52 protein-coding genes and 2 pseudogenes (1 of these 54 running past the window's edge) are annotated in these 57,671 nt (G+C 36.9%); 1 reads left to right on the top strand and 53 read right to left on the bottom strand.

Annotation, left to right across the window (positions count from 1 at the left end; all coding sequences use genetic code 11):
• The 13 genes from DS031_RS08635 to DS031_RS08575 form a co-directional block, all read right to left on the bottom strand.
• Positions 1–773: the 5' end (the start) of a DEAD/DEAH box helicase gene (locus DS031_RS08635; RefSeq protein WP_113805642.1), read on the bottom strand. The gene continues 808 nt to the left of window position 1, outside the view; only the first 773 of its 1,581 coding nucleotides appear in the window; its start codon is at positions 771–773; its stop codon lies beyond the left edge, outside the window.
• A 6-nt stretch (positions 774–779) separates the two neighbouring features.
• Entirely contained in the window at positions 780–2,024 is a 1,245-nt protein-coding gene (locus DS031_RS08630; protein WP_113805641.1) for a competence/damage-inducible protein A, read from the bottom strand.
• Positions 2,025–2,090: 66 nt separating this feature from the next.
• Positions 2,091–2,669 carry a CDP-diacylglycerol--glycerol-3-phosphate 3-phosphatidyltransferase gene (gene pgsA / locus DS031_RS08625; protein ID WP_113805639.1) on the bottom strand — a complete coding sequence of 193 codons (579 nt, stop codon included), beginning with the start codon at positions 2,667–2,669 and terminating at the stop codon, positions 2,091–2,093.
• Positions 2,670–2,790: 121 nt separating this feature from the next.
• Positions 2,791–3,702 carry a helix-turn-helix domain-containing protein gene (locus tag DS031_RS08620; RefSeq protein WP_113805637.1) on the bottom strand — a complete coding sequence of 304 codons (912 nt, stop codon included), beginning with the start codon at positions 3,700–3,702 and terminating at the stop codon, positions 2,791–2,793.
• Between the two features lie 15 nt (positions 3,703–3,717).
• Positions 3,718–4,500, bottom strand: coding sequence for a DUF3388 domain-containing protein (locus DS031_RS08615; RefSeq protein ID WP_113805635.1), 783 nt, complete (start codon positions 4,498–4,500; stop codon positions 3,718–3,720).
• Positions 4,501–4,642: 142 nt separating this feature from the next.
• A complete protein-coding gene (locus tag DS031_RS08610) occupies positions 4,643–4,894 on the bottom strand; it encodes a DUF3243 domain-containing protein (RefSeq protein ID WP_113805634.1) in 252 nt (83 codons plus the stop codon).
• A gap of 88 nt (positions 4,895–4,982) precedes the next feature.
• Positions 4,983–5,708: an elongation factor P 5-aminopentanone reductase gene (ymfI, locus tag DS031_RS08605; protein ID WP_113805632.1), complete on the bottom strand. Its 726-nt coding sequence runs from the start codon at positions 5,706–5,708 to the stop codon at positions 4,983–4,985.
• Positions 5,709–5,814: 106 nt separating this feature from the next.
• Positions 5,815–7,104: an EF-P 5-aminopentanol modification-associated protein YfmH gene (yfmH, locus tag DS031_RS08600; RefSeq protein WP_113805630.1), complete on the bottom strand. Its 1,290-nt coding sequence runs from the start codon at positions 7,102–7,104 to the stop codon at positions 5,815–5,817.
• Positions 7,105–7,107: 3 nt separating this feature from the next.
• On the bottom strand, positions 7,108–8,388 hold the full coding sequence (gene yfmF, locus DS031_RS08595) for an EF-P 5-aminopentanol modification-associated protein YfmF (protein WP_113805628.1): 1,281 nt from the start codon (positions 8,386–8,388) through the stop codon (positions 7,108–7,110).
• A gap of 226 nt (positions 8,389–8,614) precedes the next feature.
• Positions 8,615–9,340, bottom strand: a complete 726-nt coding sequence (locus DS031_RS08590) for a GntR family transcriptional regulator (RefSeq protein WP_113805626.1) — start codon at positions 9,338–9,340, stop codon at positions 8,615–8,617.
• A gap of 151 nt (positions 9,341–9,491) precedes the next feature.
• Complete coding sequence (locus tag DS031_RS08585) at positions 9,492–11,858, bottom strand: DNA translocase FtsK (RefSeq protein ID WP_113805624.1); 2,367 nt, start codon at positions 11,856–11,858, stop codon at positions 9,492–9,494.
• Positions 11,859–11,969: 111 nt separating this feature from the next.
• Positions 11,970–12,191, bottom strand: a complete 222-nt coding sequence (locus tag DS031_RS08580) for a YlzJ-like family protein (protein WP_113805622.1) — start codon at positions 12,189–12,191, stop codon at positions 11,970–11,972.
• On the bottom strand, positions 12,188–12,964 hold the full coding sequence (locus DS031_RS08575) for a ClpP family protease (protein ID WP_113805620.1): 777 nt from the start codon (positions 12,962–12,964) through the stop codon (positions 12,188–12,190). The genes DS031_RS08580 and DS031_RS08575 overlap by 4 nt, the downstream gene beginning before the upstream one ends.
• A 280-nt stretch (positions 12,965–13,244) precedes the next feature.
• Between DS031_RS08575 and DS031_RS24620 the strand changes: the two genes are divergently transcribed.
• A complete protein-coding gene (locus DS031_RS24620; protein WP_113805618.1) occupies positions 13,245–13,598 on the top strand; it encodes a DUF5658 family protein in 354 nt (117 codons plus the stop codon).
• A gap of 50 nt (positions 13,599–13,648) precedes the next feature.
• Here DS031_RS24620 and DS031_RS23555 read toward each other — a convergent pair whose 3' ends face one another.
• The 40 genes and pseudogenes from DS031_RS23555 to sucC form a co-directional block, all read right to left on the bottom strand.
• The gene (locus tag DS031_RS23555) at positions 13,649–13,786 is read right to left on the bottom strand and encodes a hypothetical protein (RefSeq protein ID WP_181833068.1); all 138 of its coding nucleotides are present in this window, start codon (positions 13,784–13,786) and stop codon (positions 13,649–13,651) included.
• A gap of 118 nt (positions 13,787–13,904) precedes the next feature.
• Entirely contained in the window at positions 13,905–15,572 is a 1,668-nt protein-coding gene (locus DS031_RS08565) for a ribonuclease J (protein WP_113805616.1), read from the bottom strand.
• A 147-nt stretch (positions 15,573–15,719) separates the two neighbouring features.
• Positions 15,720–16,607, bottom strand: a complete 888-nt coding sequence (gene dapA / locus DS031_RS08560) for a 4-hydroxy-tetrahydrodipicolinate synthase (protein ID WP_113805614.1) — start codon at positions 16,605–16,607, stop codon at positions 15,720–15,722.
• A gap of 136 nt (positions 16,608–16,743) precedes the next feature.
• Entirely contained in the window at positions 16,744–17,997 is a 1,254-nt protein-coding gene (dapG, locus tag DS031_RS08555) for an aspartate kinase (protein ID WP_113805612.1), read from the bottom strand.
• Positions 17,998–18,015: 18 nt separating this feature from the next.
• On the bottom strand, positions 18,016–19,065 hold the full coding sequence (asd, locus tag DS031_RS08550; protein WP_113805610.1) for an aspartate-semialdehyde dehydrogenase: 1,050 nt from the start codon (positions 19,063–19,065) through the stop codon (positions 18,016–18,018).
• Positions 19,066–19,309: 244 nt separating this feature from the next.
• On the bottom strand, positions 19,310–19,894 hold the full coding sequence (dpaB, locus tag DS031_RS08545) for a dipicolinate synthase subunit B (protein ID WP_113805608.1): 585 nt from the start codon (positions 19,892–19,894) through the stop codon (positions 19,310–19,312).
• Positions 19,891–20,796, bottom strand: a complete 906-nt coding sequence (gene dpaA / locus DS031_RS08540; RefSeq protein WP_113805596.1) for a dipicolinic acid synthetase subunit A — start codon at positions 20,794–20,796, stop codon at positions 19,891–19,893. The genes dpaB and dpaA overlap by 4 nt, the downstream gene beginning before the upstream one ends.
• A gap of 107 nt (positions 20,797–20,903) precedes the next feature.
• The gene (locus DS031_RS08535) at positions 20,904–21,140 is read right to left on the bottom strand and encodes a YlmC/YmxH family sporulation protein (RefSeq protein WP_113805594.1); all 237 of its coding nucleotides are present in this window, start codon (positions 21,138–21,140) and stop codon (positions 20,904–20,906) included.
• A 128-nt stretch (positions 21,141–21,268) separates the two neighbouring features.
• Positions 21,269–22,501: a M16 family metallopeptidase gene (locus tag DS031_RS08530; RefSeq protein WP_113805593.1), complete on the bottom strand. Its 1,233-nt coding sequence runs from the start codon at positions 22,499–22,501 to the stop codon at positions 21,269–21,271.
• A gap of 96 nt (positions 22,502–22,597) precedes the next feature.
• The gene (locus tag DS031_RS08525; RefSeq protein ID WP_113805591.1) at positions 22,598–23,548 is read right to left on the bottom strand and encodes a polysaccharide deacetylase family protein; all 951 of its coding nucleotides are present in this window, start codon (positions 23,546–23,548) and stop codon (positions 22,598–22,600) included.
• 245 nt (positions 23,549–23,793) lie between these two features.
• Complete coding sequence (pnp, locus tag DS031_RS08520) at positions 23,794–25,908, bottom strand: polyribonucleotide nucleotidyltransferase (protein ID WP_113805589.1); 2,115 nt, start codon at positions 25,906–25,908, stop codon at positions 23,794–23,796.
• 151 nt (positions 25,909–26,059) lie between these two features.
• A complete protein-coding gene (rpsO, locus tag DS031_RS08515) occupies positions 26,060–26,329 on the bottom strand; it encodes a 30S ribosomal protein S15 (protein WP_113805587.1) in 270 nt (89 codons plus the stop codon).
• Between the two features lie 246 nt (positions 26,330–26,575).
• Positions 26,576–27,529, bottom strand: a complete 954-nt coding sequence (ribF, locus tag DS031_RS08510; RefSeq protein WP_113805585.1) for a bifunctional riboflavin kinase/FAD synthetase — start codon at positions 27,527–27,529, stop codon at positions 26,576–26,578.
• Between the two features lie 30 nt (positions 27,530–27,559).
• Positions 27,560–28,468, bottom strand: coding sequence for a tRNA pseudouridine(55) synthase TruB (gene truB, locus DS031_RS08505; protein ID WP_113805777.1), 909 nt, complete (start codon positions 28,466–28,468; stop codon positions 27,560–27,562).
• A gap of 211 nt (positions 28,469–28,679) precedes the next feature.
• Entirely contained in the window at positions 28,680–29,036 is a 357-nt protein-coding gene (gene rbfA, locus DS031_RS08500; protein ID WP_113805776.1) for a 30S ribosome-binding factor RbfA, read from the bottom strand.
• Positions 29,037–29,075: 39 nt separating this feature from the next.
• On the bottom strand, positions 29,076–29,354 hold the full coding sequence (locus DS031_RS08495; RefSeq protein WP_113805583.1) for a DUF503 domain-containing protein: 279 nt from the start codon (positions 29,352–29,354) through the stop codon (positions 29,076–29,078).
• Complete coding sequence (gene infB / locus DS031_RS08490) at positions 29,351–31,396, bottom strand: translation initiation factor IF-2 (protein WP_113805581.1); 2,046 nt, start codon at positions 31,394–31,396, stop codon at positions 29,351–29,353. Before infB ends, DS031_RS08495 begins: the two co-directional genes overlap by 4 nt.
• A gap of 15 nt (positions 31,397–31,411) precedes the next feature.
• A complete protein-coding gene (locus tag DS031_RS08485; protein WP_113805579.1) occupies positions 31,412–31,717 on the bottom strand; it encodes a YlxQ family RNA-binding protein in 306 nt (101 codons plus the stop codon).
• Complete coding sequence (gene rnpM, locus DS031_RS08480) at positions 31,707–31,997, bottom strand: RNase P modulator RnpM (protein ID WP_113805577.1); 291 nt, start codon at positions 31,995–31,997, stop codon at positions 31,707–31,709. Before rnpM ends, DS031_RS08485 begins: the two co-directional genes overlap by 11 nt.
• 20 nt (positions 31,998–32,017) lie before the next feature.
• Positions 32,018–33,136: a transcription termination factor NusA gene (gene nusA, locus DS031_RS08475; RefSeq protein WP_113805575.1), complete on the bottom strand. Its 1,119-nt coding sequence runs from the start codon at positions 33,134–33,136 to the stop codon at positions 32,018–32,020.
• Positions 33,137–33,154: 18 nt separating this feature from the next.
• Positions 33,155–33,625: a ribosome maturation factor RimP gene (gene rimP, locus DS031_RS08470; protein WP_113805573.1), complete on the bottom strand. Its 471-nt coding sequence runs from the start codon at positions 33,623–33,625 to the stop codon at positions 33,155–33,157.
• 193 nt (positions 33,626–33,818) lie between these two features.
• Positions 33,819–38,126: a PolC-type DNA polymerase III gene (locus DS031_RS08465; RefSeq protein ID WP_113805571.1), complete on the bottom strand. Its 4,308-nt coding sequence runs from the start codon at positions 38,124–38,126 to the stop codon at positions 33,819–33,821.
• 193 nt (positions 38,127–38,319) lie between these two features.
• Positions 38,320–40,026, bottom strand: a complete 1,707-nt coding sequence (locus tag DS031_RS08460; protein ID WP_113805569.1) for a proline--tRNA ligase — start codon at positions 40,024–40,026, stop codon at positions 38,320–38,322.
• 27 nt (positions 40,027–40,053) lie between these two features.
• Positions 40,054–41,316, bottom strand: coding sequence for an RIP metalloprotease RseP (gene rseP / locus DS031_RS08455; RefSeq protein ID WP_113805567.1), 1,263 nt, complete (start codon positions 41,314–41,316; stop codon positions 40,054–40,056).
• 17 nt (positions 41,317–41,333) lie between these two features.
• Complete coding sequence (locus DS031_RS08450; RefSeq protein WP_113805565.1) at positions 41,334–42,482, bottom strand: 1-deoxy-D-xylulose-5-phosphate reductoisomerase; 1,149 nt, start codon at positions 42,480–42,482, stop codon at positions 41,334–41,336.
• Between the two features lie 63 nt (positions 42,483–42,545).
• Positions 42,546–43,337 (bottom strand): phosphatidate cytidylyltransferase, encoded by a 792-nt coding sequence (locus DS031_RS08445; RefSeq protein WP_113805563.1) that lies wholly within the window; start codon positions 43,335–43,337, stop codon positions 42,546–42,548.
• Positions 43,338–43,404: 67 nt separating this feature from the next.
• Positions 43,405–44,169 (bottom strand): undecaprenyl pyrophosphate synthase, encoded by a 765-nt coding sequence (locus DS031_RS08440; protein ID WP_113805775.1) that lies wholly within the window; start codon positions 44,167–44,169, stop codon positions 43,405–43,407.
• A gap of 88 nt (positions 44,170–44,257) precedes the next feature.
• Complete coding sequence (gene frr / locus DS031_RS08435) at positions 44,258–44,815, bottom strand: ribosome recycling factor (protein WP_113805561.1); 558 nt, start codon at positions 44,813–44,815, stop codon at positions 44,258–44,260.
• Positions 44,815–45,540 (bottom strand): UMP kinase, encoded by a 726-nt coding sequence (pyrH, locus tag DS031_RS08430; RefSeq protein WP_113805559.1) that lies wholly within the window; start codon positions 45,538–45,540, stop codon positions 44,815–44,817. The genes frr and pyrH overlap by 1 nt, the downstream gene beginning before the upstream one ends.
• Positions 45,541–45,617: 77 nt before the next feature.
• A pseudogene (gene tsf / locus DS031_RS08425) lies at positions 45,618–46,517 on the bottom strand (translation elongation factor Ts); the annotation flags it as partial.
• A gap of 78 nt (positions 46,518–46,595) precedes the next feature.
• Positions 46,596–47,297, bottom strand: a complete 702-nt coding sequence (gene rpsB, locus DS031_RS08420; protein WP_113805555.1) for a 30S ribosomal protein S2 — start codon at positions 47,295–47,297, stop codon at positions 46,596–46,598.
• Between the two features lie 313 nt (positions 47,298–47,610).
• Positions 47,611–48,387 (bottom strand): GTP-sensing pleiotropic transcriptional regulator CodY, encoded by a 777-nt coding sequence (codY, locus tag DS031_RS08415; RefSeq protein ID WP_113805553.1) that lies wholly within the window; start codon positions 48,385–48,387, stop codon positions 47,611–47,613.
• Between the two features lie 23 nt (positions 48,388–48,410).
• Positions 48,411–49,805, bottom strand: coding sequence for an ATP-dependent protease ATPase subunit HslU (gene hslU, locus DS031_RS08410; protein WP_113805551.1), 1,395 nt, complete (start codon positions 49,803–49,805; stop codon positions 48,411–48,413).
• Between the two features lie 21 nt (positions 49,806–49,826).
• On the bottom strand, positions 49,827–50,369 hold the full coding sequence (hslV, locus tag DS031_RS08405) for an ATP-dependent protease subunit HslV (protein WP_113805549.1): 543 nt from the start codon (positions 50,367–50,369) through the stop codon (positions 49,827–49,829).
• A 43-nt stretch (positions 50,370–50,412) separates the two neighbouring features.
• Entirely contained in the window at positions 50,413–51,315 is a 903-nt protein-coding gene (gene xerC / locus DS031_RS08400) for a tyrosine recombinase XerC (protein WP_425451947.1), read from the bottom strand.
• A 60-nt stretch (positions 51,316–51,375) separates the two neighbouring features.
• The gene (trmFO, locus tag DS031_RS08395; protein WP_113805547.1) at positions 51,376–52,683 is read right to left on the bottom strand and encodes an FADH(2)-oxidizing methylenetetrahydrofolate--tRNA-(uracil(54)-C(5))-methyltransferase TrmFO; all 1,308 of its coding nucleotides are present in this window, start codon (positions 52,681–52,683) and stop codon (positions 51,376–51,378) included.
• Positions 52,684–52,701: 18 nt separating this feature from the next.
• On the bottom strand, positions 52,702–54,771 hold the full coding sequence (topA, locus tag DS031_RS08390) for a type I DNA topoisomerase (RefSeq protein WP_113805545.1): 2,070 nt from the start codon (positions 54,769–54,771) through the stop codon (positions 52,702–52,704).
• Between the two features lie 102 nt (positions 54,772–54,873).
• Complete coding sequence (gene dprA / locus DS031_RS08385) at positions 54,874–55,641, bottom strand: DNA-processing protein DprA (protein WP_113805543.1); 768 nt, start codon at positions 55,639–55,641, stop codon at positions 54,874–54,876.
• A 666-nt stretch (positions 55,642–56,307) separates the two neighbouring features.
• Positions 56,308–57,216 (bottom strand): succinate--CoA ligase subunit alpha, encoded by a 909-nt coding sequence (gene sucD, locus DS031_RS08380; protein WP_113805541.1) that lies wholly within the window; start codon positions 57,214–57,216, stop codon positions 56,308–56,310.
• 18 nt (positions 57,217–57,234) lie between these two features.
• A pseudogene (gene sucC, locus DS031_RS08375) lies at positions 57,235–57,671 on the bottom strand (succinate--CoA ligase subunit beta); the annotation flags it as partial.

Below are 57,671 nucleotides of genomic sequence, written 5' to 3'. Positions count from 1 at the left end.
GATTCTGTTAAGGCAGCAACTCCTTTTTTCGTCCGGCAAAAGATCATTGCTAAGCCAACATTTTCATTTTCTAAAATTCGGTTTAATGCATCAAATTTATAAGATTCAAATGTTTTATAATACATTTGATCAATGGTCGCTGCTGTTTCATTTCCTTTTGTTACAGATACTCGTTTTGGAAATTTCATATATTTTTTTGCTAATGTTTGAATATCATCTTGCAGTGTGGCAGAAAAAAGCAATGTTTGTCTTTCACTTGGCATTTTGCTAAGAATCGTTTCAATATCATCAATAAAACCCATATTTAACATTTCATCAGCTTCATCCAATACAATATTGCAGATATCATCTGTTTGCATTGTTCCGCGGTTTAAATGATCAATAATTCTTCCTGGCGTGCCAACAACAATTTGAGCGCCCCCTTTTAACTCACGAACTTGCGGATAAAAAGGCTGTCCTCCAAAAATAGATGCCACACGAATTTTTTTATATTTTGCAAGCTTACGAAGCTCAGAGGCAACCTGCATAGCTAATTCACGAGTTGGCGTTAAAACAACGGCCTGTAAGGCACGCTTTTGTGACACTCTCTCAACAAGGGGAATACCAAATGCCGCTGTTTTTCCTGTTCCTGTTTGAGCTTGACCAATAACATCTTCTCCATTTAATAAGAGAGGTATCGCCTTTAATTGAATTGGTGTTGGCTCTTGAAATCCTATATTGATAAGTGCGTCTTTTACTGGTTTGGAAATTTTTAAGTCTTGAAATGTTTTCATAAAATATTATTCACCTTTCTTTAAATGCTTCAACAATAAAGAATAACCATATTGAATGGTTCGCTTACGAATGCCTTCTCTGCTGCCAGCTAGTTGTAGTTTATGTACATATTCTTGGTTATTTCCAGAAGCGATTCCAATATAAACAGTCCCAGGCTCTTGTCCTTCACTTTTTGAGGGCCCAGCCACACCTGTAAAGCTAATCCCAATGTGAGCATTTGTTATTTTCTTTATATTAACGGCTAAACTTTCTGCGCAGGCTGCGCTAATCGCTCCTTCTGTTTCAAGAAGCTCATGAGGAACATGTACAAGCTGTTCTTTCATCTCTTTTGTATAGCAGCTGACACCGCCTTTAAATACATCACTCGCTCCAGGCAAATCTGTAATGGTTTGGGCAAACATTCCACCTGTTAAACTTTCTGCACAAGCAATCGTTTTTTGCTGTTCTTGAAGAAGTCTAAACACTTCATCCCTAAGCGATGTTTCTTCATAGCCATAAAAGTATTGTCCAATTCGTTGGTAAATGGTTTCTTCAAGCTGATCTAACATTTCTTCCGCTTCCTGTTTATTCTTATGTTTTGCAGTAATTCGAAGCGTAACCTCTCCGTCAGCAGCTAACGGGGCAATAGTAGGATTTGTCTGAGTGTCTATTATGTCTTCAATGTCTGTTTCTAACTGTGATTCCCCAATTCCAAAAAAGCGAAGCACACGGGAGACAATTTGATCTTTAACAATTCCTTCCTGCTGTAAAAATTGTTTTCCATACTTTAAAAACATCGGCTTTAGTTCTTTAGGAGGTCCAGGAAACATCATATATATTGTATTATTTTCCTTTACAGCCATTCCCGGGGCCATCCCAAAATCATTCGCTAACACTGCTGACCCTTTTAATACGAGCGCCTGTTTTTTATTATTGGGAGTCATTATTCGGTTTGTACGCTCAAAATAAGCTGTAATTTGATCCATTGCCTTTTGATTATATACTAACTCCTTTTTTAAAAAGGATGCCACGGTTTCTTTTGTTAAATCATCTTTCGTAGGTCCAAGTCCACCAGTAAAAATGATTAAATTAGAACGGTCTTTTGCAACATTAATTGTATGCTGTAATCGCTCTGCATTATCACCTACAACCGTATGATAATATACATTCACCCCAAGTTCCGCCAACTGTTTCGATAGAAATTGTGCATTGCTATTACATATTTGCCCAAGCAATAGTTCTGAGCCAATCGCAATAATTTCTGCATTCATTTTAAAGAACCTCTTTTCTTTTCACAAGGAAAAAGGGAAACAATAGCTGTCCCCTTATATGTGTGCTTATTTGGATTTTAAAACAACATGTTTATTTTTCACAAAATAGTCCCAGCCAGATAAAATCGTTAATACTAGTGCTGCCCATAAGAAAAGATCTGCTAATGGAATGGACAGAGCAGTAAATGGAATATTATGTAACAAGAGCAGAATAATTGCAATAAGCTGCACTGTTGTTTTCCATTTTGCAATATCACTTGCCGCAATAACTGAACCTTCTGAAGCCGCAACTAAGCGAATGCCTGTAACAGCAAACTCCCTGCTTAAAATAACAATTACAATCCATGCAGGCGCAAGTCCAATTTGCACAAGAGAAACAAGTGCTGCTGTGACAAGAAGCTTGTCTGCAAGGGGATCAAGAAACTTGCCGAAGTTTGTAACAAGATTATATTTTCTTGCGAGATAACCGTCTACCCAATCTGTCATAGAAGCAATAATAAAGATTAATGCCGCAATAAAATGAGCCGTCGGCAGCGTATCATTTAATATAGTCATGTCTCCAAGCGGAAGGGGCGCTAATAAAAAAATCATAAATAGCGGAATAATTAATACTCTTGCAATCGTAATCTTATTTGGTAAGTTCATTAATTGGTGTGCCTCCCATAAAAAATAATCCTAGGACCATATTATATTCTACCATAAGTTTGCTTTTCTATCTGAGATTTTACTCATTAAAAAAACGGGCCATCTAAATAAGACGACCCTTTTATTGATTGTTGGATCTTTTAAATTGAATTTTGATCGTTTGAGTGGTACTGCCGTTTGGAAACTCAAAAGGCTTTCTATTAACCGTAAGTTTTACAGCTGGAGTATGACCAACTCTAATTTTCACTGCACTTTCAGAAGTTAAATCATATTTCAGCTCCCCTTCGTCTTTCTTCACAGTTTTGTATAGATACCTTTCATTGCCGCCGTGAACTTCGAGCCAGCTTGATGAGACTGGAGTGATCGTTAGGTGAAATTGATCTGTCCCTTTTAAAGTATAGACAGTAGTATCACCTTGTGTTTTACCTTTTACAAGTTCCATTTCGTCTTCTTGAGTAGGTGTTTCAGGAGTTTTCTCTTCTGCTGGATCCTCTTCTGTCACTTCCTCATCAGTATTCTTATCTACATCTTCAGCGACCTCTTCTGTTTCGGTATCTTCTACGCCCTCTGAGCCAGGTTCATTTGAAACATCAAAACTATCTTCTGCTGTATTTGGTTTAGTAGGTGCCGCTGTACCATTATCATCTTTTGGCCAAAACACCCATATCGCAGCTAATACGCCTATCACTAAACATGCAGCTAAAATACTTGGCAAAAAAGAAAGGAGCTTTGAGCCTGATTCTGTTCCAGTATAACGTGCTTTTCGAGGTGGCAAGTTTCCTATAACTTCTTTATTTGATTTTGGCAGTATACTTTCATATTCTCGAAAAAGTTCTTCTGAATTAAGACCAACCGCATCAGCATAACTTTTCACAAATGCTCTCGTGTAAAAGCTTCCTGGTAATTGATTAAAGTCTCCTCTTTCAATTGCTTCTAAATATCTTTTTTGAATTTTTGTTCGCTCTTGTAAAACTTCTAATGTTAGTTGTTTTTCTTCGCGAGCCTCTTTTAACCGTGTTCCTAGCTCTGTCAATCAAAACACCACCAATTAATTAAAGTCAAATGTCGAAAAACCAGTATCAACAGAATCGACAACTTCGTATGTAATTTCCTCATCTTGATCATTTCTTAATTCAATAATATAGTCAAAATCCTCTAAAGAATACTCTGTTTGCTGTACAAAAATATCTGGATGTTCGACTACTTTCGTTGTAGAAGTTCTCATAATCTCTCTTACAAGCTGCCAATGCTTTTCAGATGAACGCCTTGTTGAGACAATTCCATCAATAATATAAATATGTTCTTCCCCACGCTCATCATCAGCTAATTGGCTTCTGACTGTTTGTTTTAATAGGGTTGAAGAAACAAACACCCAGCGTTTACTTGCACAAACGCTTGAAGCAACAATTGACTCTGTTTTGCCAACTCTCGGCATTCCGCGAATTCCAATGAGCTTATGCCCTGGTTTCTTATACAGTTCTGCCATAAAATCAACTAAAAGGCCTAGTTCATCCCTTACAAAACGAAAGGTTTTCTTATCATCCGCATCCCGCTGGATATAGCGGCCGTGGCGAACAGCTAAACGATCTCTTAATTTCGGCTTTCTTAATTTAGTAACTTGAATGTTTACAATTGTTTCGAGAACTGAACGCAATCTGTTAATATCTTCTTCATTATTAATTAACAATAACATACCACGACGTTGGTTTTCTACACCATTGATCGTAATAATATTAATACTCATCATCCCTAATAATGAAGCAACATCTCCTAATAAACCAGGTCGATTTTTATGTATCTCATATTCTAGATAAACCTCTATCTTTTCCATAGCTCATCTCCCTAAAGCATTGTATTCCTCTTTTTTTCCTAATCATTCCTTTAAATCTATAATAAATGATTTCTCTCTTTTAGAAAAGGTGTATGATTTGAAAAAAGAGGATGTTATTTAAAACACCCTCTTTTTCCTATAATTATTGTTGATTTTTTACTAATTTCACCATTAAATTTGCCATGGCATGCTGTTCTTCTTCAGATGCAACATTCCACAGCTGGGCAAGCAAACGCTCTTGATCATTTTTAGGTTCAACTTGTTTTGCTAAATAATCCCCAATTTGGTAAGCCACATCAGAAATAACTTGCTGATTCATACCTTCATTTTGCGCTTGATTTAATCTGTCGCCTAAGAAATCTTTCCACTGATCAAAGTTATCTAATACAGACACAAATAGGTCCCTCCTTCTATAATTGGTACACGTTTATTTTTTCAAAAAGAGACCTTAATTATGCATTTTACAAATTCTAAAATTGTACTTAACAGTACCAAGCACCGTTTACAGAAATAATTTGTCCATTAATATAACTTGCTTTTTGTGACGTTAAAAACCCAACGAGATCCGCCACTTCACTTGGTTTACCAACTCTCCCCATCGGTATTTCTTCTTGAAGATCGGCTAATTCTGAAGCTGTAAATTCATTGAGCATATTTGTTTGAATAGCACCTGGCGCGATTCCATTTACATAAATACCGCTTGGCGCATTTTCTTTTGCCAGCGCTTTTACAAATGTATTTAAGCCGCCCTTCACTGTTGAATAGATCACTTCACACGAAGCACCCGTTAACCCCCAAATTGAAGAAACGACAATAATATTGCCCTGTTTATTTTTAATCATATTTTGCAGTAGGCGTTTTGTCAAAAGGATTGGTGTCGTTAAATGGAGCTGAATCATTTCCTGCACTTGTTTGTCTTCCATATCTGTTAATAGTCCTATATAACTGTTCCCACTGTTATGAATAAGCACTTCAATGGGATGATGAAGTTGTGCAAACACTTTTTCTGCAGCATTTTCTCTTGAAAAGTCAGCTTGCAGCGTATAAATTGGAACATCGTATTTTTCAAGTTCTTTAGCAAGAGCGTCTGCCGCATTTTTATTTTTATTATAGTGCAAATATAATCCATAACCTTGTACAGCCAGCTGTTTGGCAATTGACCTGCCAATTCCCCCGCTTGCTCCGGTAATTAATCCATATTTCTCCACGTCCCTATCCTCCTACCTAAATTTTTTAAAAAGACGCATTCAAAACCAAAGGGTCAAACCATTCAGCCCATTTGAAGTGGTTAGACCCTTATTGAGTAAACGAAAATTACTCTGTTTTTGGAACGACTTGATATACGGTTAACGCTTCTTCTGTAAAATGTTCATTCAACACATTTACAACATCTTCTACTGTAATGTTTTCTAACGTTGGAACCACATCAAACAAATTCATCCCATTAAATCGATATCTTGTATATTGATTGGCAATATATTCAGGTGAATTTAATGATCGTAGAAATGAACCAATCTTTTTCTTTTGAGCACTTTCAACTGCTTCTTGTGTCAAAGATCCTTGTTTAAACGCTTTAATTAAACTCCATACCTTCTCTGCCAATTGATCTGATTTGTTTGAATTGCTGCCAATTGTTGAAAAACCAAATCCTTCTTCTTCTGTATAATCATAAAAGAAACTTTGATCAATTAATCCTTCATTATAGAGAACTTCATAATTTTCAGAGCTCTGTCCAAACATGATATCTAAAAGTAAGTTTACACATAATTCATGTTTCAACAGTTCCTCACCTTGACGGGTTGGACTTGGTTCTTTAAATCCAATAATACACTTTGGCGTTTGAACAGCCATAGGAAGAACTTGTTTTTTTTCTGCGACTTCTTTTGGTTCTTGTTCAAAAAAACGTTCAATTTCAGGTTTTGCTTTATAATCTTTTTTATTTTGATTTTCTTCGATTAATTTTAAAATTTCATCTGGATTCACAGGACCTACAACAAATAAAAGCATATTGCTTGGATGGTAAAATGTTTCATAACATTCATATAATAAGTCTTTTGTTATTTTAGAAATGGATTCAATCGTTCCAGCGATATCAATTTTCACAGGGTGATGGTGGTACATATTTTCAATCACCCCAAAGTACGCTCTCCAATCTGGATTATCATCATACATTTGAATTTCTTGACCGATAATTCCTTTTTCCTTTTCCACACTTTTTTCTGTAAAATAGGGCGCTTGCACAAAATCAATTAATGTTAACAGGTTTTTCTTTACTTCTTGTGTCGTTGAAAACAGATAAGCTGTTCTTGTAAAAGAAGTAAACGCATTCGCTGAGGCTCCTTGTTTACTAAAGTCTTGAAACACATCACCATGTTCTTTTTCAAACAGCTTATGCTCTAAAAAGTGAGCAATTCCATCTGGAACCCGAATCGGCTCTTTCTTACCATGTGGAATAAAATGATTATCAATTGAACCATATTTTGTTGTAAAAGTTGCATAAGTTTTATTAAACTCTTGTTTTGGTAAAATAACAACCTCAAGCCCATTGTCTAATGTTTTTTGATAAATTGTTTCTTGAAGCTGATCAAATGTTTGCTGGTTCATCTGTTAAGCCTCCTTTCCTTTTAAAAAGTAAATCGTATCTAATTTTATTTTATTCGCTGCTTTGATGACATCTTCTCTTGTAACTTTTTCAATTCCATCTAGCATTTCATCGAACGAGCGATTTGTTTTTGCAACAACTTGATGATATAAGAGTTCTGTAATGCCGCGTGGCTGATCAATTGTTTCTAAAAGCTGGTTTTTTATCATAATTTTTGTTTGGTTTAATTCTTCTTCCGTGAAGTCACCAGCACGCATGCTTTCGAGCTGCTCTTTAATAATCGCTATTGTTTTATCATAATTTGCAAATTCAATACCCGACATTACAAGCATCAGGCCTTTATGACTTTCTACTCGAGAAGCTGCATAGTAAGCTAAGCTTTCCTTTTCGCGCACATTAATAAATAATTTTGAATGTGAAAAACCGCCAAAAATACCATTAAAAACTTGAAGAGCAGAATAGTCATCATCTTTAAATGTCGTATATGTTCGGTAACCTAAATGAAGCTTTCCTTGTTTAACCTCTTGTGTATCAAACACTTCCTTCTCTTCCTTTACTTCCACATCTACTGAGCTTGGCTGTACTTCTGTTACTTTTCGTTCCGCTGGCAGTTGAAATACTTTGTGACAAGCCGCTTTTACTTTTTCTACATCAATATCTCCAACAATATAAACATCTATTTCATCTTCTGCTAATACCTTTTGATAATACTGATATAAGCTTTTAGGAGTGATCGAATCAATTTCATCGCTATTTCCATTCACATGTAAGCGGTATCTTTCTGTTTGACACATTTCCTGAATTAAACGCAAGTTTGCATAGCGCATTTTATCATCATAGACAGATTGAATACGTTGTTTTAATGTTCGCTTTTCTTTTTCAACAGTTTGCTCATCAAACGCACTATCTTTTTGATTTGGACGAAGTAAAATATTTGATAATAATGTTAAAGCTTGTTCAAACAACGGCGTTTGATCGGATAAAAACTGTTCATTTGCGATGTCCATACGAATAGTAATAATATGATTTTCACCTTTTTTATTTAAATCAACATTCAATGTGGCCCCGTACAATCCGTCTAAACGACTTCTAATTTGTTTGGTTGACGGAAGGTCTTCTGTTCCGCTTTGCAGCACATATGGAAGCAGAGCTCGCTTTGTTACATCCTCTTGTTGAATTGATTGATTTAGCTGAATAATAATCGTATTTGTTTTAAATTTTGATGTTGGTATGGTATGTAAGCGGTATGCGTTCATCTCATGAACTTCATGTGTAACATATCCCATCCTCACCTCTCCTTTCAAATGGTCATTTCGCTTCTCTAACCTAATATATGTACTTCCTTGGTGTTTTAAGCAATTGCTACCTTTATTTTCTCACTATATCCCCTTTCTAATCAATATAAAAACGAAATAATTAGAAATTGTTGGGTTTGTCTTAAATAAATTATAAAAATCGTTCGTGTTTCATAATAAAAAACCTGCATTTTGATAAAATGCAGGTTGAATATGCTTATATACGCTTACGCAGCACGTGGAAACTAAACTTGTCTGCTCGAAAATAGTTAATCGAATATAAAACAGGCTGATCGTTTTGATCATAATGCATTTGTTTTAACACTAACAAAGCAGTTTCTTGAGGACATTCTAAAATCGGTGAAATATGATCATGGTAACCAACAGGCTCAATTTTTGTCACCGCATAAGCAATTGTTTTATGTGCTTCTTTTTCCAATACTTCAAACATCGACTCTTTTCCTACTTGCGATTGTTCAGGTAAAATGGATGCTGGAATATGATCTAAGCAGTAAACAACTGGCTCTTGATTGGCTGTGCGCACCCGTTCAATTACAAGCAGCTCTTCCTCTTGATCTAATTTGAACTTCTTGCATTCTTCTTCAGTTGCTGGAACAACATTTGATGATAGAAAAACCGTTCCTGGTGTTTTGCCGCCTCGTTTAATCATATCCGTTACACTAAACAGTTCCTCTATCCCTGATGAAAAAACAGGCCGTGAGCGTACAAATGTACCAACACCATGTCTTCTAACAACCACATTTTCATCCTCTAGAATACGAAAAGCTTCACGTAATGTTGCACGGCTAACGCCTAACTGTTTTGACAATTCAAATTCTGAGGGAAGCTTTTCTCCTTCTTGAAAAATACCTTTATCAATATCCTCTTTGATTCGATCAATCACTTGTAAATATAATAAACGATTGTCCGCTTTTATGGACATATATTCTCACCTCAACAATAAAGCATAAACAAACCTATTTTAAAATATAAGCTGATAATTTTTATAAAATAATAAGCATTCAAATAATCAAACAATTGTTACTAATATACCACTTATTGTACGTGAAATAAATAGATTTTTAAGAAGTTTTTTAGCTTGAAGATGCCTCTTCATCAAGTTTATTTACAAGCACTGATCTTGGCTTACTTCCTTCATAAGGTCCTACAACGCCGCGGTCTTCCATAGCATCAATTAACCTTGCTGCACGGGTATAACCGATACGGAAACGTCTTTGAAGCATTGATACCGAAGCGGTTTGCATGTCAAGGACAAGCTGAACTGCTTCCTCATATAAATCATCGGTTACTTCCTCTCTGTCTTCTTCACTCGGAGCAGTTGGTATCATTTCTTCTTGATATTGTGCTTTTTGCTGTGAAATAACAAAATCAACAAGCTTTTCTACTTCATTATCAGATAAAAATGCCCCCTGCACACGTGCCGGCTTTGAAGATCCTGCAGGTAAAAACAGCATATCTCCGCGACCGAGAAGTTTTTCAGCTCCTCCCATATCTAGAATCGTTCTAGAATCTGTTTGAGAGGAAACGCTAAATGCAATACGCGAAGGAATATTTGCTTTAATTACTCCTGTAATTACATCCACAGATGGACGCTGTGTTGCGATAATTAAATGAATACCTGCAGCACGCGCCATTTGAGCTAAGCGTGTAATCGCATCTTCTACATCACCTGAAGCAACCATCATTAAGTCAGCAAGCTCATCTACAATTACAACAACATAAGGAATCTCCGGTTGTTTTGCCTCAGATGTTTCATTTTGACGTTTCACCCATTCATTATAGCCTTCAATATTTCTTGTTCCGCTGTGGGAAAATAATTCGTACCGCCTTTCCATTTCACTAACTACTTTTTTCAAAGCTTGAGAAGCTTTCTTTGCATCTGTTACCACAGGTGTAAGAAGATGCGGGACTCCATTATAAACATTTAATTCAACCATTTTAGGATCAATCATCATCATTTTTACTTCATGAGGCTTTGCTTTCATTAAAATGCTTGTAATAATTCCATTGATACAAACACTTTTGCCGCTCCCTGTTGCCCCAGCGACTAAAAGGTGAGGCATTTTTGATAAGTCCCCTACAACCGGCTCTCCAGAAATGTCACGCCCAAACGCAACTGCAAGTTTTGAGGAGTGATCTTGATAATTTTTAGATTCAAGCACTTCACGCAGCGACACCATTGCTACTTCTTGGTTAGGTACTTCAATGCCAATCGCTGACTTACCAGGGATTGGGGCTTCAATACGGATATCTTTTGCTGCAAGAGCAAGCGCCAAGTCATCGCTTAAATTTACAATTTTACTTACCTTTACACCTACAGCTGGATGCACCTCATATTTTGTGACGGCAGGCCCTAAGTGAACTTTTAATACTTTTGCTTTCACCCCAAAGCTTTCAAACGTTTGTTCAAGCTTTCTTGCATTAGAAGAAATATAACTTCTTTCGGTCGCTTGATTGGATTTTTTTGGTCGTTTTAAAAGTTCAATGGAAGGAAGCTCATAAGATTGATTTTCAACAACCGCAGTTGAAAATCCTGGTTTTTCCGTCCTTCCAGCAGTTGGTTCTTCAAAATCACTATTTTGATTTGAACTATTTGCTTGCGGCACTATTTTTACCTCAGATGACCTCTCGTCTTCTGGATGCTCTTCAATATGGGTGCTAAAATCTTCAATAATTGGTTCAATTAGAAGAGACGAATCTGTTACCGCATTTACTCCCTCAACATCCTGGCCTTCTTCAGCAAGAGCGCTTTCTTGAGCAGTTCTACGCTCTCTTTTTTCCCGCTGTTTTTCTTTACGGCTTACCTGCCATCCCTTTATTTCACTCATTACTTCTTGAATTGTATCCTCTATAAAACTAAAAAACTTACGCACTAATTGAAAAATGGTTTGATTCATTGACTTTCCTGTAATCATAATAAGAGAGATTAAGATAAGGAAAAAAGCAATAATCTGGGTTCCTACAGAATCAAAAAGAACATAACAAAATGCAAAGCTAATAGCCCCAATCATGCCACCGCCTAAATCACGATGGACAGAACCTTCTGAAACTTGAAGCCAGTAAAGTTCCCACGTATTTCTAATAATCGAAGTGTCTTTCCATTCACCTTGATTAGAAAGTAATTGGAAAAGCTGCACATGACTAAGAAGCAGCACAGCAAAAAATAATAAATAAATTCCTATTAATCTTTTTGTAAAAAAAGAAGGTAGTTGGCGTTTCCACATTAAATAAAACGATAAAATAAATAACCCTAATAAACAGACTCCATACCATTCTCCACTAAAAAAACGAAAAATTTGGGTAAGCACTGTTCCCACTTTCCCTAATTTCGCAAGGGCAATACACGTTAATGCGAGCATGGAAAGTCCTATTACTTCATATGTAAACTGTTTTTGCCAGTTTTGCTTTTGCTTGCTGGTGCGCTTTTTTCGCTTTGCCATTTCTTTCACCCCACTTCACTTATCGGAAGGAAAGAGAGCAGCCGTACGGCTGCTCTCTTTAAATTGCCCTTTTATTATATCATAATTTAAATTTGGCTGACTAACTTTCTCTTAAAGATTAGGACGAAGCGTTATTTTTGCTCCAGGTTGATAAGACTCGTTTAAATAATCACTAGGGTTACTGCTTAATAATTGTACAACTGTCCACTCCATGTTTTTATTCTGTTCTACAATTAACTGGACCCCATTTACATTCACTACAGAATGCTTACTAAATTCTTCAGCGTCTAAAGGAAAGATGTTTTCATAAGGGACAAGTGTGTACAGGATCATTGAATAATTTCCCCTTGTTCCATATGTTGTTTATTTTCCTCAATTAATTCGTTTAGCTTTTTCAGCGCTTGACCTACCCCGCCAACTTCATTAATTAATCCATATTCAACTGCATCATCCCCGACAACATTTGTCCCAATATCTCTTGTTAAATTACCTTGAGAAAACATTAATTCTTTAAATTTTTCTTCACTAACGTTTGAATGTTTCATAACAAAGTTAATGACTCGATCCTGCATTTTATCTAGATATTCAAAGGTTTGGGGCACACCAATGACTAAGCCTGTTAAGCGAACGGGGTGAATAGTCATTGTCGCCGTTTCAGCTATAAAAGAATAATTAGCAGAAACCGCAATCGGCACACCAATGGAATGTCCTCCTCCTAACACTAAGGAAACGGTTGGTTTTGATAAGGAAGCAACCATCTCCGCCAGTGCTAAACCTGCCTCCACATCTCCACCAACTGTATTTAAAATAAGCAAAAGCCCTTCAATCTTTGGATTTTGTTCAATTGCAACAATTTGCGGAATAAGATGTTCATACTTTGTTGTTTTATTTTGGGGAGGGAGCTGCATATGCCCCTCAATCTGACCAACAATGGTTAAGCAATGAATATTGGATTGCTCGGCTTGCGGTATATTTGTTTGACCAAGTTGTTGAATTTTTTCAACAAGCGAACCTTTATTATTTTGATCTTCTGGTTTTTTCTCTGCAGGCTCAGTTTGGCCTCCATTATTTGATTCTTTCAAATATGCTTTTAATTCATCATTCATTTATTGATAATCCCCCTTTCAAATAAGTTCAATCTTTTTTAGTATAAGCCTGTTTAGCTCTTTCATACTTAATTCATCGTGATCAAAAATACAATAAATCCAATGATAACACCCCAAATGACAATTGATAAACCTAACGCATTTTTAAATCCAGTTCTGCCTTTAATCGCCATATTAATTCCTCCCTTTTACTTTTACTTATTGTTCCCTATGAACGAAATTTAGATAAGGTATATTTTTATATGCTTTTGGATAAAGAGTAATAAAGATAAAGAAATAGATGAAAGGGAGAAGTAAAGAGAGGATTGAAGCAATGAAGAAATATATACCACGTATTATTTCAAACAATAAATTTGTCTTTTTATTATGTATACTCTGCTTATTAGATGCGGTCTTTACGGATATAGGATTGAGAAAGCACCTCATAAATGAACAAAATCCGTTAATGGAGGCTTTTTATCAAAAAGATATTAAATTGTTTTATATAGTAAAATTAGGACTACCTATTTGCTTGTTGTTACTTCTTTACAAATATCAAATACGAAAAATTATCACAAACAGTATTTTATTTGTTAATATTCTTTATACGTTCATTATCTTCTTACACATAAGGTGGTTTATCTTCTTTTTGTAAAATCTCCTTCTCAGCAAATACTAAGAAGGAGAAACGCCTTGTTTATTTCTTTACCCTTTGGAGCCCGGACCTGTTCTTGGCCGTTTATGAGAACTGCGTCTATATTCATTTTCTCCATGCGGTAAACTTTCTGTAGGTGTATTATTATTTGTTAACGCGGCATCACGCTGTCCATGACGTTTTCTCACCTTTATCTCCCCCTTTTCAAACTAACTTTCATAAATAGAATGTGTATTTTTATTAAAAACATAATCGGTAATTTATGTTTATAAAAAAAAGGTTGACTCTCTAGAGAGTCAACCTTTTTTATGCTTCCATAATAATTGGCATAATCATAGGACGTCGCTTTGTTTTATCGTATAAGAAAGAACTTAAAGAATCCCTTACACTTGATTTTAATACAGACCATTCATTAATATTTTCTGCCATACATCTTCTTAAAACCGCATCCACATTTCGATTTGCTTCTTTTAAAAGCGCTTCCGATTCTCGTACATAAACAAAACCTCGAGAAATAATTTCAGGTCCCGATAAAATTGCATTTTTTTGTTTATTAATTGTTACCACAACAATTAAAATACCATCTTGTGATAATAATTTTCGATCTCTTAACACAATATTTCCAACATCTCCAACACCTAAACCATCAATAAGCACCTGGCCAGAAGGAACTTTTCCAATTTTACGCGCTTGACGGTTTACAAACTCAACGACTTCACCTTTTTCAATAATAAACGTATTGTTTTTCTGCACGCCGCAAGCATGAGCAAGATCACTATGAGCCTTCTGCATACGAAATTCTCCATGAATTGGTAAAAAGAATTTAGGTTTTATAAGGTTGATCATTAATTTTAATTCTTCTTGACTAGCATGTCCTGAAACATGCACTTTTCGTTCGCCATAAACAACTTCCGCACCAGTTCGAAACAGCAAATCAACTGTTTTCGCTACAGATTTTTCATTTCCCGGAATAGGAGAAGCTGCAATAATTACCGTGTCTGCTGGTTTAATTGTAACCTGACGATGGGCACCTTGTGCCATACGCGATAATGCGGCCATAGGCTCTCCTTGACTTCCTGTTGTTAATATTGCCACCTTATGATCAGGATAATGACTAATATCATTAATATCAATAATATTTTCTTCATCAATATTTAAATAACCTAATCGAATAGCAATGCTGACAACATTAACCATACTTCGGCCCACAATAGCAATTTTGCGGTTATTTCCATGCGCTGCATCAAATACTTGCTGAATACGGTGCACATTAGAAGCAAAAGACGCAACAATAATTCGACCTTCAGCACGATTAAAAACGTCTGAAATTTGCTGACCGACTAATAGTTCTGATCCTGTTGTTCCAGGGCGCTCCGCATTTGTACTATCAGAAAGCAAACAAAGTACTCCTTTTTCACCTACTGCGGCTATTTTACCAATCTCTGCTTGTTTTCCATCAACAGGTGTTTGATCAAATTTAAAATCTCCTGTATGTACAATAGCCCCTTGGGTAGTATGAAAACAAATTCCAACAGAATCTGGGATGCTATGATTAGTACGAAAAAATGTTACATTCGTATTTCCCATTCTAATTTTGGAATTTTCATCTATTAACCGAAGATCGGAGGATTGTAAAATACCGGCCTCTTTTAATTTTAACTCAACAAGAGCTAGTGTTAATTTTGTACCATAAACGGGAACATGGAGCCTTTTTAACACATATGGTAATCCTCCAATATGGTCCTCATGTCCATGTGTTAAAAAGATTCCTTTTACACGCTCATGATTTTCCACTAAGTAAGTGATATCCGGAATAACAAGATCAATGCCAAGCATCTCATCATCTGGAAACATCAGCCCAGCATCGACCACAAAAATATTTTCATCTACTTCTACTACATACATATTTTTGCCGATTTCGCCTACACCGCCCAAGGCGAAAACTTTAATTTTTTCTGAATTTTGGTTTAACAATTTCGAATTCCTCCTATATTCAATTATCAAGTAACAAAAAATTAAATAATGCAGAACCCGTACTAATCACTTGAACCTATTATAACTTATACTGGAAACGTTAGACAAGATAACTTTCTAAAAATAAAAAAACTAACCAGCAGTTGGTTAGTTTTTTGTATTTAATCTTATACTGTTTATACACTGAACAAGAGAATGATCCTCTTCAGCAGTTAGCGGTACCAATGGCAGTTGTACACTTCCTGTATCAATTCCCTTATGACGAAGCGCAGCTTTGACAGGAGCCGGACTTGGCGCCTTAAACAGTTCACGCATAACTGGAAGTAATTGACGATGAAGGACTCCTGCTTTTTCCACATTACCTTCTTGATAAAGCTGAATCATTTCTTTCATTTCACTTCCAATAATATGAGAAGCTACCGAAATAACGCCATTTCCTCCAATCGCTAATACAGGAAGAGTTAAGCCGTCATCTCCACTGTACAAACTAAAGTTAGAATCTGTATTTTCAATAATTATACTCATCTGATCAAGATTACCGCTTGCTTCTTTTACAGAAACAATATTATTGATTTTGGAAAGCTCAATTATTGTTTCAGCAGTCATATTAATGACAGAGCGACCAGGAATATTATAAACCATTACTGGTAGTGATGTTGCCTCGGCAACCGCTTTAAAATGTTCATACAACCCTTTTTGATTTGGCTTATTATAATACGGTGCGACAACCATAACAGCATCAACACCTGTTGATTCAGCCTTTTTTGTAAATTCTATTGTTGCTCTTGTATTATTTGAACCTGTTCCTGCAATTACAGGAATCTTACTGTCTGCAATTTTTACAACATGACGAAAAAGTGAAAGCTTTTCATCTGATGTTAATATCGGAGACTCCCCTGTTGTACCTGCAACAACGAGTCCATCTGTACCTTGATCAATAAGGTATTTTACCAATGCTGTTGTTTGATCAAAGTCAATTTTTCCACTTGGAGTAAAAGGTGTAACCATCGCTGTTAAAAGTTGACCAAAATTCATAAAAATCCAACCCCTTAAAATTAGCAAGGAAAATAGCAAACACGGCTATTATGAAAGGGACTCTTAACAACCATTTGTTAGTTGATGAGAATCCCTTTTCTTTTAAATCCACACTTATTCGTAACAGCCTTAGCTTTTAATTTTCCTTCTCTAATGGTGAAGAAATATGATTGCCTTCTTTTTCAAGCTGAAAAGCACGGTGAAGCGCATTAACAGCTGCGACTAGATCTTCTTGTTTTACTAAAACCCAGATTGTTGTATGAGAATCTGCCGACTGCAAAATTTGAATTCCCTTTTCTGTTAGGGAGGAAACAATTTTTGCAGTAACTCCTGGTACACCGGTCATTCCTGCGCCAACAGCCGAAACTTTTGCACAGTGCTTAACAACTTCAGGAGTATAGCCCATCTCTTTTAAAATACTCACTGCTTTGTCTGCCATATCATCTAAAACAGTATAAACAACACCACGAGGATTAATATTAATAAAATCCACGCTTATTTGATGCTGTGCCATTGCTTTAAATACTTTAGCTTGAAGATCATGAAGTCCTTCTTTTTGCAGAACCTTAATCTGAGTCACATTCGAAACATTGGCAATTCCTGTGATAACACGGTCTTGAACATCTTGCCCTTTGTTTTCTTTTATCATAGATGTAACGAGTGTACCTACTGAATCAGTATACGTAGAACGAATACGAATTGGCACTTTTGCCTGCATGGCGATTTCAACTGCGCGCGGATGAATAACCTTAGCACCTTGATAAGCCATATTGCATACTTCGGTATAGGTAACAACAGCCAGAGGGCGGGCTTCCTCAACAATACGTGGATCTGCTGTCATAATCCCATCTACATCTGTAAAAATATCAATCCATTCCGCATTTAATGCCGCACCGAGGGCAGCTGCAGAAGTATCACTGCCGCCGCGACCTAATGTGGTAATTTCATTTGCTGCCGATGTCCCTTGAAATCCGGCAACAACCACGACATCTACTTCTTCTAAAGCACGGATAAGCTTTTCGCATTTCATATCAACAATACGAGCATTTAAATGGTCTTCATTTGTTCGAAAACCAGCTTGGCCTCCTGTCATGGCCACTGCTTTTAAATTTCTGCTTTTCAATAAATTTGTCATTACAATGGAAGAAATGATTTCTCCACAAGACATCAGCATATCTTGTTCCCGAGCACTAATCTTTGTTTTAGGGCCATCCACCATGCTGAGTAAAGTATCTGTTGCATACGGGTCACCTTTTCGCCCCATTGCCGATACAACGACAACCACTTTATAACCTTCACTTAGTGCCGCTTGAATATGTTCACCCGCACGGTTTCGTCCTTCTTCATTTTGTAATGAAGTACCGCCAAATTTTTGGACGATAACTTTCATGAAAACACCTTCTTTAATCTATTTCAAAATACCTAGTTTTAATAAGCTCTCGGAAATTTGTACAGAGTTCCAAGCTGCTCCTTTTAATAAGTTATCAGATACGACCCATAAATGAAAAGCATTTTCCCGATCAAGATCTTTACGAATGCGTCCAACAAATACTTCTTTTTTCCCTACTGCGTGTGCAGGCATTGGATAAATTTGCTCACTTGGATTATCTTCTAATACAATCCCCGGAGCATTTACTAATAATTCTTTTATTTCTTCGACAGAAGTCCCGCTTTTTTCTACCTCAATATAAACGGACTCCGAATGTCCTGTTTCAACCGGCAAACGAACACATGTTGCCGCAACTTCAAGGTTAGGCATGCCCATAATTTTTTTCGTTTCGTTAATCATTTTCATTTCTTCAAATGTATAACCGTTTTCTTCAAATTTATCAATTTGCGGAATCGCGTTAAACGCAATTTGATAATGCTTTTCATCTCCACTTACCGGAAGAACCTCAGGTGTAAATTCCTTACCTTCAAGAATCGCTTTTGATTGTTCTTTCATTTCATTAATTGCTTTTGCTCCTGCTCCTGAGACAGCTTGGTATGTTGAAACCACTACTTTTGTAAGACCTAACGCTTCACGGATCGGCTCTAGTGCTGCAACCATTTGAATTGTTGAACAGTTTGGATTTGCAATAATGCCTTGATGCTCATGTAAGTCTTTTTCATTTACTTCAGGTACAACAAGCGGCACATTTGGATCCATACGATACGCACTTGTATTATCAACAACAATTGCACCTCTTTTTACTGCTTCAGGTGCTAATTGTTTCGAAATAGAACCGCCCGCACTAAATAAGGCTAACTGTACACCTTCAAATGATTCCGGTGTTGCTTCCTGCACCGTTACTTCTTCCCCATTAAAAGTTACCACTGTACCTGCAGAACGCTTTGAAGATAACAGTGTTAATTTTCCAACCGGAAAGTTTCGTTCCTCAAGTGTCTTCACCATTTGCTGCCCTACTGCACCTGTTGCTCCTACTACTGCTACATGTAATCCTGTTTGATTTTCCATAATTATTATTCCTCCCCTTATCCTAGCCAAGACATATTATGAATAATTCATTCGATCAAGCATGAAAAAGTTGTTTTTCTTATACTTTCATCATTTGACTACATTTAATTTTCTGAAAGTATGAGATAAGGAGAAACAAATTGGTTTCTCCTGTTATATTAACCTATATTTTATCATAATCTTTTTGTAAATAAAGATGAAATTATTCTTTTTTAATTGAAAGGAAATAATTTACAAACGGATTTTATCTTTCAACTAATACAGGCTGCAGCTGCTTTCCTTCAATGGCCGATGAAACAGTTGGAATTAAATAGTTCATATCGGCTACAAGAGAGTTCGGCTTCTTAAACGGAGCATCCTGCCCAAATGGAATGAAATAAATATGTTTAGTAGACATTAAGCGCATAATATTTATTCCATTTAATCCCAGACCATCATTTGTGGAAATACCTAATACAACGGGACTTAAATTACGCAGCGTTGCTTTTGCAGCCATTAATACAGGAGAATCTGTCATTGCATTTGCAAATTTACTGACTGAATTCCCTGTTAATGGAGCTATCACCATACAATCAAGGGGTGTTTTAGGACCAAATGGTTCTGCCTTAACAATAGAATCAATGACTTCATTTCCTGTAATTTCTTCCACTTTCTTTATCCAGTCTCTTCCATCTCCAAAACGTGTTGTCGTATGTTTGACAGTATGAGTGACAAAGACTGAAACATTTGCGCCCTCATCTATCAATCCTTGAATTTGTGGTACAACAACATCATACGTACAATGGGATCCAGTTAACCCAAAACCAATGTGTTTTCCAGTTAATTTCATGATCCATTCTTCTCCTTTCGCGCAGCTAAATCATTCATTAATAGTTGCGAAAGTACATTTGCAATAATTTTGCCAGCCGTTTTCGGAGCAACAATCCCGGGAAGACCCGGAGCCAGCAAAGCTTTTATTCCTCTTTTTTCCGCATAGCGAAAATCGGTACCCCCTGGTTTTGATGCAAGATCTACAATTAATGCATGGGAGGGCATTTTTGCTATAACACTTGCATCAATTACTAATGCAGGAATTGTATTAATGCAAACATCAGTATTAGCAACGTGGTCTTTTAATTGGTAAAGTTGAAAAGGTATGAAGCCCATTTCTGTTATTCTCGCAATATGCTCAGGTTTGCGAGCCCCAACTTTCACTTTCGCACCAAGCGCATGAAACACACGAGCAACAGACATACCTACTCTTCCTAAACCTAAGACCATTACATTAGAACCATGTATTGTAATATCTGTATGTTGAATAACCATCATAATTGTTCCTTCCACAGTCGGAATAGAATTATATATGGCAACATCATCTCGTTCAAACAGCTTTACTAAAGTTCGTTTTGCTTTTTTAGTAATTTGTTCTAAATAATCATTGCTAATCCCAGAATAAATAGTGCAATGCGGCGGTGTTTGCTTTAATGCCTCTTCTGTTAATGTAATCGATTCATTGGAGAACACTGTATCTACTTGACCGCTTGGATTTGTTCCACTTACTGGAAGGACAATTGCATCCATTTCATTAAAATTTAATTCATCATAATGTTTTTTCTTTGCTCCAGTAAATCCATGATCGAGCTGTTCAAATCCTACAAGTGAAACGACTGCATCCATTTCTGACAGTTTTCTTATAACCTCTAATTGTCGGGCATCTCCGCCAATAACAGCAATATGCAGATTAGTTAACATCGTTCATCCCCTTTCATTCTTTTAAATGTTTGGGGGAGTATCGATTTCTCCAACATATTATGTGTGTGATGCCCAGTTGGTGCATGAATACCGATTAAACACTTTTGCTATTTTTGTGCGTGAATGAGAATCATATCCTGCCCAATTGTTTCAATGTCTTTCCAATCAATAATTGTCTCTTTTTTTCCTTTTCCCCAGGAAACAATTGATCCATGGGGAATAATTAAGGATTCCACTTCCCCTGTTTCTTCATTAAATAATAAGTCAGTATGTCCTACTACTCCTAATCGTTTTCCAGTCTCTAGATGAATAATTTCTTTTCCACTTAGTTCACTTATTCTCATTATGTTCTCTCCCTTTCATTTGTAAGCCCTCTTAATAAATGAAGTTTCTTCTAACAAGATAATCAGTTTTTCATTAAAATATGAAAAAATCATAATAAAAAAGCTTGCTTAATAAGCAAGCTTTTTTATTATGATTTAGGCAGTTCACCTGTCGCATTTATTAAAGAAATGGAATGGTTAGACGTAAAAATATCTCCAGCTAGATTATTCACATCGTTTATTGTAACACCATTTACACTATCAATAATGTCATCTAATGAACGATGTCTTCTCAACATTAATTCATTCTTACCATTTCGACTCATCCGGCTGTTTGTACTTTCTAAGCTTAACATCAAATTGCCCTTTAACTGTTCTTTACAATTTTCAAGTTCCTTTTGAGTAATACCGTCTTGCTTTAATGTTTGAACAGTAGTCATTATTGTTTCATACAATTCGTTTAATTGAGATTGGCCAGTACCTCCATAAACTGTTAATAAACCATTATCTTGATAAGAGGAATGATAAGAAAAAACCGAATAAGCAAGACCGCGCTCTTCCCGAACTTCTTGGAACAGACGACTGCTCATACTTCCTCCTAGAATGCTGTTTAAAATAGTTAACGCATATACTTTTTTATCGCCAAATGGAAGCCCTGGAAACCCAATACAAAGATGAGCCTGTTCTGTATCTTTTTTTCTTGCAAAGTGTTTATCGAGAAACGAAGGGGCTTGAACTTCTGGTTTTTGATGATTCGTTTCATAAGAACCAAAGTAAGATTGAACCGAATTAATGAACTCTTCACTAACATTTCCAGCAATTGAAATCACAATATTATCAGGTGTATAATACTGATTAATGTAGTTTCTTAGCGTTTCACTAGTAAACGTTCCGAGTGTCTTTTCTGTCCCTAAAATCGGATAAGCAAGAGCATGATCTCCATATGCTGCTTGACTTAACAAGTCATGAACAATATCGTCTGGTGTATCTTCATACATTTTAATTTCTTCATACACCACATTTTTTTCTTTCTTTAATTCTTCTTCATCAAAAATAGAGTTAAAAAACATATCCGCTAATACATCTAACGCATAATCAGCATGCTCATCTAATACTTTTGCGTAATAACACGTATATTCCTTTGACGTAAAGGCATTTACCTGTCCGCCAATTCGATCAAATGATTCTGCAATTTCTCTTGCAGAACGTGTTTTCGTCCCTTTAAAAAACATATGTTCTAAAAAGTGGGAAATCCCATTATTCTCTTCCGTTTCATATCGTGAGCCCGTGCCTACCCATACACCTATTGCAACAGATCGAACTGTCGGAATAGGTTCTAGCACAATCCTCACACCATTTGCACATGTATACTTCGTGATCAAACTTTTTCCTCCTAAATCAATTATGATTAACCTTCATTATCCACCAAACACTATATCATTTTCAAATAAAACACTCAAATTTTATAAAATTAATATTTAAATTCGCTTCTCATTTAATAATTCTGATAAAATCCCAATTTGATAGCCTTTTTCTTTTATACCGATAATAATGCGTTCAATCGCTTGAGCTGTTTGAGCGGTTGGATGCATTAAAATCATGGCACCAGGATGAACCTTCTGAAGAACTCGATAAGCCATTTCTTCAGGGTTTGGTTTCATCCAATCAACCGTATCAACAGACCATAATACAGTTTTCATATTTAAATTATCTGCAATCTCAACAACTTGTTGATTATAACTGCCGCTTGGAGGTGCGAACCATTTTGGTTTTTGATCAATTGCAGCCTCAATCACTTGATTTGTTTTTAGCAGCTCTTCTCGTACCTTCCCTTGAGAAAGTTTGTTTAAATCCGGATGTGTATAAGCATGGTTGCCAATCTCATGTCCTTCTTCAACAATCATTTTAGCTAAACTTGGATTTTTCTTTACCCATGAGCCATCCAAGAAAAAGGTTGCTTTTACATCATACTTACGCATTGTTTTTAGAATTTGCGGCAAATATTCATTTCCCCATGCCACATTTACTTGAAGCGTTACCATTCTTTTTTTAGGATTCCCTTTATAAATAGGAGCTGGTTTTAGGTCATTTAAAGTAATTTCCGGCTTAACTTCTTTAAACACCAGTTTTTTTTCATTAAATTCTTTCAGATCTTTCATTTTTTTATAGGATGCTTCAATATCTACTTTTAAACCATTATAACCGGGAATTGCTTTCCAAACACGATCAATCACAGCATTTTGAGGTGCTTCTTCATACTGTGAGGCTTTCTCTTTTATTTCTTCATAAAGCGAATCAGTTACTTTAGAAGCTGTAATTGCATCTTGCTTTAAATACAATAAATATTCAGATGTATATGGATTTTCCAAAAAGCGAAACGAAAACACTAATATTAAGCTAAAAATACACAACTGCATAAAAATCTTCATGTTTATGATGCCTCCTTTGCTACTACAAAATATGTGCAAAGAAGACAAGCTAGAACTTTGGAAAGTAGAATCTTTTTACATTCGTTGAAAGCATGCAAATTAGTTTTTTTGCACGAATAAGTCAAACTCAATACGCTTATCTTTCAGTGTCAAATGCTCAAGGTCAATCTATATATATAAAAAGAGCCGGTAAACTCCAGCTCCTTCTTGTTTATACGTTATATAAGATTCATACTAGTGGCCATTTATGCTTTATTTTGTTCTTCCTTTTCCTGCTGTTCTTTTAAAACAGCTTTTCTGGAAAGATTGATTCGACCTTGCTTATCAATTTCTTTTACTTTAACAAAAATTTGGTCGCCTAATTTAATAACATCTTCTACTTTGTTTACACGTTCTTCTGCTAGTTCAGAAATATGGACAAGTCCTTCCTTACCGCTAAATAGTTCAACAAAAGCTCCAAATTTTTCAATACGTTTTACTTTACCTAAATACGTTGTACCGATTTCTACTTCACGAACAAGATCTTCAATCGTTTTCTTAGCTTTTTCATTCATTTCTTGATCACTTGAAGCAATAAAAATCGTCCCATCTTGTTCAATGTCAATCTTAACGCCTGTATCTTCAATAATTTTATTAATCATTTTTCCGCTTGGTCCAATAACATCGCGGATTTTCTCAGGCTTAATCGTCATTGTTAAAATTTTAGGAGCATATGTTGATAACTGTTTGCGCGGTACTGCAATTGCATCTAACATATTGTTTAAAATTTGCATACGCCCGCGTTTTGCTTGGCTTAATGCTTGCTCTAAAATATTGCGATCAATTCCTGAAATTTTTATATCCATTTGCAGCGCGGTTACACCTGTTTCTGTCCCTGCCACTTTAAAATCCATATCTCCAAGTGCATCTTCCATACCTTGAATATCAGTTAGTACGGTTACTTTGTCAGCTTCCTTTACTAATCCCATTGCAATCCCGGCTACAGGCGCTTTAATTGGAACACCTGCATCCATCATTGCAAGTGTACTTGCACAAATACTTGCTTGTGAAGTGGAACCATTTGATTCAAGTACTTCTGACACAAGACGAACTGTATAAGGAAAATCTTTTTCAGACGGCATTACCTTTTCAAGAGCACGCTCTCCAAGTGCACCATGACCGATTTCACGTCGACCTGGTCCACGCATAGGTCTCGCTTCCCCTACACTAAATGAAGGAAAATTATAGTGGTGCATAAAACGTTTTGACTCTTCTGTACCAAGTCCATCAAGAATTTGCACATCTCCTAATGCTCCTAATGTACAAATGCTAAGTGCTTGCGTTTGTCCTCTCGTAAATAAACCAGATCCATGCGTACGAGGTAAAATACTAACCTCAGATGCAAGGGGACGAATTTCATCAATCTGACGACCGTCTGGACGAACTTTATCTTCTAGAATAAGGCGGCGAACTTCTTCTTTAATAACTTTATGTAAAACTTCTTTAGCCTCGCCTACAAGGTCTGGATCTTTTTCTTCATAATATGCTTCTGCTTTTTCAGTAACAGCATCTAATGCAGCTTGACGAGCTTGTTTTTCAACAACTTTAACAGCTTCTTTAATTTCCGATTCAAAAAGCTCACGCACATTCGCTTCAAGTTCTGTATCAATTAATCGAAGCGTTACTTCCATTTTTTCTTTGCCTACTTCTGCAACAATTTTCTCTTGGAATTCAATCAAGCGCTTAATTGCATCATGACCGAACATAATTGCTTCAAGCATATCTTCTTCCGGCACTTCATTTGCTCCAGCTTCAACCATATTGACCGCATCTTTTGTCCCAGCAACCGTTAACTCAATATCACTATTTTCTTGTTGTTCTACTGTTGGATTAATAATAAATTTGCCATCTACTCTTCCAACAATAACACCAGCAATTGGTCCTTCAAATGGAATATCAGAAATAGATAGCGCCAAGGATGAACCAAACATCGCTGCAAATTCAGATGAACAATCTTGATCAACGCTCATCACTGTGCTGACAACTTGAACTTCATTTCTAAATCCATCAGCAAACAACGGACGAATTGGGCGATCAATAAGACGGCTTGCTAAAATCGCTTTTTCACTTGGACGGCCCTCACGTTTAATAAATCCACCTGGAATTTTCCCTACCGCATATAAACGCTCTTCATAGTTTACAGTTAACGGGAAAAAAGGGAGATCTTTTGGCTCTTTTGAAGCCACAACTGTTGATAAAACAACGGTATCTCCATAGCGAATAAATGCAGCTCCATTTGCCTGCTTCGCTAATTTACCAATTTCTACAGTCAAGGTTCGACCGGCCCATTCTATGGAATATTCTTGCTTTTCTTGATCCATTTCTATGAGTACTCCTCTCATGATTAAAAGTCAGTTATTTTTATCATTCTACAATATATAACCATTATACCCTATCTTCTTTATTCATAAAAAAGATCGCATTATTTTTTTGCTAACAAAAAAGCGGGAATCATCCCGCTTTTTGTTGTAATTATCGACGTAGACCAAGTTTTTGAATAAGTTCACGATAACGTGTAACGTCTTTATTACGTAAGTAAGTTAAAAGGTTACGACGCTTACCAACCATTTTTAATAATCCTCGACGAGAATGGTGGTCTTTTTTGTGCGTACGTAAATGCTCATTTAGAGTATTGATTTGCTCAGTAAGGACAGCAATTTGAACTTCTGGAGATCCAGTATCGTTCTCATGTGTTTTGTACTCTTCGATCAGTTGGTTTTTACGCTCTTGACTGATTGCCATCCGATTCACCTCCCTTAATTAAAAATCCCCTATTACCTCGCAACCGTTGGTGAGTCGAATTGCCAAGCAAAGGTTTTGTACAATTTGAATCGTACAAATTCTAGGATACAGGTTTTTAAATAGAATTGCAAGGATTTCATAAAACTTTTAGGAGAAAAACTTGATTTATTTTCCCTATCCGTCATTAGATTATTTTAACACTGTTATGATAGATACTCATTTTCATACCATACCCCTATTAACCGCTTATTTATCTTCTTTATTCATAGAAAAATAATGGAGAGCTTGTTCTTTGTCCGCTCCAATTTGAGCAACTAACTGCTCCACTGAGGAAAATTTCTTTTCATCACGGAGGCGCTTATGCCATTCCACAGCTACTCTTTCCTTGTAAATATTTTGATCAAAATGAAATAAATGCACTTCAATTGTAGGAAATTCTGGCTTTTCGTTATGAAAGGTTGGTTTAAATCCCACATTACATACTCCGGTATAAGTATGGTTGCCAACTGTCATTTTCACGGCATAAACACCTAGTTTAGGAATTAAGTAATCTTCGGAAAGTGTAATGTTTGCCGTTGGAAATCCAATCGTTCTTCCGCGTTTTTCACCATCAGAAACAATTCCTTTAACATAGTAAAAGCGGCCTAAATAGTTTGGTAAAACCTCTACTTCGCCTTTTTGAATACATTCACGAATAAGAGTCGAACTAATTTTAATATTTTCCTCTTCTACTTTGTGAACGATTGTATGATCAAACTGACCTCTTGAGTGAAAAGAAATGGTTTCCATCGTTCCTTTTCCAAGACGTCCATACGTATAATCAAATCCTGCTACAACATGTTTTGCACTTAAGCCGATAATATAATCATCAATGAACTGCTGCGGAGTTAAATTTGCAAAAGAAAGAGTAAAACGAACAATATATAAAGTGTCGACTCCTAATTCTCGAATTAATTTTTCTTTTTCAGAAATAGGCGTTATATAAGACATTTTTGGCTTATGACCAAGTACAACTGCCGGAGGAGGATCAAACGTCATTACTGCAGTTTCTAACTTTTCTTTATCAGCAATATTTTTTGCCGTATTAATTACTTTTTGATGACCAAGATGTATGCCATCAAAATAACCTAGGGCCATTACACAATCATTTAATGTGCCTTTGTTCATTGTTTGCGGATAATTCAAATAGACCGTTTTCACGGATTCCACCTTCTAACTCTTCGATTCTTATTATTCATTAGCGTTGAATACTTTTTCGGGTTTCATTAATCCCACTTTTGTTGGATGTGGTTGATAGATCGCTAACAGTTCATTACTTTGATTATATACAGAAAAACGTAATGCATCCAATAATTTAGGTAAAGGTAATACTGCACCATTTAATATTTTAACAGCCTGTTCATCAGAGACAACAAGCTTTTCAAAATGCTGGACTGCATAATTAGTTGGAAAGAGATGCTCAGAAAATGTACCTGCTTCTACAGCATTTTCAATCTCTTCAAAGGTTAATGATTCCTCTAATGAAAATGGACCAGATTTTGTACGAATAAGGGAAGACATATGAGCTGGAAAGCCAAGCTTTTCACCGATATCTACCGCTAGTGTTCGAATGTATGTACCTTTGGAACACGTAACACGAATACGAAAAGATGGATTTTGCAATGTAAGCGGAGCATCTGTTAATAACGTCATTTCATAAATTGTAACTTGGCGCTTTGGACGCTCTACTTCCTTGCCTTCAAATGCATATTCATATAATCGTTTTCCGTTTACTTTTACAGCAGAATACATAGGAGGAATCTGTTCAATCGTCCCACTCATTGATTGTAACACGTTTTTTAGTTCATCTAGATGAATCACTCTATTAAGTTCCTTTTTCTCAATTACATCTCCATCAGCATCTTCTGTCGTGGTTGCTGTACCGAGTGTAACTTCAGCTTCATAGGTTTTCGAATAGTCAGACATATATTGAGCTACTTTAGTAGCACGACCGATACATAATGGTAATACACCTGTTACGCTCGGGTCAAGTGTTCCTGTATGTCCAATTCTTTTTAATTTCAAAATTCTCCTCATCTTCCCGACACAATCATGAGAAGTCATTCCTGCAGGCTTATGTAATGGTAAAATTCCTTCAATATTTTTCATTTCCATTTAACCACCTCATTTGTTTATTAAAAATAGTGCAGCTGGCATTTACCACCCTTATATTTTCAATATTACAAATTTATCCATTATAAAATATGTAAAGGATAGACAAGTTGATGATTTGTCTATCCTTTACAGAACACCTTCTTTAATTTCTTACGTACAATTTCTCTTATAACATATACAATTAAGTGTTTGTTGATTAACGGTCAAAATTATCGTTTTCGTTTAATTCTGAAATCAACTTTTCAATTCGACTTCCATATTCAATCGATTGATCAAGTGTAAATTGTATTTCCGGTGTTTTACGAAGACGAATTCGACGACCAATTTCTGTTCGGATAAACCCCTTTGCTTTTTCCAATGCTTGAAGGGTCTGATGCTTCTTTTCCTCGTCCCCAAGAACAGTAATATAAATTTTCGATTGCTGCAAATCACCCGTTACTTCCACGCCTGTTACGGTAACAAAACCAACACGCGGGTCTTTTAACTTTCGACCGATAATATCGCCAAGTTCTTTTTTCATTTGTTCAGCAACACGATTAGCGCGTGTACTCATCATTGTTCCTCACTTTCTAGCAATAGATTGACTTTTAAACTAAAGCCATTCGTAAGTGGTTTCTGCTCGCTCTATTTCAGGATTGCCATCAATGATTTTCAGCGCAAGTGCAAGTTCTTGTTCTGCTTTGAACTTGTCCTTAGAAATTGTTACAATGCCGATTTCAGTTCGCTGCCAAAGATCATGAAAATCAAGTTCTGAAACCGAAACATTGTATCGCTGTCTAATACGTACAATGACCGATTTTAATACGGCTCTTTTCTCCTTTAATGAAGAAGCATTATAAATCAAACATTGACAACGAACGAAACCAATCATTTTCTCTTAATCTCTTCCATTACATATGCTTCCATTACATCGCCTTCTTTAATATCATTAAATTTCTGCAATGTAATACCACATTCATATCCTGCTTTTACTTCTTTTACATCATCTTTAAATCGTTTTAATGTATCAACTTCGCCTTCATAAATAACAACGCCATCACGAACTAAGCGAATACCCGCTTCACGCGTAATGCTTCCTTCTGTAACATAACACCCTGCAATTGTACCCACTTTGGATACTTTGAAAATTTCACGAACATCCACTTGACCAATCACTTTTTCTTCAAATTCAGGGTCAAGCATTCCCTTCATTGCTGATTCAATTTCATCAATTACATTGTAGATGATACGGTGAAGACGAACATCAACATTTTCTGCTTCTGCTGTTCGTTTTACATTGTTATCAGGACGAACGTTAAATCCAATTACAATGGCATTAGAAGCTGAAGCTAAAATAATATCCGATTCAGCGATTGCTCCAACACCTGTATGAATAATGTTTACTTTTACCCCTTCAACATCAATTTTACGAAGTGAGCCAGCTAACGCTTCTGCAGAACCCTGTACATCGGCTTTAATAATAACATTTACTTCTTTTACTTCGCCTTCTTGAATTTGTTGGAAAAGTTCATCAAGACTAACTTTTGCTGTTTCTTTTCGCTCAGCAACTTTTTGCTTTTCAGCACGTGCCTCTCCAACTTGTCGAGCTTTTTTCTCGTCTTCGAATACCATGAACTGATCGCCAGCTTGCGGTACATCGTTTAGGCCAGTAATTTCTACTGGTGTAGAAGGGCCAGCTTCTTTTACACGCCTGCCAAGTTCATTTACCATAGCACGCACACGACCGAATGTATTTCCAACAACAATTGGATCCTGCACGCGTAATGTTCCAGACTGTACAAGTAAAGTTGCAACAGGTCCGCGTCCTTTATCTAATTGTGCTTCAATCACTGTTCCGGCTGCAGCACGATTTGGATTCGCTTTTAATTCAGCGACTTCAGACACAAGCAAGATCATCTCTAACAGTTCATCAATACCGTCACCTTTTAATGCAGAAACAGGAACAAAAATCGTATCGCCGCCCCATGCTTCAGGAACTAGTTGATGCTCTGTTAATTCCTGCATCACGCGGTCAGGGTTTGCTGCCTCTTTATCCATTTTATTCACTGCCACAATAATTGGAACATTCGCTGCTTTTGCATGGTTAATTGCTTCAACCGTTTGCGGCATTACTCCATCATCTGCAGCAACAACAAGAATTGTAATATCTGTTACTTTTGCTCCACGCGCACGCATTGTTGTAAAAGCCGCATGTCCAGGTGTATCAAGGAACGTAATCTTTTTACCCTTTTCTTCAATTTGATAAGCACCAATATGCTGAGTGATGCCGCCTGCTTCACTGGCTGTTACTTTTGTTTGACGAATGGAATCAAGCAATGTTGTTTTACCATGGTCAACGTGTCCCATAATCGTTACAACTGGAGGACGTTCTTGTAAGCTTTCCTCATCATCTTCCACTTCGTATGCTTCAAATTCTGTTTTATCAACGATTTTTTCTTCTTCAACTTCTACTCCATAATCTTCAGCAATTAATTCAATTGATTCTGCTTCAAGTTCTTGGTTAATTGTTGCCATGACACCAAGAAACATTAACTTTTTAATGATTTCCGAAGGCTCTTTTCCAAGTTTCTTCGCTAAATCACCGACTGTTAATGTACCAGAGAATGTAATTTTGCTTGGCGCCGATAAATTTTGGTTTGTTTTTTGTTGATTTTGGTTATGCTGAGAACGTTGATTTTTATTATTTTTATTCTTTGCATTTTTAGAAGCGCTTTTCTTGTTTCCTTTTGAATGATTTCCCTCTTCCTGATTGTCCGAAACACCAAAAGCATTATCTAATTGTGCAACCATCTTATCATCAATCACCGACATATGATTAGTTACCTGCACATCCATCTCTGCTAATTTTTCAATAATCTCTTTACTTGTTACATTATGTTGTTTTGCATATTCATATATACGCATTTTACTCATACATTCACCCCCGAGTTATTGGCCAAAGTTTGCTATTATTTTTTTTGCAAACCCTTCATCTATAACAGCAATTATTACTCTCTGCTCTTTTCCAACCGCATGACCTAACTGATAACGATCTGAGACTTCTACTAATGGTACATGATAATAAGAGCACTTGTCTGTTATTTTTTTTTTGGTATTTAATGAGGCATCTCCTGCAAGCAATACAAGCTTTGCCTTCTTATTCCGCACTTCTTTTAATACAAGCTCTTCACCTGTAATAAGTTTTCGGGCTCGAGCTGCAAGCCCTAACAGCTGCAAACTTTTATCAAGCGTCATTCGATTTTAATTTCTCCCTTGCTAACTGTTTTAGCATTTCTTCATAAATTAATGCATCAACTTCAACATTAAGATGCTTGTTTAAGGTATTTCGTTTCTTCGCTAATTGAATCACTTCTTCATTCTTTGCTACATAAGCACCGCGTCCTGATTTTTTTCCTGTTGGATCTAAAGAAACTTCTCCTTCAGGTGTTCGGACAATTCGAAAAAGTTCTTTTTTAGGACGCATTTCTTGACTGACAACGCATTTGCGAAGCGGTATTTTTTTCTTATTTTTCATCATTAACACCTCTTTCGGTATTAATCTTCTAATGCTTCTTCACTCGGTAAATGTGCAGCATCACTTTCTTCTAATGCTGCTTGACTGCCGTCATATAATCCAAGCTCTTCTGCTTCTGATTGACTTTTAATATCAATTTTCCAGCCTGTTAACTTTGCTGCTAAGCGAGCATTTTGACCTCGTTTACCAATCGCAAGTGATAACTGATAATCTGGGACGATGACCCTTGTCATTTTTTCTTCTTCATTTACGTCAACTTGCAATACCTTCGATGGACTAAGCGCATTTGCTACATATTCCACTGGATCTTCTGACCACTGAACAATATCAATTTTTTCACCTTTTAACTCATTAACAATCGCTTGAACACGTTGTCCTTTTTGGCCCACACAAGAACCAACAGGATCAACTTCAGGATCTTCTGCATACACAGAAATTTTTGAACGATCTCCTGCTTCGCGTGCAATTGATTTTACTTCAACAGTTCCATCATAAATTTCAGGAACTTCTAATTCAAACAAACGCTTTAATAACCCTGGGTGTGTACGGGATACCATTATTTGCGGTCCCTTTGTTGTTTTTTCAACTTTTGTCAAATACACTTTAATTCGGTCATTTGTATGATATGTCTCATTTGGCATTTGTTCTGCTGCAGGAAGCAATGCTTCAACACGCCCTAAGTTCACATAAATAAAACGGTGGTCTTGTCTTTGAACAATCCCCGTCATAATGTCTTCTTCACGGTCAATATATTCAGCATAAATAATGCCTCGTTCTGCTTCACGCACACGCTGCGTTACGACCTGCTTCGCTGTTTGAGCAGCAATACGGCCAAAATTTTTCGGCGTTACTTCTATTTCAATAATGTCCTCAAGCTCATAATATGGACTCATGTTTTTTGCTTCTTCTATTGAAATTTCTAAACGATCGTCCTCAACAGTCTCAACTACTGTTTTACGAGCAAAAACTCGAATTGTCCCAGTACCTTGATTAAAGTCGATACGAACATTTTGCGCTTGATGGAAATTACGTTTGTAAGCAGAGATTAACGCTGCTTCAATGGCTTCTACTAACACATCCTTGCTGATTCCTTTTTCTTTTTCAAGGACTTCTAGTGCTTCTAATAACTCACTATTCATCATTCTTCTCCCCTTTAATTAGAAAACAACTGCAAGTCTTGCACTTGCAACCTTTTTATATGGAATGATTACTTGTTTTTTTCTTGTTTTTATTGTGATTTCAATCGTTACTATTTCACCGTCAAATGAAAGAAGCTTTCCTTCAAATACTTTTTCACCATCAATTGGCTCATATGTTTTAATATGAACATTTTTACCTATTGAGCGTTCAAAATCTTTCTCTTTCTTTAATGGGCGTTCCGCTCCTGGCGAAGAAACTTCTAGGAAATAAGGCTGAGAAATTGGATCATGTTCATCTAATTTTTCACTTAGCAGTTCACTCACTTTACCACAGTCATCAATATCAATTCCTTTTTCTGAATCAATATAAACACGAAGGAACCAATTCTTACCTTCTTTTACATATTCAATATCTACTAACTCTAAATTCATATTTTCTATTATTGGCATTACAAGCTCTTCAGTAATTTCTGACACCTTTTTTGCCATATCGGTTTCCTCCCTTCTATCTATGTATGTTTATAAATTAAAGAAATAAATCCTGTTATGATAAGTGAACTGCACGAACTTTCTTTTTTAGGCGAAAATGAAAGAGTGGGTATTCCCCACTCTTCGCTTCACCGTATTAGATAGTATTTCCATAATCACTATATCATAACCCTATTCCCTTTTCAACATTGAACTAGAACAGGGACAACTGGTTTTGGTCAGGTAAACCTTGTAAGCAGCCATGCTCATCAAGATTTTCTAACACCGACTTTGTTATCTTACTGCGCTGTTGAAGATCTTCTTTTGATAAAAACTCTCCTGCTTCTCTTGCTTTCATAATATTAATGGCCGCATTTGTCCCAACTCCCGCTAAGGAATTAAACGGCGGAATTAGCGTGTTATCTTCTACGATAAACTCTGTGGCATGGGAACGATAAAGATCGATCTTTTGGAAAGCCATTCCCCGCTCACACATTTCTAATGCTAATTCTAAAACAGTGAGCAAACTTTTTTCTTTTGGTGAAGCATCAAGTCCCTTGGCATTAATCTCTTCAATCTTTGCTCGAACAGCACTTGAGCCTTTCACCATTGCCTCAATATCAAAGTCATCGGCCCTTACTGTAAAATAAGCAGCATAGAAAAGAATCGGATGATGCACTTTAAAATACGCAATACGAACTGCCATTAATACATAGGCTGCAGCGTGCGCCTTCGGGAACATATATTTTATCTTTAGACAAGAGTCAATATACCAATCCGGCACATCATGATTTCTCATTTCGTCAATCCATTCTTCCTGGAGCCCTTTCCCTTTACGAACAAACTCCATGATTTTAAAGGCAAGCGATGGTTCTAATCCTTTATAAATTAAATAAACCATAATATCATCACGACAACCGATTACATCTTTTAATTCACATGTACCGCTGTAAATCAGTTCATTGGCATTGTTTAGCCATACATCTGTTCCGTGTGATAACCCTGAAATCTGGACAAGTTCCGAAAACGTACTCGGTTTTGTTTCTTCAAGCATTTGACGCACAAAACGCGTGCCAAACTCTGGAATCCCTAGTGTTCCTGTTTTACATAATATTTGCTCTTCTGTTACACCAAGCGATGCCGGCCCTTGAAAGATTTTCATAACTTCCCCGTCATCTGTTGGAATAGTTTTCGGATCAATACCACTTAAATCTTGGAGCATCCGGATGACGGTCGGATCATCGTGGCCAAGAATATCAAGCTTTAATAAATTATCATGAATGGAATGAAAATCAAAATGTGTTGTCTTCCACTCAGAAGTTTTATCATCAGCAGGAAACTGAATTGGACAAAAATCATAGATATCCATATAATCAGGAACAACAATAATGCCTCCGGGGTGCTGACCTGTTGTACGCTTAACTCCTGTACAGCCGCCGACTAACCGATCCACTTCAGCCCCTCGGTAGTGAAGATTGTTTTCAGCTGCATAATTTTTTACATATCCGTAAGCAGTCTTCTCAGCAACCGTTCCAATTGTACCCGCACGATACACATAATCTTCACCGAAAAGTTCCTTCGTATAGTTATGAGCACGAGGCTGATACTCTCCGGAGAAGTTCAAATCGATATCGGGCACCTTGTCTCCTTTAAATCCTAAGAACGTTTCAAACGGGATATCATGGCCATCTTTTTTATAAGCTGTGCCGCATTCTGGACAATCTTTATCAGGTAAATCAAAACCCGAGCCGACAGAGCCATCATTAAAGAAATGCGAATGCTTACAGTTTGGACAAACATAATGCGGCGGCAGTGGATTTACTTCTGTAATTTCTGTCATTGTTGCCACAAAGGATGATCCGACTGATCCACGTGATCCTACAAGATAGCCATCATCAAGAGATTTTTTTACGAGCTTATGAGAAATTAAATAAATAACGGCAAACCCGTGACCAATAATACTTTTTAGTTCTTTTTCAATACGCGCTTCTACAATTTCAGGAAGATCCTCACCATAAATTCTTCTCGCCATGCTGTAGCTCATTTGGCGAATTTCATCATCTGCACCTTCAATTTTTGGTGTATACAAATCATCTGGAATTGGCTTCACTTCATCAATCATGTCTGCAATATATTGGGGATTCGTCACAACGATTTTTTCTGCTGTTTCATCATCTAAAAATGAAAAACATTCCAGCATCTCATCTGTTGTCCTAAAGTGAACTTGCGGTAATGTTTGTTTATTTAAAGGATTGGCTCCCCCTTGAGAGGCAATTAATATTTGTCGATAAACATAATCTTCAGGATTTAAATAATGAACATTTCCTGTTGCAACGACAGGTTTATTTAATTTTTCCCCTAAGTTAATAATATTTGTCGTAATCTCTCTTAGTGCTAACTCATCACGCACTAACTCTTTTTCAATTAAATGATAGTAATTAGACGGAGGCTGCACTTCTAAATAATCATAAAACTTTGCCACCTCTTCTGCTTCTTCAGGTGTTTTTTGCATCATCGCTTCAAACACTTCCCCTTTATCACAAGCAGAGCCAACAATAATACCTTCTCGAAATTTCTCTAATTTAGAGCGGGGAATTCGTGGGTTACGATAAAAGTATTCAAGATGCGCTAACGAAACAAGCTTGTATAAATTTTTTAAACCTGTTTGATTTTGCGCCAGTAAAATGCAGTGAAAAGGTCTTGTTTTCTGAAAGCCGCTTTGTCCCATATAATTATTTAATTCATCATGATAATGAATATCACGTTCGTTTACTTCCTTTAAAAGCTTCGTAAGTAAATAGCCGGTTGCTTCTGTATCATAAATGGCGCGGTGGTGCTGTGTTAATTCAATATCAAACTTCTTACACAGTGTATTTAAACGATGGTTTTTCATTTCTGGATATAAAAATCTCGCTAATTCGAGTGTATCAATAACTGGATTTTTTGCTTCACCAAGTCCCACTTTACGAAAGCCGGCATTAATAAACCCCATATCAAAACTTGCATTGTGAGCGACTAATGTATCATCGCCCATAAACTGTTGAAATTCTTTTAATACAACATCAATTTCTGGTGCATCAACGAGCATATCGTCTGTAATACCTGTTAATTCCATAATAGTTGTAGACAAAGATTCATGAGGATTGGCAAACCGTTCAAAGCGTTCAATAATTTCCCCAGCTTTAACTTTAACAGCCGCTAATTCAATAATTTTATTGTACACAGCAGACAGTCCAGTTGTTTCAACGTCAAATACAATATAAGTTTCTTCTTTCAAATCGCGATGGTCATCATTGTATGCAATCGGCACACCATCATCCACTAGATTAGCTTCAATCCCAAATAGCACTTTAATATTATTTTTTCTTCCAGCAGAATAAGCTTCAGGAAATGACTGAGCAACAGCATGATCTGTAATTGCAATTGCTTTATGTCCCCATTTACTTGCTTGTTCAACAAGACGACCAGCTGATGTGACGGCATCCATTTGGCTCATTGGGGTATGGAGGTGCAGCTCAACACGCTTTTTCCCTTCTTCAGCTTTATCGCGCCGCGAACTTGGTTCAATTTGATTAACATCATTTGCAATCATGACAAGGTCTCGAACAAATGTATCATTCTGAATTCCGCCGCGAACTTTTACCCACATTCCTTTTGAAAGAGCTTGAAGCTGTCCAACATCATCCTTATCGCGTGAAAACATTTTAATTAAAATAGAATCGGTATAGTCTGTTATTTTAAATGTAAGAAGTGTACGACCACTGCGAAGTTCTCGTGTTTCTACATCAAATACATACCCTTGAACCGTAATTCGGCGTTCTTCATCTTCAATTGTTTCAATTGGCACTGGGTCATCTTGGATTTTATAGCCGATTACAAGGGACTCATTTGCTTGAGGACCTGTGCTATTTCCACTTGTTGCAGCTTTTGCTTTTTCAATTAGTGCTTCGCGACTTTTTAATTCATCTTCTTTTTTCTTCTGCTCAATAAATTGTTCATACTTTTCTTTTTGTTCTTTTACCTCTACTTCAAACGAAAACTGCGGAAATCCAAACTTCCTGTAGCAAAAATTAAGCTTTTCCTCTACTTTCCGTTTAAAAATAACTGCCTCTGTATCATTGCGCACATATAATTGAAGCTTATTTCCATTTAATGAGGGTGTTTGTTCTTTTAACAATTGTTGAAGTGAGGTTGAAATACCCGCAAGATTATCTACACAATACTGCCAATAACTTTGCACTTCTTTTTCGTTAAAGTACCCAGCTGAACAATTAATTGAAAAAGATACCTGAGCAATATGTTTAAAACCTCCAATAAGATGATTTGTAAAATGTTGATACACATCAAATGGTAAAACGTTTGGCAGTTCAATTTGAAAATGCCAGCTTCTTTTTTCTTTAGAAATGGTAAGTTTTTGAATGGTCCCGCCACTAAAATATTGGTTCACAAATTCTTTCGGAAAAGCAATTTGCTCAAGCAACAGTTGGAAACGCTGTTCACGAAGTTGTCGGTCTTGATCCATTTTCATTCCCCCTTATTTATAGGAATGGCATTGTAATAATTAGCAATAGAAATGGAAAAGAGGCTGACTCCAAAACATAGGGTCAGACCTTCCTCAACTAATATATAGGTTGCTCTTTATGAAAAGTTGCTATATATTATATAGATTTGAGGGGGTCAGACCCTATTGAGTCATCCTCTACCTTCACATTTATTTATGATAACTCTGCCCATTGTTTTTTTAGTAGTTCTGTTAACTCAGAGACATGCACTTCAAATGTTTCACCGGTTTTACGCAGTTTTACTTCCACAATTCCTTCATCAGCTTTTTTACCAACAACCACACGAAGAGGAATTCCAAATAAATCTGCATCAGCAAATTTAACGCCCGGACGCTCTTTGCGATCATCGAATAATACATCATAGGAAGCCTCTTTTAATTGTTTATACAATGATTCGCCTAATTCATGCTGCTCTTCTTTTTTAGGATTTAATACTAATAAATGAACACCATACGGCGCTAGTTCCTTCGGCCATACAATTCCATTTTCGTCATGATGCTGTTCAACTACTGCAGCAACAGTTCGAGACACACCAATGCCATAGCAGCCCATAATCATTGGCTGATTTTTGCCATTTTCATCAAGAAAACCAGCACCCATCGTTTCGCTGTAGCGTGTACCAAGTTTAAAGACTTGTCCCACTTCAATACCTTCTGCAAACACAATTGTTCCTTTGCCGTCTGGTGATGGGTCGCCTTCTTGAATAAACCGCAAATCAGTATATTCAATAGAGACAAAATCTCGTTCAGGATTCACATTTTTATAATGAATGCCGGCTTCATTTGCCCCACATACGCCGTTTACAATATATTTAACAGCATAATCTGCTACAATTTTAACATTTTCTACACCAATCGGTCCAATATTTCCAACAGGTCCCTGCAGCTTTTCAAGAACCGTTTCATCATCTGCTAATTCAACATTTGTTGCTTCAAAGAAATGCTTTACCTTTACATCATTTACTTCATGATCCCCACGCACTAATACGAGCACATACTCTTCATCAACTGAAAATAACAGGGATTTAATAACCTTATCCTTTTGAACATTCAACTTTTTCGCAACATCTTCAATTGTTTTAGCTTCGTCTGTTTGAACTTTTTCAAGTGGTTGTGCTTCTTCACTGCTCTTGTCATACACGTCAGCTACTTGCGCCATTTCAATATTAGCCGCAAAATCTGATTCTGTCGAATAGGCAATCGTATCTTCTCCAACTTCAGATAATGCCATGAACTCATGGGTATCTTTTCCGCCAATGGCCCCGCTGTCTGCAACTACTGGTCTAAAATTCAAACCGCATCGCGTAAAAACTTTTGTATACGTGTCATACATTAATTTGTACATCTCATCCAATGTTTCATGATCGCCATGAAAAGAGTAAGCATCCTTCATAATAAATTCACGACCGCGCAGCAGACCAAAACGCGGACGCTTTTCATCACGGTATTTTGTCTGAATTTGATATAAAAGCACAGGCAGACGCTTATAGGTTTTAATTTCGTCACGGACAAGACTTGTAATTAATTCCTCATGTGTAGCTCCAAGAGCAAAATTTCTTTCATGACGATCTTTTAAACGCATTAGTTCAGGGCCATAAATTTCCCATCTACCTGTTTCCTGCCACAGCTCTGCAGGTTGAATTGCTGGCATCAGAAGTTCCTGTCCACCGACTTCATCCATTTCTTCACGTACAATTTGTTCCACTTTTTGCAGAACTTTTTTTCCAAGCGGCATATATGAGTAAACTCCTGAAGCATTTTGACGAATAAATCCAGCTTTCAAAAGTAATTGATGACTCTTTATCTCCGCATCTGCTGGTATATCCCTTAGTGTAGGAGCAAAAAAACTTGACTGTCTCATCTATTAGCACCTCAATTTAATCCTTTTTTAATTTAAGAAAAACTTTTGGATATCATTCCATGTTACGACAAGCATTAACAGCATTAAGAAAGCAAATCCTATAAAATGGACAAGACTTTCTTTTTGTGGGTCAATTGGTTTGCCTCTTAATCCCTCAATTGCAATAAAAATTAAACGCCCGCCATCTAATGCAGGCAGCGGAAGTAAGTTGATAATTCCTAAGTTAATGCTTAACAGCGCTCCCCATCTTAACAAGACGGCAAGTCCTTCTTTTGCAGCTTGATCAGTGTAACTATATATTCCGACAGGACCTGATAGGTTATCAATTGAAATTGCTCCTGTAACAAGCTGTCCTAATCCAAATACAATCAATTTCGTATACTCAATTGTTGTATCAAAACCATATTTTATCGAACCTAAAATAGAAAATTCTGTTTGATATCCTACTCCTATAACTCCTTCTGTTTCTCCTTTATAATTTGGACGCTCTTGAGGAGTAATTGGCAGTTCAAGAGTTTTATCATTTCTCTCAACAGTAAAAGTAATCTCTTGACTTGGATGTTGTTGGATCACTTCTGTGAACTCATCCCAGCTGTTAATGGATTGTCCATCAATATTTATTATTTTATCTCCAGTTTGAAGACCAGCTTCTGCTGCAGCACCGTTTTCAGCCACTCCACCAATAATCGCTTGATTTACGGGTGAGCCATACATTAAACCAAAAGCAGCTAAAATAACAAACGCAAGCAGGAAGTTCATAAAAGGTCCTGCAAAAATAGCTAAGAAGCGATCCCATAATGATTTTGATCCAAATTGACGATCATAAGGAGCAATTTGATACTCTTGCCCATCCATTACATAGTGACATTTTTTAGAAACATCATAGACTTCTAACGGTCCTTCTTCACTTTCATAGCCTTTAATAACCAATTTATGCTCTAAATCCGCTGCTTCTACCGTAATAATTTTTGCATCTGGGTAATTTATTTTTCGATTGACAACAATTTTTTTTACTTTATTGTCAGGATTTAATAGCAGTCCAATACGGTGACCAGGCTTTAAATCAATATTTTCAGGATCCTCACCTGCCATTCGAACAAATCCTCCAAGAGGCAGTAAACGAATGGTATATACGGTCTCACCTTTCTTCATTGAGAAAATTTTTGGACCAAACCCTATCGCGAATTCACGACATAAAATACCTGCACGTTTCGCTAGTAATAAATGTCCTAATTCATGAAAAAAGACGAGTGCTCCAAAAATCACGATAATCGCAATTATGCTATTCATATCCTGCTTAACCACCTTTATTTTATAAGTGACTGAACATACCGTCGTGTTTCTACATCAATTTCGGAAATTTCTTCTAATGAAGGAAATTGAACGAGTTGGTGACGATCCATCGCTTTTTCAATTAAATTTTCAATTTCTAAAAAACCAATGAAATCATTTAAAAATGCTGCCACTGCTTCCTCATTTGCAGCATTTAATACCGTCGGTAATGTTCCACCTGTTTTTCCAGCTTCGTATGCATACTTTAAACATCGATAACGCTCAAAATTAGCTTCCGAGAAATGAAGTGTTCCCATTTCAATTAAGTTTAACCTTTTTGTTTCCTTTAATTCAAGCCTTGAAGGATATGTGAGAGCATATTGAATTGGAATCTTCATATCTGGTGTACCCAAATGAGCAATGACACTTGTATCCACCATTTCTATCATTGAATGAATAACACTTTCTTTATGAAGAATCACATCTATTTTTTCATAAGGCAGTCCAAATAGCCAGTACGCCTCTATCACTTCTAATCCTTTATTCATCATGGTAGCGGAATCGATTGTAATTTTTGCTCCCATTGACCAATTTGGATGCTTCAAGGCATCTTCTTTGGTCACATGTACTAATTCAGAGCGGGTTTTATCCCTAAAACTGCCCCCAGAGGCAGTTAAAATAATGCGTGCTAATTCCTTTGGATTTTCTCCTTGCAAACATTGAAAGATGGCTGAATGCTCACTATCAACCGGTAAGATGGAAACATTATATTTTTGAGCTTGTTCCATTATTAAATGTCCTGCTGTGACAAGGGTTTCTTTATTAGCAATTGCAATGTTTTTCTTTTCTTTAATTGCTGCTAATGTTGGTGCAAGGCCTACACTTCCTAATACCGCATTCACCAGTACATGAGACTCATAATACGCCGCGACCTCAATTAGTCCTTCCATCCCATATACAATCTTTATGTTACCTGAAACCTGCTGCTGTAAGTAAGTACCGTTTTCTTTTGTAAGTACCGCCACAAGTTTTGGTTGAAACTCTTCAATAATCTTTAATCCTAAATCAAGATTTTTCCCAATTGACATTGCAGCAAGCTGAAAGGATTCCGGATGGAGGCGAATCACATCAAGAGTTTGAGTTCCGATTGAACCGGTCGCTCCCAGCAAACTAATCTTTTTCATATAAAGTGCTCCTTCCACCTATTCCATCCTATGTAAATAGTTAAATAACATATGCTCATTTCGCTATAATAATTGTAATAAGTGTAAAATGGGTAAGACAAAAATCAAACTATCAAACCGGTCTAAAATCCCCCCGTGACCTGGTAAAATCTTTCCAGAATCTTTTACCCCATAGTGCCTTTTAAATGCTGATTGAACAAGGTCTCCCACTTGACCAAACACAGCTGTCACAACAGCAATAATAATAATGGATTGATAATCATAAATTGGCAGGAAAAGTTGAAATACAAGACCAACAATAACTGCACACATAATCCCGCCAACAGCTCCCTCAATCGTCTTATTCGGGCTGATTTTTGGCCATAACTTACGCTTGCCAAATGATCTTCCGATAAAATAAGCACCGCTGTCAGTTGCCCATATTAAAAACAAAATAAAAAACAGAAGCTGCAGACCATTAGAAAGAAGTCTTGTTTCATTTAAATAAAAAAATCCAAAACCGACATACAACACTGTCAACAGCACAAAAGAAACTTCATCAAAACTAAAGCGATTTTTTGTAATAACAGTTAGCGAAAGCAATAATAACAGGCCTAACAAAAACCAATCAAAGCGTGTAAAATCATTGAATGTAAAAACACTTAACCAATGATCTGGAATAACGACTATCATTGTTAGTATGATACTTAAAAGCCCAGGTGAAGAAAAAAATGAAATTTTCCTCATCCGAAGCAGTTCAAATATTCCGATTACAGCGAGCAGCATAACCAATAATGTAAATAGATTACCTCCAATTATTACAATTGGAAGAAATAATGCTGCGGCGAGAACCCCTGTAATAATTCTTTGTTTCATTGTACCCTCCAACTTTCCTTAACTACAATCAGCGGCTCAATTTTAGTTAACTTCTTTTATTAAACGTTTATACTCCACCAAAACGTCTTCCACGTCTTTGAAACTCTTCGATTGCTTGTGTTAAATGCTCTTCCGTAAAGTCAGGCCAGAATATATTTGTAAACCACATTTCTGTATACGCAAGCTGCCACAACATAAAATTACTTAATCTAACTTCACCGCTTGTACGTATTAAAAGATCTGGATCCTTTAATTCTGAACTATACAAATAGGAAGAAATAACCTCTTCATTAATTTCTTCTGCGTTCATAGATCCTGCTGCTACATTTTCAGCAATTTTACGAATTGCTTCAGTGATTTCATAGCGGCTGCCGTAATTAAAAGCAAAATTTAATATTAAACCAGTGTTTTGCTTTGTTTTATTAATTGCTTCATCTACTGCTTGAATCGTTCGCTGAGGTAAGTTTTCCTTATCACCCATTATACGCACTTGTACATTTTCTTCAATCAATTCCGGTAAATAAGTTTTTAAAAACTGTTCTGGAAGTTTCATTAAAAAGTCCACTTCATCTTTTGGCCGTTTCCAATTTTCTGTTGAAAAGGCATATAAAGTTAGCACCTTAACTCCTATTTGATTTGCAGCTTTTACCGTCTTTTTAATAACTTTTGTTCCTTCGCGATGCCCAGCAATTCGAGGTAGTCCCCTTTGTTTCGCCCAGCGGCCATTTCCATCCATAATAATTGCAATATGTTCAGGTATTCTTTCAAATTCGGTTAACTTTGCTCTTTTTTCTTGTTCTTGTTTTTTTCTTTTCGAAAAATTCCCAAGCATTGCAAATCCTCCATCGAGATGACTTAACAAAAAAACCCCTTACTGAAAAAGAGGGGCTTTTTTATATACTATTTTACCTTGACTTTAATTATACTTCCATGATTTCTTTCTCTTTTTCAGAAGCAATGCTATCTGCATCAGCGACATATTTATCGGTAAGCTTTTGAATGTCCTCAGTTAATCGGCGTAATTCATCTTCCGTAATATCACCATTTTTTTGTGATTTTTTCAACTCATCATTAGCATCACGACGCACATTACGAATTGCAACTTTTCCATCTTCAGCATACTTTTTAACAAGCTTCGCAAATTCTTTACGACGCTCTTCTGTTAGAGGAGGAATGTTGATACGAATAACATCTCCATCATTGTTTGGTGTTAAGCCTAAATCAGCTTTTTGAATCGCTTTTTCAATGTCACTAAGCACTGATTTATCATATGGTTGAATCAGAAGTAGACGAGCTTCGGGAACTGAAATACCTGCTAATTGGTTGACCGGTGTTGGAGCTCCGTAATAATCAACCTGAACTTTATCTAAAAGAGCAGGTGTGGCGCGTCCTGTGCGAATAGTCGCAAACTCACGACGCAGACTAGCAAGCGCCTTTTGCATTTTATCTTCTGCATTTTGTAAAATTTCTTTTGACATTAGTTTTTCCCCCTTACTACTGTACCAATTTCTTCACCAAGCACGGCACGCTTAATATTTCCTTCTTCCATAATTGAAAATACGACTAATGGAATATCATTGTCCATACATAGAGACGAAGCAGTAGAATCCATTACTGCAAGGCCTTTGTTTAACATTTCTAAATAAGATAATGTTTGATATTTTTTGGCGTTTGTATCAATCGTTGGATCAGCGCTATATACACCATCAACATTATTTTTCGCCATTAAGATAACCTCTGCTTCGATTTCTGCTGCTCTAAGCGCTGCTGTCGTATCTGTTGAGAAATAAGGGTTCCCTGTTCCGGCAGCAAAAATGACAACACGCTTTTTTTCCAAGTGACGAATTGCTTTTCGACGGATATAAGGCTCGGCAACTTGACGCATTTCAATAGATGTTTGAACACGAGTTTGAACATCTATGTTTTCTAGGCTGTCCTGTAAAGCTAGAGAATTCATTACAGTTGCCAACATCCCCATATAATCAGCATTGGCACGATCCATCCCCATTTCACTGCCAATTTTACCTCTCCAAATGTTGCCTCCGCCTACAACAACAGCAACTTCAACACCAAGATCTACAAGTTCCTTTACTTGCTTTGCTACAGATTGGATAACAGAAGGCTCAATTCCAAAGCCCTGCTTTCCTGCCAACGCTTCACCGCTTAACTTTAATACGACACGTTTATACTTTGCTACGCTCATAGTTCCCTCCATTATGTATGAATATTTTATCAGCTTGAAAAAGAGGGAACACTTTGTGTCCCCTGCTTTTCATAAAATTATTTCTTCACTTGAGACATAACTTCTTCAGCAAAGTTGTCTTCGCGCTTTTCCATACCTTCGCCAACTTCATAACGTACAAATGTTTTAACAGATCCACCTTTACTTGCAACATATTTGCCTACTTTTTGATCAGAATCTTTTACGAATGATTGATCTAATAAACAAATTTCTTCAAAGTATTTACCTAAGCGGCCTTCAACCATTTTTTCAACAATGTTTTCTGGTTTTCCTTCATTCAATGCCTGCTGCTTTAATACTTCACGCTCACGTTCAACTTCCTCTTGTGATACTTCATCACGGCTTACATAACGTGGGTTTACAGCAGCTGCATGCATTGCTACGTCTTTAGCAAGTTCTTCATCGTTAGAACCTTCTACAACTGTTAGCACACCAATACGTCCGCCCATGTGCAAGTAAGCACCAAATACATCGTTGTCCGTTTTTTCCACGATTTCAAAACGGCGAAGAGAAATTTTCTCACCAATTTTTGCAATTGCATGTGTTAAATATTCTTGAACGGTTTGCTCATCATTAATTTTTTGCTCAAGTGCTTCTTCAACAGAAGAAGGTTTATTTGCTAATAAGTGCTTCGCAATATCGCCAAGAATGTTTTGGAAGTTTTCGTTCTTTGCAACGAAATCTGTTTCAGAGTTTACTTCAACGATTACTGCTTCGTTTCCATTAACTTCAATTGCTGTTAAACCTTCAGCTGCAACGCGATCTGCTTTTTTAGCTGCTTTTGAAATCCCTTTTTCGCGTAACCAATCAACCGCTTTATCAAGATCACCATCAGTTTCCGTTAGGGCTTTTTTACAATCCATCATACCCGCACCCGTTTTGTCGCGAAGTTCTTTTACCATTTTTGCAGTAACTGCCATCTTAAATTCCTCCTTATAATCACTATGTAATAGGTTTCGTTTTAAAAAGGGTGATAAAGGGTAAGTTCCCCTTTATCACCCTTTAATTTATTGCTATTATGAAACAGGTGCTTCTTCACCTTGTTTTGCTTCTAAAACAGCGTCAGCCATTTTTGCAGTTAAAAGTTTCACCGCGCGAATTGCATCATCGTTACCTGGGATAACGTAGTCAACTTCGTCTGGATCACAGTTTGTATCAACAATTGCAACAATTGGAATGTTTAATTTGCGTGCTTCTGCTACCGCAATACGCTCTTTACGTGGATCAATAACGAAAAGCGCATCTGGTAAACGGTTCATGTCTTTAATACCGCCTAAGAATTTTTCTAAGCGATCCATTTCTTTTTTAAGAAGGATTACTTCTTTTTTAGGAAGCACTTCAAATGTACCGTCTTCCTGCATTTTTTCTAAGTCTTTTAAGCGTTGGATACGTTTTTGAATTGTTTCAAAGTTTGTTAACGTACCACCTAACCAACGTTGGTTAATGAAGTATTGACCAGCACGTGCTGCTTCTTCTTTAACAGAATCTTGAGCTTGTTTCTTTGTACCAACAAATAGGATTGTACCATCATTTGCTGCAATTTCACGTACAAAGTTAAATGCTTCTTCAACTTTTTTCACAGTTTTCTGTAGATCGATAATATAAATACCGTTACGCTCTGTGAAGATATAAGTTTTCATTTTTGGATTCCAACGACGTGTTTGGTGTCCAAAGTGTACACCAGCTTCTAAAAGCTGTTTCATAGAAATAACTGCCATTTTTTCATTCCTCCATTATGGTTTTTTACCTCCGTTTACTTCATTTTTAAATAAGACTGTTTAACAGCACCTTCATTTAAATCAGTAAACGTGTGTGATTAACACCGAAAGTAAATATATCATATCGTAAACCAACTAGCAAGTCCTAAAACGATGTTAGGGAAAAGTTTTTTATTTAAACTCCTCCAATTAATTGTTTTTTTCTTATGATTCCTCATCCTAATGCTACGCTTTCATTATACCCATTACTATTTTCCTTAAACCTCTGAAAGTAAAAAATAGGTCATCCTTGTAGGACGACCTATTGCACTTATTATTGAGAACGTAATTTTGAAAGTTCAACTAGGAACTTATCGTTTAATACTTTAATATATGTTCCTTTCATTCCTAAAGAGCGAGATTCAATAACTCCTGCACTCTCTAACTTACGAAGTGCGTTTACAATGACGGAACGCGTAATCCCTACACGGTCAGCGATTTTACTTGCTACCAAAAGACCTTCATTGCCTTCTAACTCTTCAAAAATATGCTCAATCGCCTCTAATTCACTATATGACAAAGAGCTAATTGCCATTTGAACAACTGCTTTGTTGCGTGCTTCTTCTTCAATTTCTTCTGCTTTTTCATGTAAAATTTCCATTCCTACAACGGTTGCACCGTACTCAGCAAGAATTAAATCTTCTTCAGAGAAAGAATCATTTAAACGAGATAAAATTAACGTACCAAGGCGCTGACCACCACCTAAAATAGGCACAATTGTCGTTAATCCACTTTGAAATAAATCTCTATTTTCCACTGGAAAAGCTGTGAACTCACTTTCAATTCCGATATTAGCAGATGTTTCATTCACATTAAATAGATTTTCTGTATATTCTTGTGGAAACTGTCTTTCTTCAAACATCTTTTTCATTCTCTCATTTTCAATTGCTTGACTAACTGCAAAGCCTAGTAATTTACCACGACGGCTTACAACATAAACGTTTCCTCCAATAACATCACGTAACGTTTCAGCCATATCTTTAAAATTCACAGGTCCCGCCGTTTTCTGTAACATCGCATTGATTTGTCTTGTTTTATTTAATAAACTCATTGATGTTCCTCCTACATCTTTAATTATAGAATATATTGACTTAAGTCTTTATTTTTCGCAATATTAGCAAGTTTTTCATCTACGTATTGCGGTGTAATTGTGATTTTTTCCAATGTAATATCAGGTGCTTCAAAAGACAAATCTTCTAATAGTCTTTCTAGGATTGTATGAAGTCTTCTTGCTCCTATATTATCTGTTTCTTGATTGACCTCTGATGCAAGGACTGCTAGTCTACGAATAGCTTCGTCTGAAAATTCAATTTTTATACCTTCCGTTTCCAATAATGCAGTGTACTGCTTAATTAATGCATTGTTAGGCTCGACTAAGATTTGAACAAAATCATCTACAGTTAAGCTCGTTAGTTCAACACGAATTGGAAATCTACCTTGAAGTTCTGGAATAAGATCAGATGGCTTTGCCATATGAAAAGCCCCGGCAGCAATAAATAATACATGATCGGTTTTGACCGCTCCATATTTTGTCATCACTGTCGATCCTTCTACGATCGGTAATATATCACGCTGGACACCTTCGCGCGATACATCGGCAGTTTGCTGGCTTTTACCAGCAACTTTATCAATTTCATCTATAAAAATAATCCCAGATTGCTCTGCTTTTTCAACTGCTTCTTGAGTCACTTCATCCATATCAATTAACTTTGAAGCTTCATCTTGCGTTAATATTTTTCTAGCTTCTGAAACGGAAACTCTGCGCTTTTTCTTCTTCTTAGGCATTAAATTTCCAAGCATATCCTGCATATTCATGCCCATTTGTTCCATACCCGAACCTTGGAACAGATCAAACATACTTGGCGACTGTTCTTCAATTTCAATTGATACCATTTGATTTTCTAATTCTCCTAAAGCCAGCTGATGAGCAATTTGTTTTCTTTTTTGAGCAATATTTTGCTCTTCTGTTGACTCTGTCTGATCCGCTCCCTCAGCTTCATTTCCGCCAAAAAACATTTCTAACGGATTTTTATATTGCGTTTGTTTCTTTTTTGTTGGTACAAGTAAATCAACAATTCTTCTATCCGCATTCTCTTTTGCACGGTCCATCACACTTTCCATCTTTTCGTGTTTTACAATTCGAATAGAAGTTTCCACTAAATCACGTACCATTGATTCTACATCCCGCCCAACATAACCAACTTCCGTAAATTTTGTTGCTTCTACTTTAATAAATGGCGCACCAACAAGTTTAGCTAACCGACGAGCGATTTCAGTTTTCCCTACCCCTGTTGGTCCAATCATTAAAATATTTTTTGGAACTACTTCCTCACGCATTTTATCGTCTAATAAATTGCGTCGATAGCGGTTTCGCAGGGCTACAGCTACTGCCTTTTTCGCATCATTTTGGCCAACAATATATTGATTAAGCTTATCAACAATCTGTCGAGGTGTTAAGGCGTTTTCCATAAACCATCCTCCATTCCAATCCTAAAGTTCTTCTAAAACAATTTGATCATTCGTATAAACACAAATGTCACCTGCTGTTTCAAGAGCAGCTTTGGCAATGTCCTTTGCAGACAATTGAGATGCATGTTTTTTTAAGGCACGACCTGCTGCAAGCGCATAGTTTCCACCTGAACCAATCGCTAATATTCCATCATCAGGTTCAATTACTTCTCCAGTGCCAGAAATAAGTAAAAGGTGGGATTGATTCATTACGATTAACATTGCTTCCAGCTTACGAAGCACTTTATCACTTCGCCACTCTTTTGCTAATTCAACAGCCGCACGCTGCAAGTTTCCGTTATACTCTTCAAGTTTCCCTTCAAATTTTTCAAACAATGTAAACGCATCAGCAACAGATCCAGCAAAACCAGCAAGTACTTTTCCATGAAATAACTTACGAACCTTTTTAGCAGTATGTTTCATAACAACCGCATTACCAAATGTCACCTGTCCATCCCCAGACATTGCACATTGTCCTTTATGCTGCACAGCAAAAATTGTTGTGGCATGAAATGAATATTCCATATTGCTCCCTCCTTCTATATTTAATTTCCTTTACTTCATAATCTCATTTTCCAGATCTAGGGTGATGATTCATATAAACTTCCCGAAGTCTATCTTTCGAAACATGTGTATAAATTTGTGTTGTGGAAAGATTAGCATGCCCCAGTAACTCTTGAACTGAACGTAAATCTGCGCCTTCATTTAGCAAATGTGTAGCAAATGTATGACGAAGAACATGTGGACTAATATGTATGTTTAATGCTGTCTTTTCAATGATCTTTTTTAAAGAGGTTCTTATACTTCGTTCTGAAAGCCTTTCGCCTCTATAATTTAAAAACAAAGCATTTGTTTTGGAAGCAGCTTGACTAAGTATTTTGTGTCGTCCATCGTTAATATAGTATTGCAGTGCTTCTAGTGCAAAGCTCCCAATTGGAACATAGCGTTCTTTACGTCCTTTTCCTAAAACAAGCACAGTTCCTATTGAAAAATCAATATCCGCTATATTGATTCTGCAGCATTCGCTAACCCGGATTCCTGTCGCGTACAGTAATTCAAGAATTGCTTGGTCACGCTGACCTAGCGGGGTTGTAATATCTGCTGCCGCAAACAGTTTACCAAGCTCTTCTTCATATAGAAACTTTGGTAAATGACTTTCTTTTCTCGGAAGGGACGTCATCATAAACGGGTTGTGCTCGACAAAACATTCACGCATTAAAAACTTATAAAAACTTCTTAAGCAAGAGATTTTTCTAGCAACTGTTTTACGCGCTAAGCCTTGTTCATAAAGTTCAGTTAAATAGAGCCGGACAGAAGCATAAGAAACAGCAGCAAATCGATGAATGGCCTGCTGCTTCATAAAACAAACAAAATGCTCTATGTCACGTTTGTATGTTTCAACAGTGGACACAGAACAATTTTTTTCTATTTGTAAGTACTCAAAGAACGATGAGATAAGCTTTTTTTCCATGTTTATCACCTCAAAAGGCCTCTAAATCTTAACATAACTTAGAGGCCAATGCAATACAATTTACAATTCTTTTGCAAAATTCTGAATTGTTTCTAGTGCTCGATTAGCAATTTGTTCATTTCGAGCTTGCTTATTTTTAATTCTTGGTTCAAGAGGCGGAAACAAGCCAAAGTTTGCATTCATCGGTTGGAAATTATTAGGATTTGCTGTCGTAATATAATGCGCCATGCTTCCTAAAGCTGTTTCTTGCGGGAAAACAAGTGGTTCTTCACCTAATACAAGTCTTGCCGCATTTAAACCAGCAATTAATCCTGAAGCTGCTGACTCAACATATCCTTCTACCCCTGTCATCTGTCCTGCAAAGAACAAGTTCTCTCGATCTTTATATTGATAAGTTGGCTTAAGAAGATTTGGAGAATTCACAAAGGTATTACGGTGCATAACACCATAGCGAACAACGTCAGCATTTTCTAAGCCGGGAATTAGCTGAAGCACTTCTTTTTGAGGTCCCCATTTTAAATGGGTTTGAAACCCTACAATATTATAAAGTGTTCCAGAACTGTTATCCTGTCGCAGCTGTACAACTGCATAAGGTGTTTTCCCTGTTTTTGGATCTTCTAATCCAACCGGTTTCATCGGCCCAAACAGCATTGTTTTTTTACCACGCTTTGCCATTACTTCAATAGGCATGCATCCTTCAAAGAAAATTTCCTTTTCAAATTCTTTTAAAGGAACAGTTTCAGCAGAGATTAGCGCCTCGTAAAATCGATCAAATTCTTCTTCTGTCATTGGACAGTTTAAGTAAGCCGCCTCTCCTTTATCATAACGCGATTTCAAATATACTTTATCCATATTGATGCTGTCCGTTTCAATAATCGGTGCTGCGGCATCATAAAAGTATAAATATTCTTCACCTGTTAACTTTTTTAATGAACTTGAAAGAGCTTCAGAAGTTAATGGGCCTGTAGCAATAATGGTAGGTCCTTCTGGAATCTCAGGCATTTCTTCATGAAACACTTCAACATTTGGATGATTTTTCACTCGTTCTGTTACTAATGACGCAAATTCATGGCGGTCAACAGCTAGCGCGCCACCCGCTGGTACGGAACAATCATCAGCTGAACGAATGATCACTGAATCAAGCTTCCTCATTTCTTCCTTTAATACACCTACTGCATTAGATAGTGTATTTGATCTTAATGAATTGCTGCAAACAAGTTCTGCAAATTTATCTGTGTGATGGGCTGGCGTTTGTTTTTTAGGTCTCATTTCAAACAAACGCACTTGAACGCCGCGCTTCGCTAACTGCCATGCAGCTTCACTTCCTGCAAGCCCCGCGCCAATCACATTTACAAATTCTGCGCTCATGTCAGCACCCCCTAGTTGTTATTGTTCTTCTTCTGTGTAATCACATGACACGCATTTAATTTCTTTTTTCTTCTTTGTTTTCTTCTCAATTAGCATTTCAACGCACTTAGGACATTTCCTTGCAATTGGTTTATCCCAAGAAATAAATTCACATTCTGGATATTGATCACATCCGTAAAAAAGACGACCTTTTTTACTTTTACGCTCCACAATGTTTCCTTCTTTACACGTTGGACATTTAACCCCTATTTCTTTTAGCAGCGGCTTTGTATTTCTGCAGTCGGGAAAATTTGAACAAGCCATAAACTTGCCGTAACGACCAATTTTAATAACCATTCCATGTCCGCATTTTTCGCAATCCTCACCTGCAGGTTCATCTTTAATTTCTACTTCTTTCATTTGCTCTTCAGCCACTTTTAATCGTGGTTCAAAACCAACGTAAAACCGATCAATAATTTGAATCCAATCCTCTTGTCCTTCTTCAATGTGATCAAGGTTGTTTTCCATATTTGCCGTAAATTCAACATCAAATATATCTTTGAAGAATTCTAACACTAATTCTAGTACAATTTCCCCAAGCTCTGTCGGAACAAACTTTCGATCCTCAAGCTTTACATACCCACGCCTTTGAATCGTATCAAGTGTTGGCGCATATGTTGATGGACGGCCAATTCCAAGTTCCTCCATCGTTTTAACGAGACGCGCTTCCGTATAACGAGGGGGCGGCTGTGTAAAATGTTGAGTTGGCTCAATATTTTCTGTATGCACTTGAGTATCTTCTTGTAAATCAGGAAGGATGCGATCTTCTTCCTTCTTATTATCATCGTTTCCTTCAACATAAACTTTCATAAAACCAGGGAATTTCACTTTTGACCCTGTGGCTCTAAAGATCACACCTTGATTCGTTAAATCAACTGTCATTGTATCCATAACGGCAGGTGCCATTTGGCTTGCAACAAAGCGTTCCCAAATAAGTTTGTACAATCTATTTTGATCACGACTAAGATATTTTTTAACATCTTTAGGTTCTCTTATTGTTGAAGTCGGTCTAATTGCTTCATGCGCATCTTGGGTTTTAGCGCCTTTCTTCTCATTTTTCTTTCCTTGAGATAAATATTCTTTGCCGAATGTCTCTTCAATGTACTGTTTCGCTTCTTCTTGAGCAGTTTGAGAAATTCTCGTTGAGTCTGTACGCATATACGTAATTAAACCAACCGTCTCTTTCCCAATCTCAATTCCTTCATAAAGCTGCTGTGCAAGCATCATCGTTTTCTTTGCACGGAAGTTAAGTTTTCTTGCCGCTTCCTGTTGTAAAGAAGAAGTTGTAAATGGTGCCGCTGGATTTCTTCTTCTTTCCTTTTTTTGAACAGATAAAACTGCAAACTCATTACCCTCTATACGGTTTAACACAGCGTTTACTTCTTCTTCATTAGTTAGTTCCTGCTTCTTACCATCTACACCGTAAAAGCTCGCTTCAAATAGTTCATCATCTTTTTTAAAATCAGCTTTGATTTTCCAATATTCCTTTGGTTCAAATTGCTGAATCTCCTGTTCACGTTCAATAATTAATCTAACGGCAACAGATTGGACTCGACCTGCACTTAAGCCTTTTTTTACTTTTTTCCATAATAATGGGCTTACATTGTATCCAACAAGACGATCTAGTACACGACGTGCCTGCTGTGCATCTACTAAATTCATATTAATTGGTCTTGGAGATTTAAACGCGTCTTTAATCGCATCTTTTGTAATCTCATTAAATACAACGCGGCAGTCAGAATCTTGTTCAATGTTTAAACTGTGTGCCAAATGCCAAGCAATTGCTTCACCTTCACGATCAGGGTCAGCTGCAAGATAAACTTTTTTTACCTTTTTTGCAGCATTTTTAAGTTCTTTTAATACAGGACCTTTTCCTCTAATCGTAATATATTTTGGATCGTAATTATTTTCAACGTCAACCCCCATTTGACTTCGAGGCAAATCACGAACATGACCCATAGAAGCTTTTACTTGGTATTTTTTCCCTAAATACTTTTTAATCGTTTTCGCTTTAGCGGGAGATTCAACGATTACTAGGTAATCTTCCATAATCCAATTTCTCCCCTCTTACAAGTAAATTGAAATCTTCCCTATTATTAAATATCAGATTATCTTTTGTCAAATATAAGTTTTGTTTATTAGATAAAAAGTTTACCCAAATTGAAGCTCTTCTATAATATCTTTTTCATTTAATACTAGCTTTGCGCCTTGTTGAATTAATAAATTAGTACCTTTTGATTCCTTTTGAAAAATAGCGCCCGGCACAGCAAAAACTTCACGACCGTATTCTAATGCTAAATCTGCTGTAATCAGAGAGCCGCTTCGCTCCTGTGCCTCTACTACAAGTGTTCCGTTTGATAGACCGCTAATAATTCGATTACGAAGAGGAAATTGCCATTTCTCCGGTCTTTGATTTGGCCGGAATTCAGACAACAATAGTCCTTTTTCTGCAATATGATGCGCTAGTTCTGTATGTATAGTTGGATAAATTGAATAAAAACCTGATCCTAACACTGCAATTGTTTTTCCTTGCTCCTCTAATGTTAATCGATGACTCATACCATCAATACCGTAAGCAAGTCCACTTACAATACACCATCCGTTCCATATGAGCGGGCGAACTATTACATTTAATTTATAACCTGCCTGCTGGGACGGTTTACGGGTGTCTACGACTGCTAACATTTTTTTTGGAGAAGCAAGAGTAATATCTCCTTTATAATACAATACCCAAGGTGGATCATAAATTTGTTTTAACAGTATTGGATAGAATTTGTCAAATCGAGTAATAATCTGGATTTGATCTTTTTTATATTTTTTGTAATACTCCTGCATGTTAAGAGAGTGTAGATCTTGATAAAACAGCAAAGCATGCTGGCGTTTCATTTGAAAGTGAGCTATTAATTCATTTACTGTCATTTTATGAATACTCCCGCCACTTAATTTTCTAGCGAAAATTTGAAGTGGGGGTTTCTAACGTATCGAACATTTCTGAACGCTTAACGTTAGTGGAGTTGACACATTGGCGGTCTAAATACGCCCAACTCCTCTATCCCATCGGTCTTGCCTTTGGGACTTCTTTTAATAAGCCTACTGCACCATTTTCACACGTTGTGCTAGTCATGTATCACGCATCTTCGGCTTCTCTAGGCTTGAACATTTTACGCAGCAGAGCGTCTTTTCCTGCTACAACCTTATATGTTCAGTTTTCAATGAGCATGTACAAGGATGTACAACTATTATGATATCATTTATTACGTACTTGTGTTCGTAATAAATGATGGAAATTCACCCCCTCCCTACTGATTGGGCGATCGCCCTTCACATTCCTTGAGGAAGGGGTACTCTTTCCAAAAATGATAGACAGTAAGAAACTCTGGATCTTGTTTAAAGATTGCATGTATTGTCTTCCAGCCAACTCCTCGACAATGGTGGATATGAATAAGACGATCTCGCCTATCCCTCATAATAATCTCCTTTTCTCTCCACTTTAGTTACAGAATCGTGTCCAATACGACAAATTTCGCAAATCTCTATACGTATGAAAGAAGATAGCTTTCTTTAAAGAAAGCTATCTTTTTGCAGTTAGTTTTTGTGAGTAATACAGCGGTCAAGCAGCCCTTTTTCTTTTAAAACCGCTATTAACGTTTCGCCCATCACTGCTGGCGTATCCGCTACTTGAATGCCGCATGCGTTCATGGTTTTAATTTTCTCAGCGGCCGTTCCTTTGCCTCCGGAAATAATCGCGCCGGCATGCCCCATCCGTTTTCCAGGAGGAGCTGTTTGTCCGCCGATAAAGCCAACTACAGGTTTTGTCATATTCGCTTTTACCCATTCTGCCGCTTCTTCTTCCGCTGTTCCACCGATTTCCCCAATCATAATCACCGCATACGTGTCGTCATCTTCATTAAATGCTTGTAGGACATCAATAAAGTTCGTCCCGTTTACCGGATCACCGCCGATTCCAACCGCTGTTGATTGACCAATTCCTGCTTCTGAAAGCTGATGAACGGCTTCATATGTTAATGTACCGGAGCGGGATACAACACCAACATGACCTTTTTTATGAATATAACCCGGCATGATGCCAATTTTACATTCTTCAGGCGTAATTACACCCGGACAGTTTGGTCCAACAAGACGTGTTTTCTTTCCTTCCATATAGCGCTTCACGTTCACCATATCAAGGACTGGAATGCCTTCTGTAATACAAATCGCCAAATCAAGCTCCGCATCGACTGCTTCCATAATCGCATCCGCCGCAAACGCTGGCGGTACGTAAATAACGGAAGCATTCGCACCTGTTGTTTTCACTGCGTCTTCCACTGTATCAAATACCGGCACACCTTCGACTTCTGTGCCGCCTTTACCAGGTGTCACACCGCCAACGATTTTTGTGCCGTATTCAAGCATCTGCTGCGTATGAAATAATCCAACTGATCCTGTAATTCCTTGTACAATCACTTTTGTATCTTTATTAATAAATACGCTCATTTTTTCTTCCCCACCTTTCTATTTTACTAATGCTACAATTTTTTCCGCGCCATCTGCCATCGATTCCGCTGCGGTAATATTTAAACCCGATTCTTTTAAGATTTTCTTACCTAAGTCCACATTTGTTCCTTCTAAACGAACAACAAGCGGAATCTCAAGACCAACCTGCTTGGTCGCCTCGACAACACCTTGAGCGATCACATCACACTTCATAATACCGCCGAAAATGTTAACGTAAATGCCTTTTACATTTTCATCGGATAAAATAATTTTGAATGCTTCGGTTACTTTTTCCGCTGTCGCACCGCCGCCAACGTCAAGGAAGTTGGCCGGATCGCCGCCGTAATGTTTAATAATATCCATTGTGGCCATCGCAAGACCTGCCCCGTTTACCATGCAGCCGATGTTGCCATCTAAGGCGATGTAGCTTAAATCATATTTGGAGGCTTCAATTT

The sequence above is a fragment of the Bacillus taeanensis genome, assembly GCF_003318295.1.
In the GTDB taxonomy this organism is placed as follows: Bacteria; Bacillota; Bacilli; order Bacillales; family UBA6769; genus Maribacillus; species Maribacillus taeanensis.
The sequence above is the reverse complement of the archived record's forward strand: the minus strand, read 5'-3'. Positions and strand labels throughout refer to the sequence as shown.

What these genes read in the sequence shown, in the direction of transcription:
- DS031_RS08630 (WP_113805641.1), bottom strand. Translation starts at nt 2,024, where the DNA reads ATGAATGCAGAAATTATTGCGATTGGCTCAGAACTATTGCTTGGGCAA.
- pgsA (WP_113805639.1), bottom strand. Translation starts at nt 2,669, where the DNA reads ATGAACTTACCAAATAAGATTACGATTGCAAGAGTATTAATTATTCCG.
- DS031_RS08615 (WP_113805635.1), bottom strand. Translation starts at nt 4,500, where the DNA reads ATGGAAAAGATAGAGGTTTATCTAGAATATGAGATACATAAAAATCGA.
- yfmH (WP_113805630.1), bottom strand. Translation starts at nt 7,104, where the DNA reads ATGAACCAGCAAACATTTGATCAGCTTCAAGAAACAATTTATCAAAAA.
- yfmF (WP_113805628.1), bottom strand. Translation starts at nt 8,388, where the DNA reads ATGGGATATGTTACACATGAAGTTCATGAGATGAACGCATACCGCTTA.
- DS031_RS08590 (WP_113805626.1), bottom strand. Translation starts at nt 9,340, where the DNA reads ATGTCCATAAAAGCGGACAATCGTTTATTATATTTACAAGTGATTGAT.
- DS031_RS08585 (WP_113805624.1), bottom strand. Translation starts at nt 11,858, where the DNA reads ATGGCAAAGCGAAAAAAGCGCACCAGCAAGCAAAAGCAAAACTGGCAA.
- DS031_RS08580 (WP_113805622.1), bottom strand. Translation starts at nt 12,191, where the DNA reads ATGATCCTGTACACACTTGTCCCTTATGAAAACATCTTTCCTTTAGAC.
- DS031_RS08575 (WP_113805620.1), bottom strand. Translation starts at nt 12,964, where the DNA reads ATGAATGATGAATTAAAAGCATATTTGAAAGAATCAAATAATGGAGGC.
- DS031_RS24620 (WP_113805618.1), top strand. Translation starts at nt 13,245, where the DNA reads ATGAAAGGGAGAAGTAAAGAGAGGATTGAAGCAATGAAGAAATATATA.
- dapA (WP_113805614.1), bottom strand. Translation starts at nt 16,607, where the DNA reads ATGAATTTTGGTCAACTTTTAACAGCGATGGTTACACCTTTTACTCCA.
- dapG (WP_113805612.1), bottom strand. Translation starts at nt 17,997, where the DNA reads ATGAAAGTTATCGTCCAAAAATTTGGCGGTACTTCATTACAAAATGAA.
- asd (WP_113805610.1), bottom strand. Translation starts at nt 19,065, where the DNA reads ATGGAAAATCAAACAGGATTACATGTAGCAGTAGTAGGAGCAACAGGT.
- dpaB (WP_113805608.1), bottom strand. Translation starts at nt 19,894, where the DNA reads ATGAAATTAACTGGAAAACACATTGGTTTTGGGTTAACTGGATCCCAT.
- dpaA (WP_113805596.1), bottom strand. Translation starts at nt 20,796, where the DNA reads ATGTTAACTAATCTGCATATTGCTGTTATTGGCGGAGATGCCCGACAA.
- DS031_RS08535 (WP_113805594.1), bottom strand. Translation starts at nt 21,140, where the DNA reads ATGAGAATAAGTGAACTAAGTGGAAAAGAAATTATTCATCTAGAGACT.
- DS031_RS08525 (WP_113805591.1), bottom strand. Translation starts at nt 23,548, where the DNA reads ATGAAGATTTTTATGCAGTTGTGTATTTTTAGCTTAATATTAGTGTTT.
- pnp (WP_113805589.1), bottom strand. Translation starts at nt 25,908, where the DNA reads ATGGATCAAGAAAAGCAAGAATATTCCATAGAATGGGCCGGTCGAACC.
- rpsO (WP_113805587.1), bottom strand. Translation starts at nt 26,329, where the DNA reads ATGGCAATCAGTCAAGAGCGTAAAAACCAACTGATCGAAGAGTACAAA.
- rbfA (WP_113805776.1), bottom strand. Translation starts at nt 29,036, where the DNA reads ATGAGTACACGCGCTAATCGTGTTGCTGAACAAATGAAAAAAGAACTT.
- DS031_RS08495 (WP_113805583.1), bottom strand. Translation starts at nt 29,354, where the DNA reads ATGATTGGTTTCGTTCGTTGTCAATGTTTGATTTATAATGCTTCTTCA.
- infB (WP_113805581.1), bottom strand. Translation starts at nt 31,396, where the DNA reads ATGAGTAAAATGCGTATATATGAATATGCAAAACAACATAATGTAACA.
- DS031_RS08485 (WP_113805579.1), bottom strand. Translation starts at nt 31,717, where the DNA reads ATGACGCTTGATAAAAGTTTGCAGCTGTTAGGGCTTGCAGCTCGAGCC.
- rnpM (WP_113805577.1), bottom strand. Translation starts at nt 31,997, where the DNA reads ATGAAAAATAAGAAAAAAATACCGCTTCGCAAATGCGTTGTCAGTCAA.
- nusA (WP_113805575.1), bottom strand. Translation starts at nt 33,136, where the DNA reads ATGAATAGTGAGTTATTAGAAGCACTAGAAGTCCTTGAAAAAGAAAAA.
- rimP (WP_113805573.1), bottom strand. Translation starts at nt 33,625, where the DNA reads ATGGCAAAAAAGGTGTCAGAAATTACTGAAGAGCTTGTAATGCCAATA.
- DS031_RS08465 (WP_113805571.1), bottom strand. Translation starts at nt 38,126, where the DNA reads ATGGATCAAGACCGACAACTTCGTGAACAGCGTTTCCAACTGTTGCTT.
- DS031_RS08460 (WP_113805569.1), bottom strand. Translation starts at nt 40,026, where the DNA reads ATGAGACAGTCAAGTTTTTTTGCTCCTACACTAAGGGATATACCAGCA.
- rseP (WP_113805567.1), bottom strand. Translation starts at nt 41,316, where the DNA reads ATGAATAGCATAATTGCGATTATCGTGATTTTTGGAGCACTCGTCTTT.
- DS031_RS08450 (WP_113805565.1), bottom strand. Translation starts at nt 42,482, where the DNA reads ATGAAAAAGATTAGTTTGCTGGGAGCGACCGGTTCAATCGGAACTCAA.
- DS031_RS08445 (WP_113805563.1), bottom strand. Translation starts at nt 43,337, where the DNA reads ATGAAACAAAGAATTATTACAGGGGTTCTCGCCGCAGCATTATTTCTT.
- DS031_RS08440 (WP_113805775.1), bottom strand. Translation starts at nt 44,169, where the DNA reads ATGCTTGGGAATTTTTCGAAAAGAAAAAAACAAGAACAAGAAAAAAGA.
- frr (WP_113805561.1), bottom strand. Translation starts at nt 44,815, where the DNA reads ATGTCAAAAGAAATTTTACAAAATGCAGAAGATAAAATGCAAAAGGCG.
- pyrH (WP_113805559.1), bottom strand. Translation starts at nt 45,540, where the DNA reads ATGAGCGTAGCAAAGTATAAACGTGTCGTATTAAAGTTAAGCGGTGAA.
- rpsB (WP_113805555.1), bottom strand. Translation starts at nt 47,297, where the DNA reads ATGGCAGTTATTTCTATGAAACAGCTTTTAGAAGCTGGTGTACACTTT.
- codY (WP_113805553.1), bottom strand. Translation starts at nt 48,387, where the DNA reads ATGAGTTTATTAAATAAAACAAGACAAATCAATGCGATGTTACAGAAA.
- hslU (WP_113805551.1), bottom strand. Translation starts at nt 49,805, where the DNA reads ATGGAAAACGCCTTAACACCTCGACAGATTGTTGATAAGCTTAATCAA.
- hslV (WP_113805549.1), bottom strand. Translation starts at nt 50,369, where the DNA reads ATGGAATATTCATTTCATGCCACAACAATTTTTGCTGTGCAGCATAAA.
- xerC (WP_425451947.1), bottom strand. Translation starts at nt 51,315, where the DNA reads ATGGAAAAAAAGCTTATCTCATCGTTCTTTGAGTACTTACAAATAGAA.
- trmFO (WP_113805547.1), bottom strand. Translation starts at nt 52,683, where the DNA reads ATGAGCGCAGAATTTGTAAATGTGATTGGCGCGGGGCTTGCAGGAAGT.
- topA (WP_113805545.1), bottom strand. Translation starts at nt 54,771, where the DNA reads ATGGAAGATTACCTAGTAATCGTTGAATCTCCCGCTAAAGCGAAAACG.
- dprA (WP_113805543.1), bottom strand. Translation starts at nt 55,641, where the DNA reads ATGACAGTAAATGAATTAATAGCTCACTTTCAAATGAAACGCCAGCAT.
- sucD (WP_113805541.1), bottom strand. Translation starts at nt 57,216, where the DNA reads ATGAGCGTATTTATTAATAAAGATACAAAAGTGATTGTACAAGGAATT.